This window comes from Paraprevotella xylaniphila YIT 11841, from assembly GCF_000205165.1.
Classification (GTDB): domain Bacteria; phylum Bacteroidota; class Bacteroidia; order Bacteroidales; family Bacteroidaceae; genus Paraprevotella; species Paraprevotella xylaniphila.
This window is the reverse complement of record NZ_GL883828.1, coordinates 1-54,417: the sequence shown is the minus strand read 5'-3', so window position 1 is coordinate 54,417 and position 54,417 is coordinate 1. Positions and strand designations below refer to the sequence as shown.

Here is a 54,417-nt window from a genome sequence, read left to right as displayed (position 1 = left end):
TAACCCGTCCAACTTTTTGGGGGCACTTCACAGTGGTGCAACCGGGGGATTGTTTCGGTCTTTCCGTATGCCTCTTGTTTATCGGACGCTGGCGGTGCACGGGCTGTCCAATTCGGTTTTCCACAGACGCAAGTAATCGAACCATGCTTTGCTGTCCTCGAAACCGTCTTTTTCACGCCGGGCACATACGGTGATGTAGTAACTGTTTATTCTACGGCTTCTCCTTGCCCGTCTTCGGTGAGGTAGAAGAGCGGAGAAGGGTTGGTTTGTTTCACTTTATAATAATGTAAGCCGCTGTCGTTCGTGCGTGGATGCCAATGACCGAGCAGGCGTATCATTTCCGCACCGGCCCAGATGACGGGACCGTAACCGTGGGCGGCCTGATAGTTGGCCGGACGGTAGTAGTAGAACGCAGGATCGAATCCCATTCCTGTACCCACGCAAGTACCGTCCACTTGCCCGCCCTCCTTGATTTGCGTACTGACGGCATGCCATCCGAGCTGCGCCACCGGGCCGTAAGTGATGCCTTCTATCCATCCTTTGTTGATGGCGTGGGCGATGCAATATACATAAATGGCCGTGGCCGAAGTTTCTAAGTAGGAATCGCTGCGGTCCACAAGCTGGTGCCAGAAACCTTCCGAACTTTGGTAGGCCGCCAATCCCTTGATGTGGCGGCGCAGTTGTTCGAGCAGGAACGGGCGGTCGGGATGGTCTTCGGGCAGGGCGTCGAGCAGTTCGCAGTTGGTCAGTATGGCCCATCCGTTGGCACGTGCCCAATGGAAAGTGGGCTGTTGTGCCAGTCCTTCTACGTAACCGTGGCGGTAAAGCCCCTTTTCCGGTACAAACATGCGGTCGATGAACTGACGGCTGACCTTGGCCGCCTCGTTGAAATATTTTGTGGATTCCTCTTTTTTATAAATGCCACGATAGGCCAAAGAAGGGACTCCCATGAACATGTCGTCCAACCAGATGGTGTTGTGTTGCGGGCGGTGGCGTGCGAATGTGCCGTCGGGCAGGCGGTATTGTCCGTGTTCGATGAAAGCGAAATAATTTTCTATCAGGTCGGACAGCGGCAAGGACGGGTCGGCGATACACGCCTTCATCATGGCGCAACACATGGCTCCGGCATCGTCCAATGCTTTCGGGTGCAGGATTTGTTCCATCTGTGCGTCGGTATCTTTGTACTGTTCGTAAAGCTTGCGGAATCCCGGAGCGACTTCGGCCAAGAATCTGAGACGGCGGACGACGTAATCTTTGTACCGGGCATCTCCTGTCACTTCGGAAGCATCCAGCAGTGCCTGGTAAGTCACGCCCCATTCATAACTTCCGATGCGGAATGTGCCTCGGTCGAGCGTGGAGCCGTGGGGGATGTGTCGGTAGTCGGTCACTTCTTTTCCGTCGGTATCCAATACGCGTACAGGGGTATGCTGCTCAATGTAGGCGAACACCCGGTCGATGTCTTTCTTGACTTGTTCGACGGTCAGGTTGCCATAGGGTACTTTGTATTCCGGTTGGAGCAAGTGCAACGGAGTGGTCATGTCGTTGATTTCAGTTTCCTGTGCAGTGACGGAGTGACCGAGGGATAGGATGCCTACGGCAAGGAAGCAGGCTTTGCAGATGGTTTTCATGCGTCTCGTTTATAAAATCAGGTTAATAATCTGTGTCGGATTGTCGCAAAAATACAGGTAATCCAAATGCAAAATTAGGAATAAATCCGTAACGTAAGAGGATAATCCTGCGGTTTTTTAAAATTTATTTTCCGATAAAATTGGAAATTACGGAAGTTATGTTGAATTTTGCATGTAGATAATTGTAGCATCATGAAAAACCTGATTTCAATTTTGTGTATGGGATTGTCCATGCTTTCCATGGGACTTTATGGTAAAAACAAGGTTTCGGGCGATTTGCGTTGGGTCGGTACGCGGCCTTCGTCTGACCGTCCGGTCAGTTTGGGCATTCCGTTCCTGAAGGGGGAACTGGAGGCCGATGGCCGTGTGGTGTTGAAATACGGGGACGGGACGGACATCCCGTCGGACTGTTGGCCGTTGGCTTACTGGCCGGACGGTTCGGTCAAATGGGCCGGAGTGGCCGCCGTGATACCGGAAGAAGCGGAAGACATCCGTTTTGAAACCATCTTGAAGAAACCCAAAAAAGAGAACCGTTCCGGGGCAAAGGTGCGGGTGGACGAGACACCCTCTTTCTTCCGGGTGTCCACCGGAAAGGTTGAGGCTTATATTCCCAAACTGGGTGGTTGCCTGCTTGACAGCCTCCGCTACGGAGGGAAGACGGTAGGCGGACAAGCCGCCTTGCTGTGCTCCACGCAGGACCGTCCGTCGGCAGAAGGAGAGGCGGTATTGCATTTCACCGGCTATCGCGGGCAAGTGGAACGCGTCACGGTGGAACGTGCCGGGGATGTCCGGGTATTGGTGCGGGCGGAAGGCCGCTATGCGAACGATGTCACGGGGCGGAAATGGCTTCCGTTCACCGTACGCTTTTATTTTTATGCCGGGAGCGAACAAGTCAAGATGGTACATACTTTTGTGTTCGATGGTGACATGGATCACGATTTCATCCGTAGTCTGGGCATCCGTTTCGAGGTTCCCATGCGCGAGGCCGTTTACAATCGTCACATAGCTTTCGCCACGGCCGATGGTGGGGTATGGGCGGAACCGGTGCAGCCTTTGGTGGGCCGTCGCGTGTTGTCGTTGGATGGGAAAAAGGATTGGCAGGCGAGGCAGATGCGTGGCGGACGCATACCGGCCTATGAGAAGTTCGATGCCAAGAACCGTCATCTTCTCGACCGTTGGGCGGTGTGGGACGGTTTCCGGTTGAGCCAGACGACGGCCGACGCTTTTTCTATCCGTAAACGTACGCATGCCGACCGTCCGTGGATTGGGACTTTCTCGGGAACCCGTGCGCCGGGTTATGTGTTTGCCGGAGACGTAAGCGGCGGATTGGGCGTGGCTCTGAAAGATTTTTGGCAATCCTATCCCACGGCTTTGCAGGTGGACAGTGCCGCTGCCCGGAATGCCAGCCTGACCGTATGGATGTGGAGTCCCGACGCAGGGCCGATGGACTTGCGGCATTACGACGATGTGGCGCACGATTTGGAGGCCAGTTATGAGGACGTGCAGGAAGGGATGAGCACGCCCTACGGTGTGGCGCGTACCCATACGCTGACTCTCGTTCCGTCTGTGGCTTATGGGGGAAAGGAGACGGTAGCCCGGACGGCATCCATGTTGGCCGAAGACGCCCCCTTGTTGTGCACACCGGAATACCTCCACGCCAAGCATGCCTTTGGGGTGTGGAGCCTGCCCGACCGGAGCAACCCGAAGCGGGCACGGGTGGAGGACCGTCTGGAAGACTATTTGGACTATTATGTGAAGGCTGTCGATCAACATCGTTGGTACGGTTTCTGGAACTACGGTGACTTTATGCACACCTACGATTCCGTGCGCCATACGTGGAGGTATGACGTGGGAGGATATGCGTGGGATAACACGGAACTGGCCTCTAACATGTGGTTGTGGTACAGTTTCCTGCGGACAGGCCGTGCCGACCTTTGGCGGATGGCCGTGGCCATGAGTCGTCATACGACAGAATGCGACGTGTACCATCTTGGCCCGATGGCCGGGTTAGGTTCGCGCCACAACGTGAGCCACTGGGGGTGTGGAGCGAAGGAGGCACGCATCAGCCAAGCGGCGTGGAACCGTTTCTATTATTATCTGACCACGGATGAGCGCAGCGGTGACCTGATGACCGAAGTGCGCGATGCCGAACAAAAGCTTTACGACATCGATCCGATGAGGTTGGCTCTTCCGCGTGAGAAGTATCCCTGTACGGCTCCGGCACGTTTGCGTGTCGGGCCCGATTGGTTGGCCTACGCCGGAAACTGGATGACGGAATGGGAACGGACGGGCAACACGGCTTACCGCGACAAAATCATCGCAGGCATGAAGAGCATCTCGGCCTTGCCCCACGGCATCTTCACAGGGCCGGGCGTGTTGGGTTTCGACCCTGCCACGGGCGTGTTGAGCTACGAGGGAGACCCCGGTTTGCAGCGCACCGAACATTTGACCACCATCATGGGCGGTTTCCAAGTGATGAACGAGCTGATGGAAATGATAGACTTGCCGGAATGGAACCGCACGTGGCTCACCTTTGCCCGGGAATACAAGGAGAAGGCGCGCACGATTACGCACAATCCTTTTCCCGTGACGCGCCTTACGGCCTATGCCGCCGCCCAGACGGGAAGCCGGGAACTGGCAGCCGAAGCTTGGGATGAGCTGTGGCACGTGTGGCACAATGACAAACCTTTCACGGTGCGCCGTGTGGAGGTGCCCGAGGTCCCAGCACCGGTGGACGAGAATCCCGTGGTATGTACCAACGATGCGGCCACATGGAGCTTGGCAGCCATTTACATGCAGGAAGTCATTCCCGAATAGTTGATATCCGCGTGACGTGTATGTATAAGTAACATTTTGTTAGTTTTTGGAGTTCCCGAGGAAGATAAAATACGGTGTAATACGATTCAAAAAAGTATCCGGACTGCATAAATATTTAGTTATGCAGGTCTTATGCAACGTAAACCTGCATATATGCAAATCGTTTGCAGGCGAATGATTTTTCATTTGGCTGCAAACGGAAAATGTTTCTCCGCAGAACTTTTTGAAGTAGTCCTCGTGACGGTATTGGAGAGGGCGAAAAATGCCTGTGCAATCGGGTTTTATTCCGTTTCTTGGAGATATCTGGTGAATTCTCATGTACGAAAACATCCGGCAAAAAGTCAGCGGTTTCCGGTTGGGGCTTACGCCACGTTTGATCCGGGCGTACAAAGTCCTTCTTTCCGTTCCGTTTTGTTTCCCAACGCCTTTGTGTCCTTCCCTTTTGTCAGTATCCCGTTTCGCGAGAATCGTTTATTTTCGGTTCGTGCCGGAGGAACCTGCCAATGGGCGATTCTCGTGAGGGAGGTTTTGACAGATTGTCAGTCCGATGTTTGGGCTGTGCATTTGGTCCAAAAAATGTAAACTATGCGTTTTTGACTTGAAAATCTTCTGTTGCTTTCCTGTATGAGGATGAAGGCAGGAGTGCCTGTTTCCAGGGCTTTGGATGGTTTGCGTCCCGGCGTGTATGTCGTGGGCGGCAAGAAGGTATTGAAATGAGGATGCTCCGATAGTCTTTTCCCGAAAGGATAAGGGTCGCACGGTAACTTCTTGTGAGGTTGCCGTGCGATTGTTTTTTCTTGGTAAGGAATGACGGATGACAAAGGAAAAGCGTGGTGTCGCAGCATCCGTAATGGGTAAAATATCGTATCTTTGCCGTATGGATGAGATGAAACTAAGCATAAGCCCGGTCGACTTGTCGGTACCGCAGGTTCTTCCTTATTCCGAGGAGGGGGTAAGAGCCGGATTTCCCTCCCCGGCGCAGGATTACATGTCGGGCGGTATTGATTTGAATAAAGAGTTGGTGCGGCATCGTGAGACGACGTTCTATGCCCGGGTGTCTGGTCATTCCATGGCCGGTGCCGGCATCGAGGACGGGGATTTGGTAGTGGTGGACAAGTCGCTCGAGGCTCGGACGGGAGACTATGTGGTGGCTTGTATCGACGGGGAGTTCACCCTCAAACAGTTCCGGCTCGATGCGGCAAACTGTTGTGCTTGGCTTGTCCCCGCCAACGAAGAGTTCCAACCGATAAAGATTACGGGAGAAAATGATTTCAGGGTTTGGGGCGTGGTGACTTACGTCATTAAAAAACTGCATAAAGGATGAAAGATGGGGTGTTCGGGTTGGTGGACTGCAACAATTTCTTTGTATCGTGCGAACGGGTGTTCCGTCCGGACTTGCGGGACAAGCCAGTAGTGGTGCTTTCCAACAACGACGGATGTGTCATTGCGCGGAGCAACGAGAGCAAGGCTTTGGGCATCCGGATGGGGGAGCCGTTTTTCAAGGTGCGCGACGTGGTGGCGCGGCATGGGGTGGCGGTGTTTTCCAGTAACTTTTCGCTTTATGGCGACATGAGCCGGCGGGTGATGTCTTTGCTTTCGGCTTATACGCCCCGGTTGGATATTTATAGTGTGGATGAGGCCGTACTTGATTTGACGGGAATGGGGGATGCGGAGTTTCTGCGCGGGTATGGCCGGGATATTGTGCGCAAGATTGGAAAGGGCGTGGGGATACCAGTCTCGTTGGGTGTAGCCGGGACCAAGACATTGGCCAAGATGGCTAGCAAATATGCCAAACGTTATCCGGCATACGAGGGGGTATGTTTAATAGATACGGAAGAGAAGCGCGAGAAGGCCTTGAGGCGGTTTGCGGTCGGCGACGTGTGGGGCATAGGCCGTCGCATGCAAAAGGTTCTGGAATACCATGGCGTCCGTACGGCGTGGGATTTCGTGTGCCGTTCCGAAGGATGGGTACGCCATGAATTTTCAGTGGCCGGAGTCCGTACGTGGCGCGAATTGCAGGGCGAGAGCTGTATTGCTTTGGATGACTTGCCTTATAAAAAAAGTATTTGCATGAGCCGCAGTTTTCCCGGGCATGGATTGTCTGAATGGCATGTCTTGGAAGAGGCCGTGGCTTATTTTGCTTCGGAGTGTGCCCGTAAGTTGCGCGAACAAGGTACTTGTTGCGGACAAGTCACGGTGTTTGCCTATACTAGCCGTTTCCGGACAGATGTTCCCGGCAATATGATTCAACAACAGGTACGTATGCCCGTACCGACACAGGATACGGCCGAAATCGTGCATGCGGCTTTGGAAGCGTTGCGGTTGCATGCGCATGACGGGGGCTTCGACTATAAGAAATCCGGAGTTATCGTTTGGGATTTGTCACCGCGTGAAGCGGTTCAAACGGATTTGTTTGATAAGATGGATCGTGGAAAGCGTGGGGCATTGATACGTGCCGTGGATGAGATAAACCGTAAGAACGGGCATAACGTGGTGAAAGTGGCTGCATTGGGGGCTGAACAGGAATATGCTTCGGAGAGGCAATACGCTTCGCGACGTTATACGACGAATCTGGATGAGGTCTTGGTAGTGAAAGTGTGAGAGCTTCAGTTTACCTCTTTATGTTATTTTATGCTAAAATGAACCCTTGATCCGTTTTTTTTCTCCTGATTGTCATTCTGATATTGGAAACATTTGCTTCCTTTGTAATAGAAAGAAAAACAATTTTTAGGAACCTTTTAATTTTTGAGAATCATGAGAAACGTTTACTTTACTTTATTACTGATGCTTTGCATGAGTGCCCATGTGAAAGCTGGAGATTGGATGAAACGTCTGCCGGACAATCTTTTTGTATCCCAAGTTTCTATTCCCGGAACGCATGATGCAGCTACGGGGAACGGGGTTACTTTGGCAACCTTTTCCCAGTGCCAAGACATAGATGTGGCCACACAGTGGTCCATCGGTATCCGCGCTTTCGATTTCCGCCCGAAGGTGAAAGATGACTATCTGAATATCAACCATGGTATTTCTGAGACGAAACTTCGTTTTGATGCCGCTTTGTATTTGCTGCGGGATTCGTTGAAAGCTCATCCTTCCGAATTTGCGATAATCCATTGTTTGTATGCTTCCAATTACGATAACGATAAAGCCACGTATGAAACCATGTTGCGCGAATTGTTGTCGCGTGAGGATTTGAAGGATTATTTTGTGCCGTTCCGGCGGAATTTGACGGTAGGGGACATGCGGGGGAAAATCTTGCTGTTGAGCCGTGACCAATATGCCGTCAAACCGATAACAGGCGGTTTTTTCCAAAGTTGGTGCGGTTGGTTGGATTGGAATGCACAGTCTTCGTGTAGTATTATAGGGGAGAGCGCGGCATTGGATTATAAATCTCCTTTGTGGGTGCAGGATTATGCCAATACGAAAGATAGTGAAGGAGGTGTGGCCAAGAAGGTAAGCGCGGTAACCGAAATGTTGGAACATAGTACGAAACATGTGACAAAAGACGAGTCGGACGTGGTGTGGGTATTTAACTTTGCATCGGCTTATCCCGGGTCGCTATCTACAGCTAATGGTTATCGCGAGAATGCGACCTACACGAATGCGGCTATTATAGAGTATTTGCAGACGCATGAAGCGGGACCTACGGGGGTTATCCTGATGGATTATTGTGTGGACCGGAGCCCTAACGAGGTGGATGGAAAGTACCTGACGCGTGGGCGCGAGTTGGTGGATACCTTGATTGCCAACAATTATAAGTGGTTGGAACGGAGAAATAGGACTGTGTACGATAGGGCATTAGATAGGATAGATAAACTTTATACGAAGTTACAAGAGGTTCGGGAAGCTATTGCGACCGAATGTGCAGATGTTGCCGCAGACTTTGAGGATGAACTGGCTGCGGCAAAAGAGGTTATCGACCAACAAAAATATGAGATTGACAGTTTGTACGCCGGATGGCTGTTCACGGAAAGTTATACGGTGGATTATACCGGAACCTATAAAATTATAAGGCAAATCGAGAAGGATGCCGAAGAAGCCCAAGCTAAGTTTGATGAGGAGTCGGATATTCATGCAGTGCAGGTTGAACATATAGGAAACGATTGTCAGATATTCTCGCTCACCGGAGAACGTTTGGATGCTCTTCGTCGTGGTACGGTTAACATTGTGAAGTTCCCTGAGGGCAAGGTACGGAAGGTTGTTTGTCAATAAGGCCGCTTCTGGTATTGGGTACAGACAAGTTGGATTGGGATTGCGAAAGCCAAGCCGGAAGGAGGCTTTTGATGTCCATAAAAAAAGAAATCCTGAGCACCCCATCAATAAGTGTTCAGGATTCTTTTTCTGTGCGCCTGATAGGACTCGAACCTACATGCCGCAAAGCACCAGATCCTAAGTCTGGCGTGTCTACCAATTTCACCACAGGCGCGGTAAGACGGCTGCAAAGATAGAAAGATTTATCGGCTTGGCCAAATTATCGTTTCAGAAATTCTCGTGCGGCTTCTATCATTGTGTCTTTGTTGCGTGCCAGGTCTTCTTGTGTGAGCGATACGCAAGTGTCCGGTTCGATACCGAATTCGATTTGGTTCATTCCGGCATCGTACATCGGGCAGGCGGAGAAGCGGACAGACCATCCGTTGGGGAGTTCGGACGAAAAGGGGAGGCCGGAACCGCCACCTGTGCGGTCGCCCATAATGGTGACCAAGGGGCATTCTTTCATATCGCGTACGAACGTATTGGTGGCACTATAACACGAACGGTTGGTCAGCACGACGGCTTTCTTTTGCCAACGTATGCCTTTCGACGGTTCGATGTATTCGGTTTCGGGGGACGAAAAATCATTGTGTCCCGTTCCGGTTTTATGGGCGATGTAGCCTACCAGTCGTTTTTCGTTGGTGAACCGTTCGGCCAATCGTTCGGCGTAGGTCAGCGTGCCGCCGGAATTGTTGCGTACGTCCACAATCAGTCCGTTGCACAAGCGCAGATAATACATGGCTTCATCCAGATTGCCTTCACCGATGCCGGAACTGAAGCTTCCATAATATATATAACCGATGTTGTCGTCGAGAATCTTGTAATACATGCCGGCGGCGATGCGGTAATCCGTCCCCAAATAAATTTGGTGGACACTGTCGTTGAAATTACTCGGGTAATTCTCATGCCAGCTCCAGTAACGGCCTACGTCGGCAGCAGAATAAAGGTTGACGTGGCCGTCGCGAAGTTCGGACAGCATGTCGCATAAGACTTCGAATAGTTGGGCTGAAGTCATTCCGTCATGTACGTGCGGACGGTATTTGGCATATACCTCGTTCCACGGCAGGCATCCTTCCTGCACCTTGTAGTCGTGGAAGCAGTATTGGGTGTCGATAATGCGCCAAAGTGTCTCGAAATTATTGACTGGCGTGTTGTCCGGCTCTTCTTCACGAATGCAACTCGGGCAGAAAAGCAGGGCGAGAATGGCGCAGAATATAAAAAAGATGTAATGTTTCATACCGATGGTGGGTTACAGGATAAACGGGCGGTGTTGCGGCTCTTTACGTTTGACGAAGCTGAAATGTTTCACGTAGCCTATCATGAAACTATGGTTCCAGATATGGCTGCGCAGTCCGTTTACACGGCTTTGGCGGATGTCGCACAAATAGCCGGCCCGGAACGTAAATCCTGCAATGGGAAAGTCCAATGTCAGGAAATGGCGCATGGACGGCGCATTGCCCGGATAAGTAAAACATACGTTGTGGTCATAGTTGCCTAATGACATCTCATAGTAAGACTGTCCGTAGCGTGGGGAGAACATGGCTCCGATGAGCGGCAGGCTGGTTTGGTAGCGGGCGGTGAAGGGTACTTTGCGGATATGGAACGGGTAGACGGCCATCAGGGATGCGTCTATGTCGATGTCAGCCTTGGCCTGTACCGGATTGTTGGAATTACGGTTGTTGTAAATCGCTCCCAGTCCGGCATGGACTTCTCCTCCGGCCATCAGCCGCAACCGTCTGCCCACGACCCAGTTGTAATGCCAACCGATGGAATAATTTATCTTGCCCCCCAGTTCGTCGGAGTTTCCGGCCCGGTTGGAGGTATAACAAAAAAATCCGTCGAGGATGCTTTGTGTCGTGATGCGTCCGTCTAACCAGTGGGTTTTACGTAAGGTCTCATGCAGAATGCTCAGGTGAGGCCCGGTATAAGTGGAGGGAGACAGGTAAGTCTCGTATAGGCTTGTGCGTCCCGCACCGAAGAGTGTGGCGTGTGTCGTATAGCGGTTTTCCGGAAGGGGGGCGGCATCTTGGGCTTGGCATGGCCTGATACCAAGAAATGTCCCTATGGCTAATAAGAAAATGAGTGCCCGCTCTCTGACGGAGCGGGACATTCGGGACGAAACGGTTGTATAGGCCGGTAAGAAGTGAGACATATTATTCGTCTTCAAAAAGTTTCATTTGCCCGGTAAGCTCATCTATGATGTCGCTTTGGCTTTTACCGGCATCCGGATCCAGATTCTCCTTTTCTGTGTCTTTTTCTTCCGTTTCTTCCGCCACGGCTTCTTCGGTTTCCGGTTCCGGCCGGCGTATGGGTTCCAGTTCGGTAATGGTTGCCGTATCGAACGTGGTGAGCCGTTTGCCTTTCGCTTTGAAACTCTTTATGCCGATGAAACTTTCCGCATCAATTTCCTGCGGGTCGCGGAAGCTGTCGTGCCCGCCGAACGTGATTTGCAACCTTGGATAGGTTTCGTCCGTGAGCAAGACGAAGCGGCTGTCCTTGTTTTCTCCCATGAAACTTTGGGGCTTGGTACTCGGTTCGAACGCAAAACGCTTGACGTAAGGATAACCTTGTTGGTCGGCATCGTAGAGAACGGCACACCATATCTTGTCCGGTGAGAATTTTTCGATACGGAGTATGCCCGGTTCATAATGGTTGTTTACGTCGAAATTGGTCGTGTAGAACTCTCCGCTTTTCAGGATGACCAAAATCAGGTCTTCGCTGTGGAACTCACCCAGGTATTCTCCCCGCTCGTCGTAATTCAGGCGGTTGACATCGTGGTCGAACCATACTTTGCGTCCGCCCAAGGTAGAACCGCCGTGGGATTTCAGGCCGATACGCTGTATCTCGTTTTTGCTTAAAATGTTACCCATGCTTTGGCGGCCTTTGATAGTCACAGTACTGAAATCCTTTTCCACAAATATCTTTTTGAGTTTCAGGGCGGGTTTCAGGGTAATTTTAATGACCTCCGCTTCTCCGTTCGGATTGGCCGTGAAGTAGACGACGCGTGAAAAGGGTTTGCCTTGTGTCAGGTCGTATTCACGGTCGCGGGTGATGGAAGTTACATTGAAACGCTTGATGTAATAGAAACCGTCCTTGCCGTCCCGGTAGGCGACATTGTAAATCGTCCGTTTGTCGTTGCGTTTGAAAACTGCGGCATGGATGATTTCGGCTTTTTTCTTTTCAGCCTTGCTTCTTTCCGTTTCGCCCACGAACGTCTTGTCGCTGATACGGATGACTTTATAAGTTCCGTCGCGGTAGAAAATAATGGCATCGTCGATGTCGGAACAGTTGGCAATGAATTCGTCCTTTTTGAGCGATGTGCCGATAAAGCCCTCTTCGCGGTTGATATACAGTTTTTCGTTGGCCTCCACCACCTTGGTAGCTACGATCGTATCGAAATTGCGCAGTTCGGTATGACGCGGATGTTCGTTGCCGTATTTGGCTTTCAACATACGGAACCAGTTGCAGGTGACTTCCACCATGTTGTCTAAGTCGCGGTCGATGCGTGCGATCTCATCTTTCATCCGGGCGATGGCGTCGTTGGCCTTGTCTTTATTGAATTTCAGGATCCGGGCCATTTTGATGTCCATCAGTTTGAGGATGTCGTCTTGGGTCACTTCCCTTATCATCTGCGGATAGAAGGGCGTGAGCCGTTCGTCGATGTGTGTGCAGGCCGCGTCCATATCTTTGGCCTGTTCGAAGTTGCGGTCTTTGTAAATCCGCTCTTCGATGAATATCTTTTCGAGCGAGGCAAAATGCAGGCTCTCTTGAAGCTCTCCCTTTCGGATGAGCAATTCCTTGCGGAGCAGTCCGAGCGTGTTGTCCACTGAACGTTTCAGTACTTCGCTGACGGTCAGGAAGCAAGGCTTCTTGTCGTCGATGACGCAACAGTTGGGCGAGATACTGACTTCGCAGTCGGTAAAGGCATAGAGAGCATCCAATGCCTTGTCCGAGCTTACTCCCGGCGTCAGGTGCACTAAGATTTCTACTTCGGCAGCCGTGTTGTCCTCTACCTTGCGTACTTTGATTTTGCCTTTTTCGATGGCTTTCAGAATGGAGTCAATCAGGGTTGTGGTGGTCTTTCCGTATGGAATCTCACGGATGGCCAGCGTCTTGTTGTCTATCTTAGTGATTTTGGCACGTACTTTCACTACGCCCCCTCGTCCGCCGTCGTTATACTTGCTTACATCGATACTTCCTCCTGTCAGGAAATCCGGGTAAAGTTGAAACGGTTCGCCATGCAGGTAGTTTACGGCGGCATCGCATATCTCGTTTAAGTTATGCGGCAGGATTTTGGATGACAAGCCCACGGCAATGCCTTCCACGCCTTGGGCCAACAGCAGCGGGAACTTGACCGGAAGCGTCACCGGTTCCTTGTTCCGTCCGTCGTATGAAAGTTTCCATTCCGTGGTTTTGGGGTTGAACACCACGTCGAGGGCGAATTTGGAAAGCCGGGCCTCGATATAACGCGGAGCAGCCGCCGAGTCACCGGTAAGGATGTTTCCCCAGTTCCCTTGGCAGTCTATGAGCAAATCCTTCTGTCCCAACTGCACCAAGGCATCCCCGATGGAAGCGTCTCCGTGCGGATGGAATTGCATGGTATGTCCCACGATGTTGGCCACCTTGTTGTAGCGCCCGTCGTCCATACGCTTCATGGAGTGCAGGATGCGGCGTTGTACCGGTTTGAAACCGTCGTTGATATGGGGCACGGCCCGTTCGAGAATCACGTAAGAGGCATAATCCAGAAACCAATTCTGGTACATCCCGCTCAAGTGGTGTGTAATGCTGTCATGGGGATTTGTTTCCGGTTGGTAATTGGAGTGTGCATTGTTGTCCTCTTCAGGCGTTTCCGTAGTCAGGTCTGTCAACTCGTCTTTGTCTTCGCTCATATTTGTTTATGATATATCTATTTTAACGCAAAAATAACATTTTAATGAAAAAAAAGGCGTACTTTTGCGAAAGATTTATCAATATTTTACGAATAGAGTATGGCTCAGGAAGATGTATTCAAGAAAATAGTGTCACATTGTAAGGAATACGGTTTCGTGTTTCCCTCAAGCGACATCTATGACGGATTGGGTGCCGTGTATGATTACGGTCAGAACGGTGTGGAGTTGAAAAATAACATCAAGCAATATTGGTGGCAGAGCATGGTGTTGCTGCACGAGAACATCGTGGGTATCGATGCCGCCATCTTCATGCACCCTACGACGTGGAAGGCCAGCGGGCACGTGGACGCATTCAACGACCCTTTGATAGACAACCGCGACAGCAAGAAGCGTTATCGTGCGGATGTATTGATTGAAGACCAGATTGCCAAGTACGAAGAAAAGATAAACAAGGAAATAGCCAAGGCGGCCAAGAAGTTCGGGGATAGCTTTGATGAGCAGAAGTTCCGCGAAACCAATCCCCGCGTGTTGGAACATCAGCAGAAACGCGATGCGTTGCACCAACGTTACAGCGATGCGATGAATGCGGGCGACCTGAATGAACTGAAACAGATTATCTTGGATGAGGGTATCGTGTGTCCCATCAGCGGCACGCACAACTGGACCGATGTCCGTCAGTTCAATCTGATGTTCAAGACCGAGGTCGGTTCTACGGCCGAAGGTTCTTCCACTATTTACCTGCGTCCGGAAACCGCCCAAGGCATCTTCGTGAACTACTTGAATGTGCAGAAGACGGGGCGCATGAAGCTGCCTTTCGGTATCGCACAAATCGGCAAGGCGTTCCGTAACGAGATTGTGGCTCGCCAGTTCATATTCCGTATGCGCGAGTTCGAGCAAATGGAGATGCAGTACTTCGTGAAGCCCGGTACGGAGCTTCAATGGTTCGAAACGTGGAAAAAGACCCGTATGGCTTGGCATCAGGCATTAGGTTTCGGGGCGGAAAACTACCGTTTCCACGACCATGAGAAACTGGCGCACTATGCCAATGCGGCCAGTGACATCGAGTTCCACATGCCATTCGGTTTCAAGGAAGTGGAAGGTATCCACAGCCGTACGAACTTTGATTTGAGCCAGCATGCCAAGTATTCGGGCAAGAAGATAGAATATTTCGACCCCGAAACGAACGAAAGCTATACGCCGTATGTCATTGAGACCTCTATCGGTGTGGACCGTATGTTCCTTTCCATCATGTGCCACAGCTACGAGGAAGAGAAACTGGAAAACGGGGAAACTCGCGTAGTGCTCAAATTGCCGGAGGCATTGGCTCCGGTAAAACTGGCCGTCATGCCGTTGGTAAAAAAAGACGGTCTGCCTGAGAAAGCGCACGAAATCATCAGCAACCTGCGTTTCCATTTCAACTGCAAATACGATGAGAAGGATTCTATCGGCAAGCGTTACCGCCGACAGGATGCCATTGGTACGCCGTATTGCGTGACGGTGGATTACGATACGCTGAAGGACAATACCGTGACCCTGCGTCATCGCGACACGATGGAACAGAAGCGGGTGAACATTGCCGACTTGCAAGGTATCATTGAAGACCGTGTGAGCATCACTTCGTTGCTGAAAAAGATTATGTAATCCTGCCTAAAAGACGGACATCAATGAAAAAAGGTTTATTGTATCTGGCGGTCGTTCTTTTTTCTTTATGCACTTTGGGGGCTTGTAAAGAAGAAGATGACACGTATGATGCTTATGCGAACTGGCCGGCTCGGAATGCTGAATATTTTTCCCAAATAGCTGCCGAGGCAAGGGACTCCATTGCGCAAGCCAAAAAACTATATGGTAATCAGTGGGAAGCCTATTGTAATTGGCGTATGTTCAAGTCGACGACGAAGTCCCAAAATATACTTGGGGCGTTGACCGATTCGATTTGCGTGTATATTGAGCAGCGGGGTTCGGGAACGGACAGACCGACATGGTCCGACACGGTCCGTGTCAATTACCGGGGCTATCTGATGCCTACCCAGAATATGGTGAACGGAGAATGGGTGGAAGAACGTAAGGTGTTCTCCCAGTCTTTCATGGGCGAACTGGATAATCAGATTGCCGTGCCGGCCAAGATGGGAGTTTCGAGTGCCGTGCCCGGATTTGCCACAGCTTTGCAATACATGCACAAAGGTGATGTCTGGTGGGTATATATACCCTCTGAACTGGCTTACGGAAGTCAGTCGGCAGGTTCGGTGCTGCCTTATTCCACGTTGACGTTTTATGCCAATCTGGTAGAATATTACGAACCGGGAGAGGACGTTCCGGACTGGAAATAAGAAGTAACAGGAATATAAATTTTATATGGATATGTGAAAACGAATGGCACGGCAGGTTTGTGACTGTCGTGCCATTTGTTTGGGGTAATGTTGTTCGATTTATTCTACGGGCGTACCGAATGCGGTGAGCTCATAGACACCATCGGCCCAAGCGGCCGGATTATTGTTATGCACATTGATGATTCTCAGTACCGTTAACCTGAGGTATCTGTAAACCGATGAGTCCGTGATGGGGAGTATCTGGAACCCTACTTGCCAGTTATCCGTTCCGTCTACCAAGGTTTGGAAGTGTTCGCCGTCTACGCTCCCTTCGATTGTGTATTTATATGCCGTTTCCGAACCATTGACCAATTTGGTAGACAAGTTCAGCTCCGATATCTTGGCCTTTTTCTGCATATCTATGGTCAGGACGTACGGGTACGTGCTGCTCTGGAAGTAAACGGAGGAATTCATGTCGGCTCCGTCTGTGATGCAGGATGCCGTATGAGGGTTGGCACCAACCGTGGTGGTAGAGGCCGGTGCGTTCAGCGTGAGATTCCTGCCGTTTTGTACGGGGACGATGCCGTATGAATCATAAAATTCGATATAACGGTAATAATCCATGGAAGCATAGCCTTTGTTGAATTTGGCTACGGAAATCCTCGGGAAGTTCCCGTCTGGGTCTTTGTGGTGGTATTGGGCACCCCAATGGTAACTCCACACGCCGAATGTTTCGTGGTTTGTACCCCTTCTTTGGATGTTGTTGAACTGTGCCCCGAAAGTAGAGTTGTTACCGATTTCCCGTAATGAAGTCCATACCCCGTCCAGTTTCTCAGCTGAGGCATACATGGCCTGGCTAGGATACCATCCGGATGCTTTGGAGCTGAAGAAATAGTATTCGCCGTCTTTTTTGATGATGGAAGGGGTCTCGCGGTGTTGTCCTTTACATATTGTATTGACTAATGCGACAGGACGAGTCCACGTCTCATCCAATTTGTAGATATTGATATCGCTGTTCATGTTGGTGGCAGAGAGAAGGTAGCCCGTGCCGTCATCGTCTATAAACAAAGCCTGGTCGCGGGAGTCATATCCTAATGGCCGTTCCATGGTACCTACTTCGATTCCGCCTTTCGGGGTAATCTGTGCAAGGAATATCTTGGCGGCAGTATATCCTCCTTGGTCTTCATAATGGGCGGAGAGTACGACCTTGCCAGTCTTTTCATTATAACGGAAACCGATACCTTCGAAGTTTACACCCGGATAGAATGCGATTTCACGTGGTGTGCTCCAACTTCCTTCCTTGCCAGTCTTGGAATAAGATTCAGACAGCAGCCAACCGTCTTTTTCCTGTCCACTTACAGCTTTTTTCTTCCTTTCCAACCTATAAGAGAAATAAAGGTTTCCTATTTTCATTCCGGCGATGCCGCCTTTTCTATTTTTCAGATATTGACCGTTGCGGTTGTCGTATACGTCGCAATCTTGCGAAGGTCTGAAGGGCATGGCCGACTGCGGTTCCGATGTGGCTATCTTTCGGCCCTCTTTGTAGCCTTCTACATGATAGGTGTAATTTTCCCCTAAAGACAACCCGTAATCATCGTAAGTGTCTCCCCGGGTCTCTCCTATTAAGGTGCCGTTTCGGTATATTTTGTACACGTCTGCGTCATTCCTTTGCATCCAGTTGATTTTTACGTTCTTCACTTCGTTTTCGCCGACGAGCTTGAACGGAGTTGCCGTGATAGCCCATGTACTGATGGCAAAGTCGGCCGAGGTCATCTTGCTGGCCCCTTCCGTATTGTAGGCGATGGCGTTCACCCTTGTGGTTTTATTGAGGGTGAACGGAATGGAATACTTTATGCTATTTTTGTCTGGTTCACTGCCGTCAAGCGTATAGTAGATTTCCACCGATGGATCTTTATGTTGTAATTCTACGGTTTGGCTTCCCCAAACGTCACCACCCGAAGGTGAAATGAAGGGCGGTTCGACATTGGCACTGACTTGTTCCACGGCAATCAGGCTGATGCTGCCGTTTTCCCATTCCTTTCCGCCGATCTTGTTGCTTTCATAAGTGAAAGTCGCAGGCTGTGCCAGTTTCAGCTCATGGGTGACCCAGACAGGTGGATGAACCCAGTCTTCCGCTATGGTGGTGGAAACCTGTTTGGTGTCGTATATCTTTTGGTTCACTCGGAGATAACTGGTAAAATTAAGCTTGACATTGGGGACATGGGCGACCCACACTTTATATCTTCCCGGTTGGAGGGTCAGTTTATAGGTCAGTCCCTCGTCCTTATCCTTTCCGTCACTCAGGTAAGAGGAAGCCCAGTCGGCTTCGTTCCCGGCTTTGACATATACCTTTTGGTTCTCGTGTTGTTCGCGTTCCACATAACCCCATAAATCGGTTGCGGAGGTATATTTCTGATCCGGTTTGTCGTTGAACAGGGCTTGTCCGCGCAAAGCTTTGGCAGCCTCGAATATTTGTGAAGATTGTGGGGCGATACGGCCTGCGTCGATTAGGTACACCAGATTTTCCGGCAAAGTCCACACGTAAGCCATAACCGTATCCTTTGTGCCTTTCCGGTTCACTTCGCCTTTTATTTCTGTTTGCTTGAAAGCCGTATTAAACAGGCTTGCATCTGTCTTTTCCCATTTGACAGCCAGTTTGTCCGTCCCGATTTGGATATTTGTGGGCAGCTGCGGCTGTCGGTTAATCACAGTCCCGATGACTATATGTTTGCCATCAGTCTTGCCGGTAGAGGCCATGCCCTGTAAGCTGTTGCCGAGCAAGAATACACCAAGGATATAACCCTTAGTTCGTAATTTGTTTTGTATCATAAGATTGATAATTGATGTTTATAAAATGATTGCAGTTTTTTTTAAAGATAGTAAGTGCGAGGCCATCACGGATACGCACTTACATAACATTAACCTAATTTCAAGTGTTTTTATTGAATAGTTTAAGATGTAGGGTATGCGTATTTGTCCGAATCGAAGTACACTCCGAAGTAGTGCGGTTCTCCTCCGGTGGCGAGATATAAAGGAGTCCCGTCGAAGGTGTTGTTGCCTGAGACGGAAATGAATTTCTGGTCTTGCAGGCTTTGTATGCGATAGAATCCGCCTGTTTGCCGGATAAATTTCCATTTTTGGTTATCGCTGTCTGCTTCTTCGTTGCTCAGGCGTAAGGAACCGAAAGTGTTTGTCAGGAACTTGCCGCTTTTCGTGTCTTTTAACTTGTACACATCAGGAGAGCCTGTTGTCTGGAAGATGAAGTTCAGGTTGATTTCATCATTGTCGTCAGCAATGGTGAAACCATTGGCCGGTTTGGACACTAACCTGTCGGCCTGCTGTTCCAACAAGGCATAGATGTTTCCGGAGACGATTTCCGCAGCCCGTTTGTAGCGGTACATTTTGTCGAAGACGCTTAAATCCCATTGGTCGTACCAACGGACGACAGGAAGTCCCGAACGCATGCTGACAGGCAACCAAACGTGAGTGGAGTGTTCCACGTCGTTGGGGTTCCAACGGTCAGCCATATAGATGAAAGCGTCTTTCCGGCCTTCCACTTTCAACACGTAGCAAGGTTGTGAGCGGTAGCTGACTTGTTTCAGTGGGTCGGTGGCAAAGTTGCCGTGGAGTTTCCATTCTCCCATGATGTCCTTGGCCATGGCTCTCCTTCCGGGGTTGGGATTCCATCCCGTGCAACCGGAGAACAGGCCGTAATATACGTCCTTCCATTTGAAGATGGCTGCAGCTTCACACTTTTCGCCTTTCAGTACTTGAAGGTTTGTCCCCTCCGGTTCCAAATAATCATCGCGCAGGAGGGCAATGTTTGTATTGGAGTTCATAGCCGTAGAGCATATATGGTAGGCTTTTCCATCGTTGTCCACGAACAACGTTTGGTCGCGCGATTCGTTTCCGTTCGGACGGAAGGTCTTATAGAAAGTATAAGGGCCGGTGACACTGTCACTCACGGCCACGCATACCCGTGCGGCTCCGTAGTCGCTGCTCGATTTTTCCCAATGGCTCCACATCACCCATTTTTTGGTCTTCGGGTTGTATATGACCTTCGGGCGTTCAAAAAGGCGGCCTTGCGAGATGTCGTTCAAGTCTTCACGGGGCGTTCCGTCGGCTTTCAGGGCCAGTCCGACGCGCTTCCAGTTATACAGGTCTGTGGAGGCGTAGCAACTGACGCCGTTCGATTCGAATTTCGTGCGGTCCTCGCCAAACCAATAGTATGTGCCATTGTGGAACACCACGCAGCCTCCGTGGGCATTGATGGGAGCGTCCTCGGCATCGTTCCATACTTCGCCCGGGTGGAATTGGGTAAGTTGTGCCGTACAGTGGACATGCCATGCCCATAAGCATACGATGGTCAAAAACAGTTTCTTCATGCTTCGTTTGCAGGTTAGTTGATATTCACCGTGATTTCAGGAGATGCCGGTGCGTAGGCTCCTGTGGTGTCGAATGTGAAGTATTCCACTTGAGCGTCCTGATTGGTGAAACCGATTTTGGGGGTATATTGGCGCGATACGCCGGTCAGTTTCACGTTGTCTACTTCCAACGGGCTGCGGTGCTCTCCCCATTTTCCACTTTCCGTTTGGAATACCACACGGATTTGCTTACAATCGGACGAGGTGGTATAATCCAAGGAATATGTTTCCCATGAATCGCTGGCAATGTCCACTTTGACTCTCTTTTCACGGTTCTGCATCTCCTCGATAAACATGCTGCCGGCCAAGGTCCCTTCTTTTTCCCGGATGCCTCCTTTGACCAGTGCCGTAAGTGTATAGGTTTCATTAGGAGCCACGTCTACGATTTGGTTGATGTTGCCGTTGCCCCAACCGTTGGCCCACATGTAGGGCTTGATTTGTGCCACATGATTGTCGACACCTATGGCTTGGTCTATTTCTTCAGGAACGATGAACTGTTGGCTGCACCAATAGTCGTGTATGTCAATGTACCATCCCTCTATGCCCTTAGCCACGTCTTCCGCATTTTTAACCCCGAACACTTCAAATTCACCTTCGAATCCGGGATTCTTTAGCAGGTTTTCCTTGATGTCCCCGTTACCGCTTGCGAATTCGGGCTGCAAACCGTAATCGTGCAGGCGCACCGTGTCCACGGCAATGCCGTCGCGGTAGAAGAATGCGCGGTTGTCCGGCATCACGGCGATGCGGTAAATGTGTGCTTTGCCGTCGTTGTTATAGAACTTTCCACGTCCGCCGGTCACGTTGGTGGAAGGGTTCTTGAACCCGTCGGCTTTGGACGTGGAGTGGCACAATCCGAAGGCCGTAGACGTGACATAGCTTTTGAAACCCTGTCCGTCGGCATTGATGGCAAAGGGATTGAACTCGTTCCCATCGGCAGGAATGGCCACTTTGAATTCTATGGTATATCCGTTTTTAGAGGGTGAAAACTCTTTTTCAAAAGAATCCTGCCCCCCTCCTTTGTAGACGGGTGTGGCAGACAAGTCTTTGACCGGAAGGTCTTTCCCTTCTCCTTTTACATCCACGTAGTAACGCGTGTCACCGCTCCGCAGGATAACCTTGCCGTCAGTTTGCCGTTTGGAGCTTACCAGTTTCACGGTAACAGAGCCTTTACCGTTGGGGGAAATTTCGTGGGGAGAAACTTCAAAACCGTGCGTAGCCGAAACTTGGATGGGCTCATCCGTCCGCAAGTTCTTGGAATCTACGGAAAACGATGCGGTCTCTCCATATCCGTGGATGGTGATGCCCGTCGGAGTTGCCGTCCGGTTCTTTTTCGATTTTGCATTGAGCGTAAGCGGATGACCGTTCATTATGGCCATCCCTATTACGGCTGCTATGACTTTTACATACTTCCTTTTCATTGTCTTCTCTATTTATTTAATGATACATGAACAGTCTGATAAATCGTTATCCTGAAAACGTCTTTTATACCTTGCAAAACCATACCTGTTCTTTCGCTCTTGTTTTATACCGCTGCAAAATTCATGAAAAATAAGAAAACCCAAGGCCGATTTTTGTTCAAAGTAGGCCAAAATTCAATCTAATTCCGGTTCGGGAGAATTATCGTTCAAGAATGGCAAAAATCATTCAGGCCGTCAGGACAGCGGAAAGACCTGTTTCCCCGTTTATGTGGGGATTTTTGTGGGACGGGAGCTGTGCTTTTTGGGTGTTCCCAGAAGACGGGAAAACATGCTCTTCACATTTGAAAATCGTTTGGCGCAGATTGAAAAATCGTTCGGCTGAGATTGAAAAATCGTTTGGCGCAGAAAATTTAAGGGGAAAAATGAACGCAGAAATATGGCATGTAGACATATATTTTATTATTTTTGCAACCGAAAAAGCGATTGGGCACCATGAAAAAAAGAAGTATAGTTTTTTCCCTTTTATTTTCATTGTCTGCGGCTTGGGCTTGCGCCGGCCTTTTGGATAAGATTTCAGTGAAACCGTTTCCGTTGTTGGGGCAGTTGCCCTCCAATAAGGTCTATTGCTTGCATCAGGACCGGGAAGGCGTGCTTTGGTTGGGCACTACCGACGGACTGTGCCGTTACGACGGTTACGGGCTTCATGTCTTTCGTTCTTCTCCCATGTACCCGGCATTGTTGCCCCACAACGATATTAAGGATATTGCCGAGACGAAGGACGGAAAACTCCTTATTGGTACGCAAAAAGGGATGTGTGCGTGGGACAAGAAGGCCAATCACTTCATTTCTTTCACAGACTCTTTGTTGACAGACTATGAAATCCGTTCCATCGTGACCGATGACGAGGGGTATATTTGGGTGGGTTCTTATAAGAAACTGGTCCGGGTCAGTCCGGATTTAAAGGAAGTGGAGTCGTTCGATTCCAGCCTTCCGGTCACGAGCGTGAACATGGTCTACAAGGACCATGCCGGTACGATATGGGTAGGCTTTTGGGAAAAAGGCCTGTACCGTTACAATAGGACGATTAACCGCTTTGAGCGTATGCCCCGTTTGGGCAAGACGGACAATCCTTTCCGGCTTTGTCAGGACGAGTCCGGGACGTATTGGCTTTCCACTTGGGGTGAAGGCTTGTTCCGGATGGACTTGGATGCCGGGGCAAATGTCTGTTATGTGGGAGATGTGTTGTCCGGGGCAGAGGATAAGGACATGCAAAACCTGAAATATGCCTTTTGCCTGTATCAGGACAAGCATTGGGGATGTCTGTGGATGCTGGGGTATTACGGGCTGACGGTGGCCCAGGCAGAGAACGGCCGGTTGACCGTCATTCCTTCGGAAAAGTTGGCAACCCAGACCAATAACCTGTTCAACCGTATTTATGGAGACCGTGACGGCAATATTTGGCTGTCTGCATCGGGGAACGGGGCTTACCAATTGGTATTCAGCGATGCGCAAATCACTAACTTGTCCTTACCCCCGTTGCAGGGTATTACCGGAGGGATAAGCCCTATCGTCCGGGGTGTTTTTAAGGATAATACAGGACTTTTCTGGATCAATTACGACCGGTTGGGGCTTGGGTGGTATAATCCGGCAGATAACTCTTTGTCTTTTTATCGTGACATGGTTCCACCGGAATTCCAGAACGATTTGGGAGATGTGTCGGCATTCTTTTCTCCTTCCTCACGAGAGGACGAGGTATGGGTCGGCGCGAAATTCTTTCATAAGATTTATGTATTTTTAACGCGGGGGGGGGGGTAAAATCCTTTACGCTTAAAAAGGTCATAGACTTAAAGGCGGCAGGCGTGGGTGTACCTTTGGCGATGAAGGAGGATACCCACGGCAATGTGTGGATTGTGACCGAATATGGTCTTGCTGTGTGCAACGGTGAAGGGGATATCCAGACGACATTGCGTGTAGACGTTCATGATATTTCGTCAATGGCGATAGACGGTTGGGGGAACCTTTGGTTGGGAACCCGTGGGCATGGGCTTTACCGTGTGGTTCCCGCATACCGGGACGGAAAGGTTGTGGAATGTGCCGTCCGGCATTTCGCGGCACGGGACGGTGGGTTGTTGTCCAATAATGTGGAGGCACTTTGTGCAGATGTGAAGCACCGGAAAGTATGGATTGGCACGATGGAGGGTAACGTGCAGGCTTGGGATGCGCAAACGAATGCCTTCAAGGACTATTCTTCTTTGTTTTATACCTATATCAATGAAACGGTCAACGACATCATGGCAGGCCAGGATGGGCATATATGGATTTCCACCGCCAAGAATGTGTTGGAGTTCAATCCGGACAACGAAGTGGTGAAATCGTATGCCGGGCTTTATAATATGGGAGTGCATTCTTTTGAACGGAATGCCTGTTCCTACCGTGACGGTATGTTTTATTACGGGCGTGACGGCGGCATAACCTGTTTCAAGGGAACTTCCAGGTTAGACGGGACGGCCTCTTCCGTGGATGTGGCGCTTACGGATGTGAAGGTGTCCGGAAAATCAATCTTGGACGGCGACTTCCCGGGAAATTGCCGGATGGATGCCTTGTCGCATCAACTCATATTAGGGGCAGATGCCCATGATATTGAAATTGATTTTTCAACGTTGAATTATTCTTCTCCCCGGCAAATATTGTATGCTTACCGGATTAAGGGCGTGAATAATGACTGGGTGTATACAGGAAACGACCTGCCCCGTGCCTACTATAATAAATTGCCCAAGGGGGAAAATGTCCTCGAACTACGGGCTACCGACAGCGAAGGTCGATGGAGTCCGAACACGGTATCCTATACTATTATACGTCAGCCTGCGTGGTATGAGACGTGGTGGGCCTACACCTTATATATATTGGCTGTGGCTGCGGCCTTGTTGGGATGTTACCGATGGGCCGTTTATCGTGTCAGGCTGCGCAATGAATTGAAAATCGTACAGATAGAAAAGGAGAAGAGTGAGGAACTGACACAAGCCAAGTTGCGTTACTTCACGAACATATCCCACGATTTCCTTACGCCTATCACCATCATATCCTGCCTGATAGATGATATGGCCATGACGTACAAGAACAAGATTCCCCAACTGGACAAGATGAGGAATAGTTTGCGGCAACTGAAACATCTCATCCAACAGGTGTTGGATTTCCGCAAGATTGAGAACGGCAAAATGAAGTTGCAGGTGTCCGAAGGGAATCTTTCTGCCTTTGTGGAAGAACTGTGCCGGATGAATTTCTCCGTGCTGATGGACAAGAAGCACTTGTATTTTGCCGTGCGGGTAGAGCAAGGTGTTGAATCGGCATATTTCGATCGGGACATATTGGAAAAAGTCTTGTATAATCTGTTGTTCAATGCCTATAAATATACTCACGAGGGCGGTGAGGTTTCAGTTTCTCTTTCCGTTATGGAGCATGATGGTGTATGTTCCGCGCTGATTCGGGTCAAGGACACGGGAGTGGGTATTCCCGTGGAGAAACAGCCTTTTGTATTCAACCGGTTCTATACCGCCGCTACCGATGCGGCCACCGAAGCCAACGGCATAGGCCTGTCTTTGGTGAAAGAACTGTTGGAAATCCACCACGCACAGATTTCCTTAAAAAGCAAGGTGGGAGAGGGAACGGAGTTTACAATCCTCTTACCCGTGGACAAGTCAGCCTATTTACCGGAAGAAATTGCTCCCCGCGAGGAAATAACTGCGGCAGAAGAACTTGAGCTGCCGCAGGAAGAGGGTGGAATTACGGGATATGCCGTACTGGAAGAAAAAGGCGGTCAAGGTGAGGTGAATGGAACCATGTTATTGGTGGATGACAATGCCGACCTTTTAGACGTGATGCACCGCGTCTTTATGTGTCGCCATAAGGTCTTGTTGGCACACGATGGGGTGGAAGCCCAGTCTGTCATCGAAGAACATGCCGTGGATGTGGTTATCAGTGATGTGATGATGCCGAATATGGATGGCCTTGAGCTTTGCCGTCGGCTGAAATCCGATATTAATACGAGCCATATACCGGTAATCTTGTTGACGGCAAAAAATGCCCCGGAAGACCGGGTGGAATGTTATAAGGCAGGGTGTGACGGTTACGTGGCCAAACCTTTTGAATTAAGGGTGCTTGAGGCACGGGTGGAAAACTTTCTGGAACATAAACGCAGTGCCCAAAGGGACTTCAGGCAGGAGGGGGAAGTGAAGACGGCCATGCTGAAGATGTCTGCCCTCGACCAGAAGTTTTTGGATAAGGTGATTTCGATTATAGAACATAATATGAAGAAAGGAATTGATGTGGATATAAATACCATTGCACGTGAAGTAGGACTGTCCAAATCTTCCTTTTACCGTAAAATAAAGCTTATTACGGATCTTTCTCCTGTGGAATTTGTGAAAAACATCCGCCTGAAACATGCTTACGAACTTTTGGAGGGCGGGGAAACCTCATTGGATGCCATCGCTTATTCCACCGGATTTTCCGGTGCGAAGTACTTGTCAACCTGTTTTAAGGAACAGTTCGGCATTACTCCCACGGAATTTCTGCGCAAGCGAGGTCTTGTGGATTGATGGCGAAGATGAAAATGGAAAAAGGATTCCACTCGGAATAAGGTTAAAATGGGTTTCATCCCTTTGTATAACCTCTTATCTTGCCTTTGATTCATAGAAAGATTCAACTGATTTTTAAATATCAGATTATGAAGGCATTATCGTTTGTTTTTGAATAAAAAACATCCATGAATGAATGATTATTGTCCTCCGGATTTGAAATTTGGTCTAAAATTGGATGAAGTTGGTTGAAAATAGTCCCGCTTTTTTTTAAGAAGCCTTTAAATTTGTGCCTTGTCAAATTAACTAAAATTATGTATGAAAAACAGGAGAAAGACAATACGTCTAATCATCTATCCGGTTTGTACGGCATGCTGCTTTTCCATGCTTTATGTAGGAAATGCGTATGGCATGAGAAACAAGTATCCCATGTCGTCAGCAGGCTCCGGGGAGCTTGTGTCGGTAGCCAAGAGAGGAAGTCTGAAAAAGGATTCTTTGCGGCAAGATAGTGCCGGTGGGCAGAAAGGATGGTTTTCCCGGTATGAGGCGCAAAAGCGGAACGCGGCGTTAGGTTCGCCTGATTCCGTGGCGATGATGGAGGTATACCGTTCGCCCTATATTTCCCTTCAGCAAAACCTGAAAGGAAAGGTGGCCGGACTGTATGTACAGGAGCCGAGTGGGGAACCCGGAACGCAGCAAGCCATGTTCTTGCGGGGAACATCCGTCCCTTTGTTTTCTAAAGTGGATGCCATGTCCACTCAGCCGGCCGTATATATAAATGGTGTACCGGTGATAGAGAACCGGGCCTATTCTTATAGTGTGAAGAATAACGACGTGAATCCATTGGGTACGGCGACCAACCTTTTGGCCGGATTGCATTTGGCCAATATCGAGTCGATAGAAGTCGTAAAAGATCCTTATGAGTTGGCAAAATTAGGGCCGTTGGCTGCCAACGGTGCCATTTGGATCGTGGCCCGTGACGGATATAAGGGAGGACCCAACGTGACAGTGGATGCCAGTCTGACGGCATCCATGGCTTCGAACGGGGATGTACGGATGACTAACGCGAACGACGAGCGGAATTTCCGTGCCGGATTTTACCCCGAAGGCACGGATTTGGACCGTTATCTTCCTGCTTATTTAAAAGACCGTACCGACCCCATGTTTTTCGGGGCGCCGGGTTGGGCTGAGGATTATTATAACACTCCCCAGTTGCAATATAACGTGAATGCTTCCGTCGGGGGAGGTAAAGGGATTGCCAATTATTTGTTTTCTGTGGGTACGGCAACCAATGAGGGGATGGCCGACAATACGGATTACTCGAAATACAATATCGATTTCTATCTGAACATGATGCCCGTAAAAGGACTGACGGTGAGCACAATCTTGCAAGCCGTTAAGGCATCGCGTTCGCGAAACAAAACCTTGCGTGACCGTTATGCAGAAATGGAGTATTTTCCGTCTTTGGCTACGCCCGTACCTCCGACGACGGAAGGGGCAGGCATCTATGACTCTTATTTGAGTGGTACGGATGACAAGAATGACAACATGGCGATAAACGGAAGCCTATCTCTGAATTATGTGTGGAAGGCTCTAAGGGCTGGCTTGTCCGTAAAATTCGACTATGAGACGGATGTCAGGAATGCGTTTTGGCCTTCTACGATGATGGAGTCCATGAGTTATGTGTCGAATTACTCCGGATACAACCGTCGTTTTATAGGAGACTTCTATTTGGGTTATGATTGGGATATGGAAAACGGCCATCGCCTTTCTTTCGACGTGAACGGCTCCATGGACCAGGACCGTTATCATTATAATTACTCCAAAGGTTATGACGGGGATGACGATAACAAGCATAGTACCAAGGGAGGAGGTTTTGAACTGTTTAATTTCTTGGATCAGGAGGAAGTGCATTTCATGAATTCATCTTTGAACATCGCTTACCGATGGAAGGATTATCTTTCTGCCGGTGTGGTATTACGTTATGACGGTGCGACGACCGTGCAATCCAATCATCGTTGGCTCTTTACTCCGGCAGCTCAGGTTCAATGGAGTATCAAGCATTCTTTATTAGAAAATGTTTCCTGGTTGTCCCGATTGGATTTATATGGTTCATGGGCACGTGTCGGGCGTTATCTTCCTTCCGACCGTTATGGGATGGGGCCGCAATATACATCAGAGAACATCGGTTGGAGCGGTTCTTGGATTCCCAGTTCTTATAACCAATATGCCACGGCTACCCGTCCTTATACGTTCGGATGGGTCGGTTTTGGCGTGAAATGGCCTTATGCGGACAAGGCAGAGGTCGGGATGCGTTCCAGTTGGTTGAAAGACCGTCTGACGTTGGATTTTGCTTTTTATTCCAATCGCGACAAGGACTTGTTGGTAAAGGTGCCGGTGGCTCATGAGTTTGGTTATACAGGGCAATATAAACAAGGTATGGAGATTACGAACCGAGGTGTGGAACTGTCTCTTACCGGAAAGTTGATTGAACAGCCTGGTGACGGGTGGCAATGGTCGGTCGGTGCCAATTTTGCTTTCAACCACAATGAATTGTCAGCCCTTCCCGGTGGGCTTCAGCAAACGGAGGTCGACGGACGGTTGTTGAGGGTAGGAGAAGCCGTAGACCGTTTTTATGTCCTGCAGAATGACGGGATTTACCAATCCGATGCAGAAGTCCCGGTGAAAGACGGGAAAAAGATGACGGTAAATGGAGTGGAAATGAAAGCCGGTGACCCGAAATGGGTAGACAGGAATGGTGATAATAAGATAACGGATGAGGACAAAGTCCTGAAAGGCCATTCTTTGCCGAAATACACCGGAGGGTTCTCGACTCAACTGAAGTTTAAACGTTTTGATTTGGGGGCTTCGTTCTTTTTTGCGGCGGGACAGTCGGCCATGAATTACAGGGCCTATCAACAGTATGATTTCACAACCCTTGACAAAGGAGATAATCTGGCAGGTGTGAAGGAAATCTTCTTCTGGCAAAGCGGTAATGTCCCGATGGATTATCCTCGTTACAATGCATTGAGTGAGGTGCATCCTTACCGGGCAGATCAGGATTTGTATTTGGAAAAGGTTTCTTACTTGAAGTTGCGGTCGATTACCTTGGGGTATTCTGTTCCTACGCCAGAACATGATGTATATGTGTATGTGTCAGGAAACAATCTGTTTACCGTCTCGAAATTCAGTGGCGACGATCCTGAGTTAGTGGATTTCGATGGATATTATAGAGGTTACGGTATGGGCATACCGCGTTCTGTGACGTTGGGTGTCCGTTGTAGTTTTTAACCATTCAAGGAAAACAAATGAAAAAAATAGTTTTATACATGAGAGAACTCTTATGGGGAATATGTGCGTTGGTGGTTGTTTCCGGAATGTCCGCATGTTCGGATTTCCTTGAGAACGAGTCGCATCACACGTTGCCCGATGAGCATAATTGGAATACGTTGGAGGATGCCCGTGCCGGATTAATGGGTATGTATGGTTTGATGCGTGCGGCATTAGCTGATAATAACACCCATTGGGCTTGCGGAGAGTTGCGCAGCGGTGATTTTACGGCATACGGAAGAGCTGATTTGGATGCCATCATTCATAATGATTTGAACCGTAATATTCCCATGATAGATGAAATTTCGGATTGGCGGAGGTTTTATGCCGTGGTCAATGCGGCTTCCGTATTTATAGAAAATGTAGGAAACGTGTTAGGACAGGACAAAGCCTATTCCGAACAGACTTTGAAGTGGGATGTGGCGCAAGCACATGCCTTGCGCGGACTGGCCTATTTTTATATGGTACGGATTTGGGGGGATGTCCCTTTGGTCACTTATTCTTACGACAATGGCTCTTTTCCGAAAATCGGCCGTTCTTCTTCTGCCAAGGTCTTGCAATATGCCAAGAATGAGCTGTTGGCAGCAGCTGCCGAACTTCCGTTCGAGTTCGGTTCGAGCAATAATAAGTATTATTGGCAAGACCCTACCTTTTGGAGAGGCAAATTGCTCAATAAACTTTCGGTCTATGCCATTCTGGCTCATTTGTCGGCTTGGGAAGGGAACTATGCCGATACAGAGGCTTATGCCACTTACGTATTGGAAAACTATGAGGCGATAGGCATGACTGGGTCGTTACAGAATATTTTGGAAGTGGATAATATTGTGGATACGAAAGGTCTTTTCAACGCTTCGTATACTACTTATGCACCTTACCGTTTAGTGGCTTTTAATTTTATGGATAATAAAGATGTGACACAGAGCGGGCATTTGGAACAATGGACCTTGTGCGAACCTTACATCCGGAAGGTACATCCTGACTTATATGTAACGAAGGACTCTCTTTTCCGTATATATGACGATTGGAAAGACTTACGTTTTGGCATAGATACGGTTGCCGGATCGAAATACCGTTCGGCTTATATTGATATGACTTATGCAAAGCCCGTTTTCAGGAAGATCAATGTGGTGCAGAATGGAGCCGGTAAGGATGGCGATTTTGCGGTATTCGGTTCTTCCATCCTTTTGTCCCGTATGGAGGATATGCTGTTGTTGCGCGCGGAGGCTTTGGCGGTTTTGAACCGGGTGGATGATGCTGTGGAACAACTGAACCTGTTACGGGTAAAGCGTGGGCTTTCTCAAGTGTCGTTCAAGAAAAATTTCGGGGAGGACGTGAACAAGCTGATAGACAATATCTTTGCAGAACGTCGTCGGGAACTGATAGGTGAAGGGTACCGTTGGTATGATTTGATTCGTCGGCAGCGTATTCTTCAGGATGACCCGGATTTTTTAGCAAGGATGGAGAATGGAGGCATTTACTGGCCGGTATCCGAAGAGGTTATCCGGCAGAATAATTTGATTCGGCAAAATGAATATTGGAATAATTAAATTTATGGTACCATGAGACTGTTTGTTTTTAATGTATTGGTATTTGGAGCTTTGATGCTCGGATGGGTTTCTTGTCAGGAGTATGAGTCTGGCACTTATCCCTTGGAAGAATCCACGGTGCGTTATGAGGGAACGTTGTATGATTATCTTGCGGATAAGGCGGCTCATCCTGATGTAACGTATGATTCTTTGCTTTTTCTGGCAGGGCGCCTTCCTGGATTGAAAGATTCATTGCAGAAACGTAAAGAGGTAACTTTATTTGCTGTAACGGACCAATCGTTCAGATTGGCATTCGACGGTCTGAACCGGTATCGTGAAGCTTATGGGAAAGGCAAGCATTTGGGGTTGGAAGATTTGTTGATAGAACCTTTTACCGTGGTGGATACGATTGTGCACCAAGTGTCCACTGAAGATAACGATACTATTTATATTACGCGGCATTATGATTATCGCCACCAATTGGATTCCATGTTGTACTGTTACCTGTTTGATGGACGGTATTCCATGGAGGATGTGTTGAACGTAGGTGCAACGGAAGTGCCCTGTATGTCGTATGGCCATTTGATGCGTATGGAAGTAGGCCGGGGAGCGGCTTCCGGTGCGGAAGAGGTCGGGACACGTTATATGCGTCTGATAGAAACGTTGGATTCCAAAGTTACATCGACTTGGGTGAAGGCCGAAGTGGAATCGTTTGATATCATGGCAAATAATGGCTGTGTTCATGTGTTGTCGGACGGCCATGAGTTTGGTTTTAATGGAATGGAACAATTATTTTATAATTATGGGAATGAAAAGACAAAGAAATAATATATGCGCTTGGTGGGCAGTGGCTATGGGAGGCTGCGTGTTGCAGTCTTGTGTGGATAACTTCTTGCCGGAGAGTCTGGACTCTTTTGACAAGGATGCTGCCTTTACGCAAACGATGTACCGTCCCGTATTAGGGCGTGACAATGTGGCATCCGACAATTTCAGTGCAGGGAATTCCACTCAGCCTCTTACATTTACGATTTCCAGGGTGGTACGCCACGATGGTAGCGAGGCTCGGGAATTGACGGATGAGTTCCCTGTGAGGGTGTGGAAATCCCCTTATTTGGGAACCGAAACTTCATTGGAGGAGATTGAGGCGAAAAGAGGATATGAGAATCGTAGCCTGTTGCAGGTGCGTAAGCATTCTGGAGAAGTCATATTATGGGCCAATGCACGTTCGTCGTTCGTCAAATGCGATCCGGATTCCGGTTACATATTTGACATCCGTGCGGTAAATTCCGGTGGTTGGAAAGAATATACGGGTTTCCGTTTAATACCCAAACGTGAACGGGATTATGAACCGACGAACATAGATGAACTGACGGGAGTCATCACGGAGGACTTTGTACATCCTCTTTCTGTACAAGGAATGTATAAGGAGGGTACAAGTGGTTTCTTCGGTGTGATGAATGAAGAAGACATCAAGGTCTATTTTCGCGAAAATCTGGAGAATACGTCTAAGGACAATACGTTGACTTTTCGTTTCATGACAAAGGATTACGAACCGATTTCTCCCCGGAAATTCTCTAAGACAGATTGGACGAATTTGCTTCATGGCTTCGATATGGAAATGACGGACGATTATGTACGTTACAAGGTGGCGTATCCGATTCCTTTGAATGAATTGCCAACTCGTTATACGAATAAAGAAGGTGACAAGGCCCATGTGGTTTTTGCTTATGACCGATTGATGAGAGGAACTTATCGTGTAAGGGCATCCATGGCCTTTGATTTTGCCATTTATAAAGAAGGACATTGGGATATCATCTTTGTGTTTTCTGGGGGTAATCCTGAGTTCAGGGATAATTATTAATCTTATAATGAAGTTGAAAAATGAAGAAACTAAATATCATGGCTTTGATTTGCCTGTTTTCCTTATTCGTGAACCGGGTTTACGGGCAGGTCGTGGAGGTTTCCGGACATGTATACGAGAGGTTGGCCGAGAGTAGTGAACCTATTCCCGGCGTGACGGTCATGGTCCGTGGTGAAAAGGGCGAGAAGGGAAATGGTGCATTAACCAAAATGGACGGAAGCTTCAGGTTGAAGGCAGACCGTAATGCTACTCTCATATTTTCTTATATGGGTTTCCGGACGGTGGAAATGAAAGTGGCGAAAGCCAAAAAGGACATGGACGTATTTATGGAAGAGAGCGTGAATGCGATGGACGAGACGGTGGTGGTGGCTTACCAGTCACAGAGTCGGGCTGACGTGGGAGCTTCCGTAACGGTCGTGAATACAAAAGATTTGCCACCGGCTCCGGTTTCCAATGTCATGGAGTTGCTGCAAGGGCGGGTAGCCGGTTTGAACGTACAGCAGAACAATGGCGCGCCAGGTTCAATCGGAACTTATACTATCCGGGGTATATCTGATATTTCAATTCAGGGTGTAGGTGAAGGAGATGACCAACAATATATTTTGGGTTCTTCCGCTCCCCTATTTGTTATTGATGGAATTCCGCAAGAAGATGTAGGTGATTTTGATGCTAATGGATTATTGTCAGGTTCTGGGGTCAGCCCGTTGTCAAGTCTGCCTTTCGAGGATATAGAGGACATAACAGTATTGAAGGACGCGGCAGCCACGGCACAGTATGGCTCACGTGGTGCATACGGTGTGATTTTGATTCGCACCAAACGTGGAAATTCAGCCAAACCCCAGATTGATTTTTCAATGGATATGAAAGTGAATATTCCTCCGCGTCTTCGGGATGTGTTGGTGGGACGGGCAGAACGAATGTCCCGTATCGACCAAATTCTACAAAACGACACGTCGCGTTGGAATGGTTATTATGATGTGAACGGGAATCAGGCTTTGACAGACAGTTTGAATCCTTATTACAATAACAATACGGACTGGCAGGGGAATTATTATCGTCGCACGGTAAACCAGACCTACAACTTGTCGGTAAAAGGTGGAAGTACGAAATTCAATTATAAGATAAACGGAAACTATTATTCGGAAGAAGGTATCATTACCAATACGGACTTCAACCGTTACGGAATCCGTACCAATATGGGATATGCGCCGACAGAGAAGTTCAATTTGTATGTCGGGGTCAATGCCACGTTGGGTATTACGGGATCTGGAAGTGGAAACGCGCTGCAGCAGACCGGTGTGGCCAGTGGAGCTTCTGCTTCTTCCTTGCTGCCTCCTCCGTCCATATATAGTGCTTCGAATGCAGCTTTGGGAGCCTTGATGGTGGAACAAAATACGACAAGTGTTTCGTACGATGCCAATATAAACATGAATTATCAGTTGCCGTGGAATATCCGGTGGAATGTTACGGCCGGGTATATTTATAACAATACGGAAAATGAGAAGTTCACCCCCGGTATGTTGAACAGCAATCAAGCACAACTTTACGGATTGAGCAAATATAGCGACAGGCTTTATGGGCGTACCAGTTTGTCTTATTCTGGTTCGACGGGGATTCTTAAATACGGCCTCACCGTGACGGGAGAAATCAGTTCCAATAGAAGTAACGGGAATGAAATCAGACAGACCGGACTGGTCAATGATTATTTATGGGGGCCGCTTGGTTATGCTTCTTCATGGGCAGAGGCTGTGACTTCGGAGGAAGATAATACCGTGTCTTTCAATATTGCTCCGACTATAGGATTTAAAAATCCCACAGGAGGAAAAGATAAGTATGTGATTACGCCGACCATACGTCCTGAAGCCAATTCAGCTTACGGCCGGGGCGTGAAATGGGTCGTCAATCCCGGTGTGAGCGTGCGTTGGAACTTCGATGAGGAGAAATTCTTTAAAAAACTGAATTGGAATTGGGTGGATTATTCTGCCATCCGGGCATCATGGGGTAGGGTAGTCAAATATAAGGCTACGAAATATGACGTGTGGGGAAACTACTTGTTAGGAAGCGATACTTATAATGGTAATACCGTGATTCCCATTGATTTCAAGAATATGCCGAATAATAATATAGACCCGATTACAACAACGCAATGGAATGTGGGTTTGGATTTCGGATTATGGAACAATCGTTTGTCTTTTCAGGGAGATTGGTATTATAAGCAAGTGGACAATCAGTTGAGTTCGATTGAACTGGCCGACCATAACGGTTTTGATATGGTGCCTACTACTGAGGTGAGTTTGGTCAATTATGGTATGGAGTTGGCTTTGGTGGTTCGTCCTTTCCGTCCTAAAAGCAACTGGAGCATGGACATCATGACGAACTTTACGATTAATCGGGACGTGATGACAAAGTTGCCGGACGAAGCCCGTATGATTATCAATTCTAACGCGGAGGTTGTGAATAAGTTGGGTTCGAATGCCATGTCTAATTTCTTATACGTATATAAAGGTGTGTATGCCACAGACGAAGATGTGCCGGTCGATCCTGCCACGGGACTTCGTTTGAGAGTCGGAGGTGAAGGTGTTTCGGCCGACAATCCGAATGCGTATTTCAAGGCTGGTGATCCTATTTGGGCTGATTTGAACGGGGATTATGTGATAGATGAGAAAGATAAAGCGATTGTCGGCAATTCCCAACCGCGTGTTATCGGAGGTCTTTCTGTGAATCTGCGTTACAAGAATCTGGCTCTGTTTACCAGTTGCTCGTTCACGCTTCGTCGTGACATTGTAAATCAGGTATTGGCTAATAATTTCGCATCTTTGAATGACCCGAATATAGAAGGTCGGGATGGGATGTATAAGAATGCGGCACTGACTCCTATCAGTGCGTATGATTTTTGGACTCCGACCAATACGCATGCGGATTATCCCAATCCATACGATTACCAGCACAGTAGCGTGATAAAGCCGTTCCGTGCCGACCAGACATTGTTTTTGGAAGATGGTTCGTATTTTAAGATTAATGCCATAACCTTATCTTACACGTTGCCTAAGAAGTGGACGGACTTTATCCGCATCCGCCATGCCAGCATCCGGATGAGTTTGAACAACCTTTACACTTTTACGAAATATTCAGGAATCAATCCGGAGAATGTAAGTTCTATCGGTTGGGACCAGTCGGGAGGTTATCCCAATGCCCGGACTTTCTCCATGGGTTTGACTATCGGTTTATGATAATGAATAAAAATGAATATGAGACGATTATTTAAAATGAAATATATAATAGCAGTGGCTTCCCTGTCTTCTTGTTTGTTGGGGAGCTGTGGACTGATGGATACGACGAGTGAGGAACACCTGTCAGGAGATGAAATGTGGGATGAAGCATCCGTGCAATCCGTAGAAGGGTTTGTGAACAGCATCTATACGGAGTTCCGTGCCGCTACGATGCAAAAATCCTGTTATATCCTTTACTCTGGGGACTTGCGTTGTGCTCCGTTAGAGACGGATGGGAATTTAGATTATGTTAAGGATTTGGTGTCTAATGATTTGAATGGGCTTAGGGAGCATTATCCGAATGATGATAATGAGCGGGCTGAGGCTATCATGCAATGGAAGAACTTTTATAAAGTCATCCAGTCTGCCAATATCCTTTTGAAAGAGATTGACCGTACGGGTGTCTCGGAAAACGAAAAGAAGGCGTATAAGGCTGAGGCTGTTTTCATGCGTGGTTTGGCCTATTTCTTCTTAGTGCGTAATTTCGGAGATGTGCCTTATTATACGGATGCCTATCATCAGGAGCCTTTGCCGCGGACCAATATGGTAACGGTGCTGAAGAACATTGCTGCGGATTTGAACCAAATTTTAGTGGACGATCCGGATGTAACCTGTTTGCCCTGGACACAATACTCCTCGGATAAAAAAGCCATACGGGCTTCAAGAGGGGCTGTTTTGGCCCTATTGATGCATGTGAACATGTGGTTGGCTGGTTTTGATGAGTCGCAGAAGAACGCTTATTACGAGGCTGTGGTGGATTATGGAGAGCAGTTGGTGGAAAAAAGCGGTAATGCTTACACGTTGTTGCCCTTAAGCCAGACGGCTACGTTGTTCCGCGGGGGAAGCAATGAAGGTATTTTCGAGATAGTGCAAAATCTGAGTTACATTAACGGGAATGAGGTTTTTAACCAAAATGCCATTTATTCCAACGAAGTCATGTATTCTGTATTTGATCTCCGTAGTCAACCATACGTTCAGTACACTTATGATTTCCTGACCCGGATTTATCCTCCTTCTGAACCGGACGAGCGTGTGACGTATTGGTTTAATGAGAATATTTACTCTACCATGGACACAGACCCTAAAGAAGTGAAGAAATTTGAACATGTGGACTTGTATGATGGAAAGAGCGTGACCTCCAATTCGGGTAATCAGATTGTATTCCGTTTGGCAGATGCCATCTTGTTGTATGCAGAAGCTTTGGCGGAATTAGGTACGGATGATGGAAAAGCCTGCGGTTTGCTCAACCGTATTCGTGCACGTGCCGGTGCTTCTACTTTGTCGCTGTCCGGAAGCGAATTAAAAGATGCCATTTATTGGGAACGTGTACGTGAATTAATGGGTGAGGGGCATTATTTCTATGATTTGGTGCGGACTGGAAAGGTTTATAACAATCAATATTGTTATCATCCCATGACCAAGAGTGAATTCCGTGAAGGGGCTTGGACGTGGCCTATCAGTAGGAAAGCACAAGAGAATAACACGTTGATTACGTTGAATAATTATTGGGAATAAAATGTTGTACTTTAAACTATTATTTATGAGATATTCACTTAGAAATTTTCTGATTTGGTTTGGGGCTGTCGTGCTCTCTTTTTCTGCCATAGGTTGCCAGAATGACGATTATTTGGAAGATGGGGGCAAACACAATCCGTATTATAACGGTACGGTATTGGATTATTTGGAACAGCATCCCGACAAGCATTATTTTTCGGACTTGGTCGAAATGATCCATTATGCCGGAATGGATTCCGTGTTCCAAAATGGTGAAATAACCTTTTTTGCCCCGACAGACTGGTCTATCAGTTTTTCGGTCGATTATCTGAGTAGAAAGTTGTATTTCACGATGAGAGAAGACAGCGTGAAAGATTTGCGGCAGATTAGACCGGAAGTATGGAAAGAGTTCCTGTCCATGTATGTCATTCCCGGGAAATACTGCTTGAAAGATATCCCCCAGTTGGATACAGCAGCCGTTTCAGCTTATCCGGGTGGAGCTTATTACTCGTTGGCAGGCAAGCCTATGAACATGGGAGTCGTGTACTATGATGCCTCTGGAGTGAAATATGCCGGTCCACGCCAGATACTTTATTCTTATGTGAACGATTTTGCCAGTATGGATATGATTAATGCTTATGTGGCTTCGTGTGACATTCAGCCCTTTAACGGCGTGGTTCATGTCATAAGGTTTACGAACCATAATTTTGGTTTCGACCGCGATGTCTTTGCGCAGAAAGCGATTGGGGCAGGTATTTTGCCTTTGGAGGAAGTCAAGCGCAGGGAAAAGGAATGTCTTATTCGGAAGAAAGAGGAGGATAGGTTATGAAATTGGTTATGAAATATGGCGTGGGCTTATATGGGGTTTTATCCTTGCTGACCGGTTTTTCCGGTTGTGAAGAACTGGATCATTCCATTTCGGAAGATCCTTATGGAGGTGGAAAAGTGCAGTTCGACCTCAGGTTGCTGAGTGAAGATCCGGTTCCGGCCAAGGGATATCCTGGAGATACGGTAGTGTTTAAGGCCGATGGGTTATTGAACTATTGTGTGCCGGAAAAGGGAGAATATGCTTTTAAATTCTATTTGGGGGAACAGGAAACCAAAATATTGGCAGCCACCGATACGACGTTGACGGTTAGGGTTCCCGATGAGTGCGTGTCGAGCAATACTTATCTGGTGATGGAAAACCAAGTGTTTTACGGCCCTTATTTTCCCATAGAAGGCAATATCTCGGTAGATAAGTCGTGGGATTTGTCTGCGAAAGTGGTGGATGGGATAGTGTATGGTTCGGTGAGCCAATATGGCAAGCCTCAAAACAACTATCTGGTAGGAGGATTCCAGCATTTGGCCCAATATGAACATTGGTGCATCGGGCATGTGAATTCCAAAGGTGTAGTGACCCGTTGGAGTTCTTCCGATTTTGGTACGGACTATGGCGTGAAACCTTCCTCCTTTGAAGGGGATACCCCTCCGTATATTAATTCCATATCTGCTTTTGAAGACGGGCGTATGTTGGTATCCGGTATGTTCTCTGCTTTTGAAGTGTATAATCCTAAAAATGGTGGATTGTATGATTTGAAAGATAGGGTATATGTTAACAATATCATGGTGTTGCGTTCCAATGCCCATCCCGACACCACGCAGCAATATGTATTCGAGGATGCTGGAAAAGAGAGCAATGGCAAGCCTATCCGTTATTCGTTTAGCAAACTGAATGGTGGAAGTCTGCAACCCATTGTACGTTCGTTTGTGACTTCCGGTCAGAAGATAGTGGCGGTGGGTAATCTTACGCAGTACGTATGTAATGAATATGCGTCTTCTTATGTCGATAGCAAACAGCGTATTTCACCGGTCGCATCGGCATTCCGCATGGATGACTGTGGAGTGTTGGACTCCACTTATCGTTTGGTGGATAAGGTTGGGCACTATTCCGGCGCGGGGGGTGGAATCATAGCAGATGCGTGCATGGATAAGGACGATGGAGTGGTTTTGGTTGGTTCTTTTACTTCATTCGACGGTGTTCCCGTGCCGGGAATGGTCCGTTTGGATGCGGGTGGAAATGTGGACCATGCTTTCTTGGAGAATTTGGGTGCGGGACCGGATGGTAATGTTACCATGGTGCGTTATAACAAGGCTTTGGATAAAATGATGGTGGTTGGAGGTTTCAAACATGTCAACGGTCAGCCTCGTCAGCAAATGGCCATGTTGAACCCTGACGGGACATTGGATGAAACGTTTGTACCTCGTGAGATAGGGGGCGGTACGGTTAATTTTGCCCAGTTGATAGATAAGGAAAAGGTGATTGTGTCCGGAACGTTCTCTACTTATGGAGGTGTGCCGAGATTGGGATTCCTCATTCTGGAAATGGACGGTATGGCGCAACAGAAATTCAATGTGCCCGGGGCTTTTAACGGCCAACTTTATCATGTGGCCGAAACGGAAACGACTTTAGGCTCTTATGGACTGTTGTTGATGGGAAGTTTTGACCGTTTCAATGGCCAGAAAGCCAATAACGTCTTGATGTTGGAAGTGAACTTGGATCATTAATGTAAAAAAGAAGAAAAATGAGAAACATTTTGATAAGAACCATTTGGAAATTGGCTGTCTTTTGTGGCATGGGTGCTACGTTATGTGCCTGTAACGATGACTTGGTGGATGGTTTGCGGACGGATTATCCGAATGAGGATTTCGCTTACCATAAGAAACATGTGCTTTGGATTGTGGTGGACGGGGCGAGCGGTACGGCCGTAAGGGAGGCAAATAATGACAGAAAGGTGATGACGCTGAAAGGCATGATGGAAAAGGCGTTGTATACGTTTGACGGTTTGGCTGATACCCGTTCCGATACGTTGGTCGGAAGTCGTCTGGGATGGGATAATCTGCTGACAGGAATGTTGGAGCGCTCTTCCGATACGCCTTCGGTTTTGGAACGCCTTAAAGGACTTGACGGTGAAAGCCGTATTGCGGTATTGGCATCTGAACGTGAGTTTTCCGACTTATGCAAGGATGAGGCCGATATGATTTGTTGGGGTACGGATGAGCAAATCACGGAAGATGCTGAGGCAATATTGTCGGCTACGGGCGAGGTACCCTCATTGACCATTATAGAATACAATGGAGTGCAGCAGGCAGGATTGGAAGCCGGTTTCATTGTTCCTGAAGGCGAGCGTGCCGGGTGGCCTACGGATGAAGTCATAGTCGCTCTTTCCGAAACGGATCAACGTATAGGACGGGTCATGGCGGCTTTGCAAGCACGTCCGGATTATGCTGCCGAGGATTGGTTGGTGGTAGTAACGTCCAATTATGGAGGTGCCACGGACAATACGGGCGAAAGTGTGTATGAGATGAAAGACCGCAACACATTTACCTTGATGTATAATGAACGTTTCGGTGAAGAGCGCATTTTGGCTCCTTCTTCGGATGAGGGATTGGTATATAAGTATTTCACTCCGGCCTATTCCGGAACGGGGGCTACCGATTATGCCAAAGTCAATGACCCGTCTTTGTTCGATTTCAAATTGCCGGCAGAGGGGGAAGACACCACATCTTATACCGTCCAATTCATGGTCTGCTATCCCAATGGAGGAGAGAACTGGTTGGATTTTGTGTCTAAGGCCATCCAAACAGAACCCCGGGGAGGGGAAGGTTGGGAAACCGGAGCGGAATATTTCAGGCTTTTGTCCAGGTTCGATGGAAAACGGATTTGGACGATTCAAGACCAGGCTTCGGTGTTGAACGATAAAAAATGGCATGTATTGACGGTAGTTTTTGATTATAAGAAACAACAGTTCCGTCAATATACGGACGGGCATTTGGATCTTCATGGGAATGCAGAGTTTGAACCTTTGACCGTGGATGTTTCTACAGGAGACAAAGTTCCCCTTACCATTGGGCAGATATTCCGTTCAAATACTTCCACGACAGTACAGATTTATGTGACCAATGTGCAAGTCTACGATGTGGCATTGCCGGCTGATTTCATAGCTGAGAATTATAAACTGTCGGGATTGGATGAACTGGGAAAAGATTATCCTTATTGGGATAATTTGATTGGTTACTGGCCTTGCGACCGGGAAGAGGATTATGAAGGGGAGGTGTTGCCTGACTATTCCCAATATGGTTCCATTTATGGTGGACCGAATGCAGGGAAATCGGATATGACACTTTCTTCCAATGTTTTGTGGCAACAGGGCATGTCGGAAGAGACCAATGTCAAACCGCCTTATAGCAAGACCTATTTCCAAACGTCCATTAATCTGGTCGATATACCGTTCCAAACTTTCCAATGGTTGGGATTTACCGTGCCTGATGCATGGGGATGGACGGGGATAGGGCGTACGCTTCCCTATAAGGATTTAACAACGAATGATTAAAGCATAAGGAATATGAGATATTTAGTGAACTATATATTAGTGGCTTTCTTGGGGATGTCTTTTTTGTTCTCAGGGTGTGAAGCCAGTGACTTCGAGTTTGATAGCGGGTGGGATGATAATGCGGCGGATTCCTCCCGTGTGACAGTGGATACGGTACAGGGCATCGATGTGAGCATGTACGAGAAAGCCCGTTTGTTTCCGGGATTGGTGGACACGGCTTCAGAACGTCGTATCGCAGATACTGTGGTTTATTTGGATTTATCCCGTAAATATATCCAGTTGGGGATTATGCAAGAAGGCCCACAATCCATTTATAGCAGTGGGTTGTATGCGGGTGCAGGGGAATTGGTGACGGTTTATGTGCCGGATAATGTTTGGGGACTGACCGTCCAAGTGGGTATGCACACGGAAGACTTGACGAATGACAATATCGGCTTGCGTGAACCTATTGCCTATTATCGGAAAGCGTTGTATCCCGGAAAGAATACCGTACGCTTCTCGTTGGGAGGTTATCTTTGGGTGTTGCGCGATCAGGATGTAGAAGGGGATGCTGATGTCCCGTTGACATTCTGCAATGTGTATGCGGCTCCGGATTTTGTCTTGGGGAAAACCGACGTGCGTGAGTGGGAACGGAAAGTGAAAGCTACGACAGTCCCTTGGTTGGAATTGAGGGGAAAAAACGTGGCGTTCTCCGTAGAGCGAAGCCAGTTGGACTTGTATTTCTCCCAACGTCCTGATTTTGCGATGGAAATGGAGGCATGTTTGGCTACGTGGGATGAAATGTTGGAGACGATTTATCGTACCCAAGGCTTTGACAAAGAATCCGATGCGGCAAATCCGCAACCCATGTTTCCCAACCGTTTTGTCTTTGATGTCCAATTGCGGGAAAACAAATCGAGGCGTTCCGATAACGAACAGGGGATGATGTTGGTACGTACGGCCAGTCTTTATGATGACCTGTTGAATATTGACTCTGTGGCTGATTTGCATTTTATCAATGTGTATTCCATGGTGGCGGAAAAGTATAGTTATTTTTATAATGGAGTGACGGGATGGGAGGATGAATATTTTTATGTGCCTCTGTATCGGATGAATGAGAGGAACAAGGAGATTGGTTTGGAACAAGAATTGTCAGACATGGGGATAGATTTTAAGTCTACAGTTCCGGTTGCTTTGTCCTATGCAGAGGCGGATACTTCCAAGTGGATGTCATCGGATTTGTATACGGCTAAAGAAGAGGCGAACCGAAAAAAGTCCCTATATCTTTTACCGCGTGTCCAAATTGCCGAATATGAAAACCATTATCAGGATAAACCGAAATGGGACATCTATGATAAATTAAGCCATGATAGAAGAGCCGGAAACGACTATGAGGGTTTCTTCAGGGAACTTTGCGACCGTTATCAGGTGGATTTTACTCCTTTCTATGAACATTGGGGCATGTCTGTTTCCGGATCGGAGCGTGAATATGCTTCACGCTATCCTCTATTGGACAAGCAAATCTGGAAAATAAACCCGTTGGCGGAGGATCCGTTTGAGGATGTGGGGCAATATGAAACCTCGTCTTTCCGTTACCGTGCCAACCGCAGCGCATGGAAGATTGCGGCTTGGGACAGCGAAGGGCGTGAAAACGAGGACAAGGAGTATAAATCTGAGTCGGATTGGAAGACTGCGGACAATCTTCTGGATGGTGATCCCTACTCTTACTGGAGTTCTTACCTTTCTCCCAATAACGGAGGGCATCAGGATTCTCCGAGCGAACTTCCATATTATGTGGTCATCGACATGGGAAAGGAGCAGACGATGGATGGTTTTTATTATGCGAATGGGGACGCACGCTGTATTTCCGGATTTACGTTGCAGACGACTGATGCTTCAGGCTTCGGTTTGGAACAGCATGACGAACAGGAATGGAGCAACCTGTATGTTTTGGAACAGACCGTGGACGGTTTGTTGAAAAACGAGCAGTTCATAGATTTCCCGCAGCCTGTCACGGCACGTTACCTGCGTTTGGTATTCGACAAGCCCAATTTGTTCGTACCGAATGAAGGCGATGAAGAGAATTTTGAAAACTTCCATAAGGACAGGCAACAAATGTTTTCGGAGTTTGGGACATTTTTTTATAAACGATAAAACAAATTGAAATATGGATATAATGAACCGATTCAAATACGTATTGGTGTTGCTATGTGGGCTGTACGCTTCGTGCACGAAGTATGATACACCTGAGTCGATTGCCGGAGGGATAGAAGACACGGCGGCATCCAAAAAAAGTGTGAAACGTTACGTGCTTTGGCTCAACATAGACGGGGCTGTGGGTTCTGTGGTGAAGCAGGAGGTGGAGAAAGGAACCCTCCTGGTCATGCAGAAGATGCTTGGGCATAGCAAGTATGTTTGGACGGGGGTCGCCGATGACCACGCCTTGCTGCCGGAAGGGCGTGAGTCGTATGATGAGGAAGATCCTTTGACTTGGGCCACTATGCTCACAGGGATGAATTCCCGTATGCATCGTATCAAGGATTATTCTTATACTCCTGATTTCATGATAGGGGATGCGGCGGTTACTTATGCCAAGACCATCGTGCAGTATGTTTCGGATAAGGATCCGAACTTATTGATGTCGTGCGTTTCTCCTTGGCCCAACTTAAACCGTTATGTCGGTGGGATGCAATCCGTGATAACCAGTTCTTCGGATGAAGAAACGTTGGAGGTGTTGCAGGGGCAACTTGAAAAGGGAGATAACCAGTTGATATTGGCTGCCTTTAAAGGAGTGTTGGAGGCTGGAAAATCAGGAGGATTCGTGGCTGAAAATGCATCATACCTGAATGCCTTGAAGTTGGTAGATACGGGTTTGGGACGATTGTTGGCCACGATTGAGGCTCGCGAAGATGCTTATTATGAAGACTGGTTGGTGTGCGTGACATCGAACCACGGGGGGACGCCTGACGGTCGCTACGGCGGCAACACAGATCCGGAACGGGATATTTTCGGCATATTCTATTATCCTCATTATACTTCGTACGAGATGAAAGGGGAGGTTGTGTGGGCTGCATATTTCTCGAAAGAGAATTGGGCGGCAGTAGAGGACTCTACGGCCTTATATGGAATAGGGCCTAACCGGGAACTTGCCGTAGAAATCAATATGAGGAATATTCCTACTGATAAGCAATCCTATCATGGAAACAATTGGGACCGTTTTGTGGGGAAAGGCAAGTGGGGGCTGTTCCGTCAAAGGGAGAAAGTGAAAATATATATCAGTGGAGGCAATGCTTTGGAGAAAGAAATCAATGCTTTTAATGATGCGAGGTGGCATTCTTTTTATACCGGCTTGGGGCCGTTGTCTTCGGGGGGACGGATGTATATTATGTCTTATGACGGGCAAAGGATGTTATATGATGAAACACAAAATATGGGAGTAGAAGATGATTCTACGGCTTTGGAAGTCGGGCATACAGGCATAAATTTCTATGCTGGTTCTGTACGTTTATGGGATACTTTCTTGAAGGATGAGGATATCAATGAGTATATGGACTATTGGGTGTTACCGGAAGGGGCGGCTCAGCGTGGACACTTGATAGGGGAGTGGCACTTTTCACCGGATGAGTTGAAATCGGATTCAATTATACCCAATAAAGTGAAAGGTATGCCAGACATGGTATTTAGGGAAAAACCTGTTTTTGTGAAAATGGCCAATACTTTACCGGGAAAGAGGTCTTCAGGAGATTTGGCGATGGAAAACATCTTGATTGCACCTCAGGTTATTTATTGGCTGTGCGGTGCTGATGCTGTGGGGGACGAGTTGGACGGGCATTGCTTCTTGTCATCTTATATGATGGAAGAACAATGGCGTGACCAATAAATCATAAGGCGGAAAGGGTGAACACCACACCCTTTCCGTTTTTTTAAATTAGTTAAGGAAGATGGACATGATGGAAAAAAATATTTTATTGCTTTTGGGCATATTCTTATTTTGTGGGTGCGGCAGTTCAAGAAAGGTCTTGAAAGAATATCGGGCGCAAAAGCGACACTATTATCTGGTGCAGGGATACCGCCCTGTGGCCTTGTCGGATAAGAAGACAGGGGCCGAGAATCCATTCCCCTTGTCTGCATACGAGAAGGAGAAACTTTTAGACAGTGTGGCGTACGTCTGCCGGACGTATTTGGAGAAATATCCCGACCATAATCTCGACACTTGGTCCAAGCCGGATTGTGAGGCTTATCTCCGTGCCAAGTCCACTCAAATCATTCTCCAGTTCCAACCGGATTATTACCGGGCTTATGCTGTGCCTGAGATTCGGCGATATGCACATGACTTTATGGGGCCTTATTTCCTCTTGACTTATTATTATGACCGCACGAAAGAGTCGAACGGAAGTCCGTTGGACTTGAAATTCAAAGCGGAGTTGGTTCATGTGGCGATTAATGCAGGGGATGCTCAGGGGCGTTATCTCTCTTTGCCCATACTTAATGTGGATGATGGAAGTGCCGGGAGCGTGGATAATATCCGTATCGGTTTATATGTGGATAGGAAGTGGATTCCTTACCCCTATATGATTTGGAACAAGGATTTCGATTGGGACAGCATAGTCTTGTTTGAATGAGTATCCTCCATTATGGTTCGTCTATACACCAAGGGATTTTCAGAAAAATGGGTTCATCTTTCAGGATGGATTTCAAGTGTTTGTATTCCAACGTGTTTGGCGACTGAAGGATATAATTCCATCTTTCAGCTTTTTGTCAGGTTGTGGCATGTATCCGTCCTGCCGTAAGTGGTGAAATCGTTTGGCGCAGAACGGAAAATCAGTCTCAGGAGAATGAAAAATCGTTTGGCGCAGAAAAAAAGATGTCCTGAAGAAGGGCTTTTCCAACCTCCCTGTAGGGGTGGGGCTTTTCAGCCTGAAACATCGCCTATTCATCTTTCAGGGCTTAAACGGTTAATTACAAATGTTTTATTGGGATTCCTGAAAGATGAAACATGTTTTGGAAAACTTTTTGGAGGTGTGGGGCCGACGGAGAAGCTGACGGGGGCGGCATGGAGCAGGGAGTCTTGCAGCGGTTTTTACCGGGTATGCCTGTCTGAACGAAAATGGGCAAAAGTGAATCAATTTCGGCATCAAGTGTGATTTCCACATTTATGCCATATAATTGAATGAAAAATGGAACGGTTTTAGGGCGGTGTTCGGTATCTTTGCCGATGTGGAATCATATAATCATATAAATATTATCAATCATGGGAAATTTATTGCAGAAGAAGAGAAAGTGTTCGGTGGTGTGGGCTTTGTTGCTCTCTTGTTTTTTAGGGGCATCCCATGCCGGGGCAAAAGGGCGTTATGAGGTGTTCAAGGACAAAGTGCCGACAGGGGCGCAGGTTTCCGAACCCAAAGCTGTCCGGGAAGGAGGATGCCGGGAAGGGAGTACGCATTATATTTATGTGCAGCCCTCCGAAACTCCTACACGGATTAGCGGACTGTCCATTCCTATCCGCGAGAATCCCGGTCCGGGACAATACCGTTATATCACGTTTTCTTGGATTAAATGGGGCGGGGAGGAAATCGGACTGAAATTGGGCGCGAAAAACGCGAAAGGACGTGCGCCGGGGAAGAAATACAATTATACTTATATGGCCGGTCCGGGAAAAGACTTGTCGGGCCTGAAGGTGGACGACAAAGTGACCGGTGGTTGGACGGTTGTGACCCGGGACTTATGGAAGGACTTTGGCGATTTTACACTGACCGATATATCCTTCCTTTGTCCGACCCGTCGGGATGCCGGTTTCGACAACATCATTTTAGGGGCTACCCAGGACGATTTTGCGGATGTGGCTCCCAAGATTCTGCCGGGCAAGGTGGCGGCTGTAGAGGAGATAGACGACGCAGTAATGGATTCTGTGGCTTTGGAGGATGTGCCCGTTGAAACGGATGAAGAGGCGGAGCAGAAGGTGCAAATTGACTGGGTGGCCCAGATCAAGGCCGGAGGTTTCATCATGTATCCTCTTTACTTATTGGGCATTTTGGCATTGGTCATTACGATTCAGCGTTTCTTTACTTCCACTCGCGGGCGTTTGGCACCGAAAGGCCTGGCCGAGAAGGTTTGTGCATGCATCGAGAAGCAAGATTACGACGCAGCTGTAGCCCTTTGCCGGAAGAAGCCTTCCACTTTAGGTAATGCCCTTGGCTTTATAGTAGAGCATCGTGATGCAGACTGGGAGGCGGTGTGCCAGACGGCCGGTGACATGGCGGCCCGTGACATCCGTGGCCATTTGTCACGCATTTATCCTCTTTCCGTCATTTCTTCCCTGTCTCCCCTTTTAGGGTTGTTCGGCACGATTGTGGGCATGATCGAGGCGTTCGGTCTTGTGGCTTTCTTCGGTGACGAGGGGGGAGCCTCCATCTTGTCCGACTCCATTTCCAAGGCGTTGATTACGACAGCTGCCGGTTTGATAGTGGCCATGCCCTCCATTGCCGTATATTTCATCCTCAAAAGCCGGATATCCAATTTGGGGGCACAAATCGAGACGGGCGTGGAACAAGTGGTGAATACGATTTATTTGAATAAGAAAACCGTGTGAGCATGAGACTGCCTTTGGATGAAGACGAAAAGGTGGACATCCAGATGTCGCCTTTGATAGACTGCGTGTTCCTGTTGCTGATTTTTTTCTTGGTCACGACCATGATGAAGAAATGGGAGATGCAGATACCGCTGTCGTTGCCTGCGATGACTTCCAGTTTGTCTACGACCCGTTCGGGTGAAAATACCGTGATTATAGCCGTGGACGAGGACAAGCAGGTCTATGAGGTGGCGAACCATGACGCCTATACCGGGGAGAACGATTATCTGCCCATCGGGGATTTGAATGCCTATCTGAATACTTTGCGTGAGAAGGTGGGGACGGATGTGGCCATAGAGGTGGCGGCTTACCGGTCGGTTCCGGTCAATACGGTAATAGAGATTTTCGATCAATGTCAGTTGGAAGGATTCACGCATACGCGGGTCCGTTTAGGAGGAAAGCCTTATGAAACTACCTTTGGGAAATAACGAAGAGGAGCCAGAAGTCTCCATGTCTCCATTGATAGACTGTGTGTTCCTGCTGCTTATCTTTTTCTTGGTGTCTACTATGACCAAGGTCAAGAACAGGGATATTCCGGTGGACTTGCCGGCATCGCAGGCTGCAGTGAAGCTGAAGCCCGATGACAAACAGGCGATTGTGGGGTTGGACAGTGAAGGTAACTTTTACTGGGACGGCCAACCTTGCACGGCCAATTTCCTGCATGAGCAGTTGCGGGATGTCTGTATTGCCACTCCGGACCGCCGGATACGCATTGACATGGACAAGAATACGCCTTTCGGACGTTTTGTGGAGGTGATGGATGCCTGCCAGTTTTATAATTTAACGAATATAGGTATACGAACATACGATGAACACTACAACGAAAACTGATTGGAAGGTCACCGTCGTGGCTTGGGGAATAGCGCTTGTGGCCTGTGCGGCATTGGCATGGGGCATCCTGTCTGCCCCTCCATCTTCCACGCAAGGTACGATGAAATTGCCGGAGGGACATGCGGTGGAGAAACATCACGGTGCACTGAAACCTCGTGCGGCGAGACCGGCCAAATTGAACGAGAAAATGAAGATGGAGCAGGCACATCGGGCTTTACCTTCCCAGTATGCGAAGGAACTGGTGGAGCAGTCGGAAATATCCGTGAAGAAGAATTTGAAAACACAGTTGTCGCATTTTCAAAAAATGGCGGAAAAGATGAGGAACCAAAAGAACCGGTTGCTGTCTCAAGTGGAGTCTCGTAAGCTTCCGCCGTCGGCTCCAAGGGATGCCAACGACGTTTCCATGGCCCGTGCCATCTTGCAGGCCGGCGAACCTCCGTTGGGCAACCGGCCGTCGGTGCAGGAACTCTATGAAATGTTACGGCAGTATGAACGGGAAATCCAACAAAACCACTTGGCAGTGAATGCGGCCAAGCAGACGTTGCAGAAGGGATTGTCTTTTCCGGAAGTATACAGTTCCATGCAACAAAGTGCAACCCGCATGCCGGATTTTGAGAAACTGATACGGATGCAGACCGGAGGAATGGAGTGGAAACGTTCTGCGGGCAGTAATGCCAGTGCGGGGTTGTCCGTGAGGAGCACGGCAGACCTGAACAATTACCGGGGGCTGTTGGGACAGGCTTCGCGGCAGGTTGGCTTGGCAGGTTCGCGTCTGGAGAACCTTTTCGGCGTTCCGCGAAACATCGGTAAGCCCGGCGGTGGACTTGGGAACGGACAAGGCCAGCCCGGTGGATTCGGAAGTCCCGGCGGAGGATGGGGAGACGGAGGCTTAGGCGGAGTGAACTATGCCAATGATGAAGTAAAGACACCTTATAGCGAGTATCGTGGTCCGCGTTTGAATGAGATGATGGTCAAAGCCCAAGCTTTGCCCGGCAGACGTTTTTCAAAAGACGCGGAACGTAAGGGATGGCTGTATGTGAACACGTGGTATATGATAGGGCCATGGGAAAATTACGGTCGTGATGATTTTGCCATTGTCCACCAACCTGAAATCGCAGTGGATTTTGATGCCGTCTATACGGACGGGCAGGTCGGTGTCGGAACGGAAGAAACCGATTCACACCCGGTCAAGATGATAGGCGAGAAAGTCCAGTTGGACGGGACTTTGCGTTGGAAATTCATGCAGAGCGAGTCCATGCACAATACCGTGCCTGTCACGACGGGGCATTCCACTTATTATGCCTATACCGAATTGTATTTCGATGAGGCTACGACCATGCTTGTGGCCATCGGGACGGACGATAGCGGCCGGGTGTGGATTAACGGGAAAGACGTCTGGCAGGACAAGGGTACGAGTTGGTACCATATAGACGAGCATATCGAACCTTTCACGTTCCGCCAAGGGTGGAACCGCATCCTGCTCCGCTTGGAGAACGGGGGTGGAGGAGCTGCCGGCTTCAGTTTCCTGATTATTCCTCAGGACTATGCCGTGGCTACGGACTGAGTGGCAATATTTTGTGTGATTTAAAGAAGAATGAGATGAAGAAAAAAAGGTTTATGGCAGTGGCAAGTGCTGTCATCGTGGGGCTTCTTTATGCCCATGCCGGGGATAGGGATTTTTATGTCTTGCGTCCTTCTGACTACAAGTGTTATATAGATCGTTTTAACCAGGAAGACAATGAATTGTATGTTCAGCATGTTCCTAACGATTCGTCTTGGGCTTTTCTCCAAGAAAACATTCCCTTTTTTGATTGTCCGGACAAGGAGGTGATGACGACATACTATTTTCGTTGGTGGACTTTTAGGAAACATATCAAGAAGATACCCCATGGATTCATTTTTACAGAGTTCCTTCCGAAAGTGTATTGGTCCGGAAAATATAACTCGATTGCCTGTGCGGCGGCGCATCATATTTATGAAGGCCGTTGGTTGAGGGACACCGGGTACGTGAATGCTTATGCCCGTTTCTGGTTTTCGGAAGGGAATCCGAGAATGTATAGCTTTTGGGTTTCCAATGCACTGTGGGAGTATTATAAATTGCGCCGTCAAAATGTAGTCTTGGATTTGTTTCCGGAACTGGTGAAGAATTACGCGGCTTGGGAAAGGGGGTGGAACAATGGCGGACATTTTATAGGCCGGAATCCGGATGGCTTGTTTAGTACTTATGATGACCGGGATGGGATGGAGATGCAAATAGGCGGAAGCGGAAAACGCCCTTCTATCAATGCTTACATGTATGGGGAGGCTAAAGCATTGGCTGAGATGGCCGGATGTTTAGGCGACGGGAATATGGCTAAGGCATATAACGAGAAAGCCGGGCATCTCAGAAAGTTGGTCGAGGACAGTTTGTGGGATGAAGAGGGCTGTTTTTTCAAGACTCGTTCGGAAAGGAAGGGGACGTTTGTGGATGTGCGCGAACTTCAAGGATATACGCCTTGGTACATGAATCTTCCTGAAAAAGGGAAGGGGTTTGAAGAGGCGTGGAAGTTCATGAAGTCAGACAGTGGTTTCAATGCCCCTTACGGGTTGACTACGGCAGAACAGTCGCATCCCCGTTTCAGGTTGTCTTACGAAGGGCACGAGTGCCAATGGAACGGACCGGTTTGGCCTTTTGCCACTTCTGTCACGTTGACGGCATTGGCAAATGTGTTGAACAATTATAGCCAGGATGTCGTTTCCGAGAAGGATTATTTTGACCAGTTCCTGAAATATAGCCGTTCTCAAAGGAGGGTTTGCGAGGACGGCCGTATCATACCGTGGATAGACGAAAACCAGAATCCTTATACGGGTGATTGGATTTCCCGTACGAGACTGGCCTCTTGGAAGGATGGCGGATGGTCTGCGGAAAAAGGAGGTGTGGAAAGAGGAAAAGACTATAACCATTCGACGTATTGCGATTTGTTGATTTCCGGACTGGTCGGTATCCGTCCGCAAACCGGTGATAATGTGGTCGTCCATCCTCTTGTGCCGGCACAAGCTTGGGAGTGGTTTTGTCTTGACGGCGTGAGTTACCAAGGGCGTGTCTTGACTGTGTTTTACGACCGTACGGGCAAACGGTATGGACGGGGCAAGGGCTTTTTTGTCCTTGTGGACGGAGAAGTAAGGGCACAAGCGGCCCGATTACAGGAACTAAGGGTTTCATGGTAGAAGTTTATTATGTTCTTTAATTTGATTTGAATAATATGGCCATGATTTTGAGAATTTTGTTTATAGCTGCATATCTCGTGTCGTTTTTTCCGTTGTATGCAGGGGTTGGTGGCGTAAAGCATCAGAAAGTGGAAGTGGAAGCGCCGTTTCCTATGGATTCTGTGTACTTATGCGTATTTCCCCAAAAAGATTTCCCGATAACCCGGTATGGGGCAAAAGAAGGGGGAAAGGTATTGAATACAAAAGCTATAGCACGGGCTGTGGATGCTTGTCATCGGGCTGGTGGAGGACGTGTGGTCGTTCCTGCAGGAGAATGGTTGACCGGGCCTGTCCATTTGAAAAGCAATGTGAACCTGCATTTGGAGAAGGGGGCGGTGCTGAGTTTTACGGACACTCCTTTAGATTACCTTCCGGCTGTCATGACTTCATGGGAGGGTATGGAGTGTTATAATTATTCTCCGTTGGTTTATGCCTATGATTGTGAAAATATAGCCATTACGGGCAGCGGGACCTTGGCTCCGCGAATGGAGACATGGAAAAAGTGGTTTGCCCGGCCTCAAGCCCACATGGATGCATTGAAAAAACTGTATGAGATGGCATCCACTGATATTGCGGTGGAAAAACGGCAAATGGCTGAAGGGGAGAATAACCTCCGTCCCCATCTGATACATTTGAATCGTTGTCGGAATGTGCTTCTTGAAGACTTCAGCATCAGGGAGAGCCCTTTTTGGACCATTCATCTTTATATGTGCAAAGGAGGTATTGTGCGTCGGCTTGATGTAAAGGCTAATGGGCATAACAATGACGGAATAGATTTGGAAATGAGCCGTGATTTCCTGATTGAGAACTGTACGTTTGACCAAGGGGATGATGCGGTAGTCATCAAGTCGGGACGGAACCGGGACGCGTGGAGGTTGGATACGCCCAGTGAAAATATCGTTATCAGGAATTGTAAGATTCTGGCCGGACATACATTGTTGGGAATAGGCAGTGAACTGTCGGGAGGGATACGTAACATCTTTATGCATCATTGTGATGTGCTTGGCTCTGTACGGTGTTTATTCTTCATTAAAACCAATTGCCGAAGAGGAGGTTTTGTTGAAAACATTCATTTGGAAGATATAACCTGTAATAAGACAGGCTACCTTGTGGGGTTGGATATGGATGTCATGTACCAATGGAGGGATTTGGTGCCTACTTATGAAGAGCGCCTCACTTCCATAAAAGGCATTCACGTAAGGGGCATAAAATGTGGCTCTGCTGATTATGTCTATGAATTTTCTGGTGATAAACGGTTGAAGCCTAAAGATATATTTGTTAGGGATGTCTATGTTGATAAAGCGAAGGGGGCATCCAACCGAAGCCGTAATGTCATCAATCTGATGTTGGACAACATACACTATTCGCAAATCCGGCCGGATGTGGTGTCTGAATAGCTGCGTTGAAATAGCCGGAGTCTTTTAATATCAACAGATAATTTTACTTGGAATGCAATATAGGATATTTTTATCGTTCATAGTTCTTTTCTGCTCTCCTGTTTTCGTCTTAGGCAAGGATTTTTGTTTAAATTCAGAAAAACAGGCGGTGATAGTCAACGGCATCCCGTGGTTCG

35 protein-coding genes and 1 tRNA gene are annotated in these 54,417 nt (G+C 48.2%); 28 read left to right on the top strand and 8 right to left on the bottom strand.

The window, feature by feature from the left end:
- Positions 1–206: 206 nt before the first annotated feature.
- Complete coding sequence (locus HMPREF9442_RS04745; RefSeq protein ID WP_008625895.1) at positions 207–1,628, bottom strand: glycoside hydrolase family 88/105 protein; 1,422 nt, start codon at positions 1,626–1,628, stop codon at positions 207–209.
- Positions 1,629–1,820: 192 nt separating this feature from the next.
- On the opposite strand from HMPREF9442_RS04745, the gene HMPREF9442_RS04740 reads away from it, so the two are divergent.
- From HMPREF9442_RS04740 to HMPREF9442_RS04720, 4 genes are all read left to right on the top strand, one after another.
- Positions 1,821–4,445 (top strand): exo-rhamnogalacturonan lyase family protein, encoded by a 2,625-nt coding sequence (locus HMPREF9442_RS04740; RefSeq protein ID WP_008625894.1) that lies wholly within the window; start codon positions 1,821–1,823, stop codon positions 4,443–4,445.
- 877 nt (positions 4,446–5,322) lie between these two features.
- Positions 5,323–5,769, top strand: a complete 447-nt coding sequence (locus tag HMPREF9442_RS04730) for a LexA family protein (protein WP_040602640.1) — start codon at positions 5,323–5,325, stop codon at positions 5,767–5,769.
- Complete coding sequence (locus HMPREF9442_RS04725) at positions 5,766–7,046, top strand: Y-family DNA polymerase (RefSeq protein ID WP_008625890.1); 1,281 nt, start codon at positions 5,766–5,768, stop codon at positions 7,044–7,046. The genes HMPREF9442_RS04730 and HMPREF9442_RS04725 overlap by 4 nt, the downstream gene beginning before the upstream one ends.
- A gap of 153 nt (positions 7,047–7,199) precedes the next feature.
- Positions 7,200–8,657: a PI-PLC domain-containing protein gene (locus HMPREF9442_RS04720; protein WP_008625889.1), complete on the top strand. Its 1,458-nt coding sequence runs from the start codon at positions 7,200–7,202 to the stop codon at positions 8,655–8,657.
- 132 nt (positions 8,658–8,789) lie between these two features.
- Here the strand turns inward: HMPREF9442_RS04720 and HMPREF9442_RS04715 are convergent.
- The 4 genes from HMPREF9442_RS04715 to HMPREF9442_RS04700 all read right to left on the bottom strand — a co-directional run bounded on the left by HMPREF9442_RS04715 (position 8,790) and on the right by HMPREF9442_RS04700 (position 13,585).
- Positions 8,790–8,871 (bottom strand) — tRNA-Leu (locus HMPREF9442_RS04715).
- A 45-nt stretch (positions 8,872–8,916) separates the two neighbouring features.
- Positions 8,917–9,933, bottom strand: a complete 1,017-nt coding sequence (locus HMPREF9442_RS04710; RefSeq protein WP_008625886.1) for a S41 family peptidase — start codon at positions 9,931–9,933, stop codon at positions 8,917–8,919.
- Positions 9,934–9,945: 12 nt separating this feature from the next.
- Complete coding sequence (locus tag HMPREF9442_RS04705) at positions 9,946–10,848, bottom strand: DUF3316 domain-containing protein (protein ID WP_008625885.1); 903 nt, start codon at positions 10,846–10,848, stop codon at positions 9,946–9,948.
- 1 nt (position 10,849) lies between these two features.
- Positions 10,850–13,585, bottom strand: coding sequence for a DNA gyrase/topoisomerase IV subunit A (locus HMPREF9442_RS04700; RefSeq protein ID WP_008625882.1), 2,736 nt, complete (start codon positions 13,583–13,585; stop codon positions 10,850–10,852).
- Between the two features lie 99 nt (positions 13,586–13,684).
- Here HMPREF9442_RS04700 and HMPREF9442_RS04695 point away from each other — a divergent pair, with 99 nt between their 5' ends.
- Positions 13,685–15,226: a glycine--tRNA ligase gene (locus HMPREF9442_RS04695; RefSeq protein ID WP_008625880.1), complete on the top strand. Its 1,542-nt coding sequence runs from the start codon at positions 13,685–13,687 to the stop codon at positions 15,224–15,226.
- A 23-nt stretch (positions 15,227–15,249) separates the two neighbouring features.
- Entirely contained in the window at positions 15,250–15,912 is a 663-nt protein-coding gene (gene bamJ / locus HMPREF9442_RS04690) for a BamJ family beta-barrel-assembly machinery protein (protein WP_008625879.1), read from the top strand.
- Positions 15,913–16,011: 99 nt separating this feature from the next.
- On the opposite strand, the gene HMPREF9442_RS16970 is transcribed toward bamJ, so the two are convergent.
- The 3 genes from HMPREF9442_RS16970 to HMPREF9442_RS04675 all read right to left on the bottom strand — a co-directional run bounded on the left by HMPREF9442_RS16970 (position 16,012) and on the right by HMPREF9442_RS04675 (position 21,733).
- Positions 16,012–18,720 carry an FN3 associated domain-containing protein gene (locus tag HMPREF9442_RS16970; protein WP_008625878.1) on the bottom strand — a complete coding sequence of 903 codons (2,709 nt, stop codon included), beginning with the start codon at positions 18,718–18,720 and terminating at the stop codon, positions 16,012–16,014.
- Positions 18,721–18,842: 122 nt separating this feature from the next.
- Positions 18,843–20,276 (bottom strand): family 43 glycosylhydrolase, encoded by a 1,434-nt coding sequence (locus tag HMPREF9442_RS04680; protein ID WP_008625877.1) that lies wholly within the window; start codon positions 20,274–20,276, stop codon positions 18,843–18,845.
- Positions 20,277–20,290: 14 nt separating this feature from the next.
- Complete coding sequence (locus HMPREF9442_RS04675; protein WP_008625876.1) at positions 20,291–21,733, bottom strand: carbohydrate binding domain-containing protein; 1,443 nt, start codon at positions 21,731–21,733, stop codon at positions 20,291–20,293.
- Positions 21,734–21,945: 212 nt separating this feature from the next.
- On the opposite strand from HMPREF9442_RS04675, the gene HMPREF9442_RS16390 reads away from it, so the two are divergent.
- The 22 genes from HMPREF9442_RS16390 (at position 21,946) to HMPREF9442_RS04575 (ending at position 54,241) form a co-directional block, all read left to right on the top strand.
- On the top strand, positions 21,946–22,302 hold the full coding sequence (locus HMPREF9442_RS16390; protein ID WP_008625875.1) for a hypothetical protein: 357 nt from the start codon (positions 21,946–21,948) through the stop codon (positions 22,300–22,302).
- Positions 22,303–22,309: 7 nt separating this feature from the next.
- The gene (locus HMPREF9442_RS16670; RefSeq protein WP_253271024.1) at positions 22,310–23,548 is read left to right on the top strand and encodes a ligand-binding sensor domain-containing protein; all 1,239 of its coding nucleotides are present in this window, start codon (positions 22,310–22,312) and stop codon (positions 23,546–23,548) included.
- A gap of 44 nt (positions 23,549–23,592) precedes the next feature.
- A complete protein-coding gene (locus tag HMPREF9442_RS04670; RefSeq protein WP_253271023.1) occupies positions 23,593–26,328 on the top strand; it encodes a hybrid sensor histidine kinase/response regulator transcription factor in 2,736 nt (911 codons plus the stop codon).
- 297 nt (positions 26,329–26,625) lie between these two features.
- A complete protein-coding gene (locus HMPREF9442_RS04665) occupies positions 26,626–29,598 on the top strand; it encodes a SusC/RagA family TonB-linked outer membrane protein (protein WP_253271022.1) in 2,973 nt (990 codons plus the stop codon).
- Between the two features lie 38 nt (positions 29,599–29,636).
- Positions 29,637–31,184: a RagB/SusD family nutrient uptake outer membrane protein gene (locus HMPREF9442_RS04660; protein WP_253271021.1), complete on the top strand. Its 1,548-nt coding sequence runs from the start codon at positions 29,637–29,639 to the stop codon at positions 31,182–31,184.
- A gap of 12 nt (positions 31,185–31,196) precedes the next feature.
- Positions 31,197–31,991, top strand: a complete 795-nt coding sequence (locus HMPREF9442_RS04655; RefSeq protein ID WP_008625862.1) for a hypothetical protein — start codon at positions 31,197–31,199, stop codon at positions 31,989–31,991.
- Entirely contained in the window at positions 31,972–33,024 is a 1,053-nt protein-coding gene (locus HMPREF9442_RS04650) for a DUF5007 domain-containing protein (RefSeq protein ID WP_253271020.1), read from the top strand. Before HMPREF9442_RS04655 ends, HMPREF9442_RS04650 begins: the two co-directional genes overlap by 20 nt.
- 20 nt (positions 33,025–33,044) lie before the next feature.
- A complete protein-coding gene (locus HMPREF9442_RS04645) occupies positions 33,045–36,254 on the top strand; it encodes a SusC/RagA family TonB-linked outer membrane protein (RefSeq protein WP_008625859.1) in 3,210 nt (1,069 codons plus the stop codon).
- A gap of 36 nt (positions 36,255–36,290) precedes the next feature.
- Positions 36,291–37,808 carry a RagB/SusD family nutrient uptake outer membrane protein gene (locus tag HMPREF9442_RS04640; protein WP_253271019.1) on the top strand — a complete coding sequence of 506 codons (1,518 nt, stop codon included), beginning with the start codon at positions 36,291–36,293 and terminating at the stop codon, positions 37,806–37,808.
- 25 nt (positions 37,809–37,833) lie between these two features.
- A complete protein-coding gene (locus HMPREF9442_RS04635; RefSeq protein WP_040602632.1) occupies positions 37,834–38,616 on the top strand; it encodes a fasciclin domain-containing protein in 783 nt (260 codons plus the stop codon).
- Positions 38,613–40,334 carry a DUF5124 domain-containing protein gene (locus HMPREF9442_RS04630; RefSeq protein WP_008625854.1) on the top strand — a complete coding sequence of 574 codons (1,722 nt, stop codon included), beginning with the start codon at positions 38,613–38,615 and terminating at the stop codon, positions 40,332–40,334. Before HMPREF9442_RS04635 ends, HMPREF9442_RS04630 begins: the two co-directional genes overlap by 4 nt.
- A gap of 17 nt (positions 40,335–40,351) precedes the next feature.
- Positions 40,352–42,160, top strand: a complete 1,809-nt coding sequence (locus HMPREF9442_RS04625) for a hypothetical protein (RefSeq protein ID WP_008625853.1) — start codon at positions 40,352–40,354, stop codon at positions 42,158–42,160.
- Positions 42,161–42,172: 12 nt separating this feature from the next.
- Positions 42,173–44,293 carry a discoidin domain-containing protein gene (locus HMPREF9442_RS04620; protein WP_008625851.1) on the top strand — a complete coding sequence of 707 codons (2,121 nt, stop codon included), beginning with the start codon at positions 42,173–42,175 and terminating at the stop codon, positions 44,291–44,293.
- Positions 44,294–44,306: 13 nt separating this feature from the next.
- Positions 44,307–46,019, top strand: a complete 1,713-nt coding sequence (locus HMPREF9442_RS04615; RefSeq protein WP_008625850.1) for an alkaline phosphatase family protein — start codon at positions 44,307–44,309, stop codon at positions 46,017–46,019.
- Between the two features lie 67 nt (positions 46,020–46,086).
- On the top strand, positions 46,087–46,761 hold the full coding sequence (locus HMPREF9442_RS04610) for a hypothetical protein (RefSeq protein ID WP_147639882.1): 675 nt from the start codon (positions 46,087–46,089) through the stop codon (positions 46,759–46,761).
- A gap of 213 nt (positions 46,762–46,974) precedes the next feature.
- The gene (locus tag HMPREF9442_RS16665; RefSeq protein ID WP_008625848.1) at positions 46,975–47,283 is read left to right on the top strand and encodes a hypothetical protein; all 309 of its coding nucleotides are present in this window, start codon (positions 46,975–46,977) and stop codon (positions 47,281–47,283) included.
- 107 nt (positions 47,284–47,390) lie between these two features.
- Entirely contained in the window at positions 47,391–48,728 is a 1,338-nt protein-coding gene (locus HMPREF9442_RS04600; protein ID WP_008625846.1) for a MotA/TolQ/ExbB proton channel family protein, read from the top strand.
- A 2-nt stretch (positions 48,729–48,730) separates the two neighbouring features.
- Positions 48,731–49,195: an ExbD/TolR family protein gene (locus HMPREF9442_RS04595; RefSeq protein WP_008625845.1), complete on the top strand. Its 465-nt coding sequence runs from the start codon at positions 48,731–48,733 to the stop codon at positions 49,193–49,195.
- On the top strand, positions 49,173–49,598 hold the full coding sequence (locus HMPREF9442_RS04590) for an ExbD/TolR family protein (protein WP_008625844.1): 426 nt from the start codon (positions 49,173–49,175) through the stop codon (positions 49,596–49,598). The genes HMPREF9442_RS04595 and HMPREF9442_RS04590 overlap by 23 nt, the downstream gene beginning before the upstream one ends.
- Positions 49,576–51,162 carry a hypothetical protein gene (locus HMPREF9442_RS04585; RefSeq protein WP_008625843.1) on the top strand — a complete coding sequence of 529 codons (1,587 nt, stop codon included), beginning with the start codon at positions 49,576–49,578 and terminating at the stop codon, positions 51,160–51,162. The genes HMPREF9442_RS04590 and HMPREF9442_RS04585 overlap by 23 nt, the downstream gene beginning before the upstream one ends.
- Before the next feature lie 53 nt (positions 51,163–51,215).
- Positions 51,216–52,805, top strand: a complete 1,590-nt coding sequence (locus HMPREF9442_RS04580; protein ID WP_232038446.1) for an MGH1-like glycoside hydrolase domain-containing protein — start codon at positions 51,216–51,218, stop codon at positions 52,803–52,805.
- A 35-nt stretch (positions 52,806–52,840) separates the two neighbouring features.
- Positions 52,841–54,241, top strand: a complete 1,401-nt coding sequence (locus tag HMPREF9442_RS04575) for a glycoside hydrolase family 28 protein (RefSeq protein ID WP_008625836.1) — start codon at positions 52,841–52,843, stop codon at positions 54,239–54,241.
- Positions 54,242–54,417 lie beyond the last annotated feature (176 nt).

What these genes read in the sequence shown, in the direction of transcription:
- HMPREF9442_RS04600 (WP_008625846.1), top strand. Translation starts at nt 47,391, where the DNA reads ATGGGAAATTTATTGCAGAAGAAGAGAAAGTGTTCGGTGGTGTGGGCT.
- HMPREF9442_RS04640 (WP_253271019.1), top strand. Translation starts at nt 36,291, where the DNA reads ATGAAATATATAATAGCAGTGGCTTCCCTGTCTTCTTGTTTGTTGGGG.
- HMPREF9442_RS04705 (WP_008625885.1), bottom strand. Translation starts at nt 10,848, where the DNA reads ATGTCTCACTTCTTACCGGCCTATACAACCGTTTCGTCCCGAATGTCC.
- HMPREF9442_RS04660 (WP_253271021.1), top strand. Translation starts at nt 29,637, where the DNA reads ATGAGAGAACTCTTATGGGGAATATGTGCGTTGGTGGTTGTTTCCGGA.
- HMPREF9442_RS04575 (WP_008625836.1), top strand. Translation starts at nt 52,841, where the DNA reads ATGGCCATGATTTTGAGAATTTTGTTTATAGCTGCATATCTCGTGTCG.
- HMPREF9442_RS04650 (WP_253271020.1), top strand. Translation starts at nt 31,972, where the DNA reads ATGAAAAGACAAAGAAATAATATATGCGCTTGGTGGGCAGTGGCTATG.
- HMPREF9442_RS04590 (WP_008625844.1), top strand. Translation starts at nt 49,173, where the DNA reads ATGAAACTACCTTTGGGAAATAACGAAGAGGAGCCAGAAGTCTCCATG.
- HMPREF9442_RS04680 (WP_008625877.1), bottom strand. Translation starts at nt 20,276, where the DNA reads ATGAAGAAACTGTTTTTGACCATCGTATGCTTATGGGCATGGCATGTC.
- HMPREF9442_RS04700 (WP_008625882.1), bottom strand. Translation starts at nt 13,585, where the DNA reads ATGAGCGAAGACAAAGACGAGTTGACAGACCTGACTACGGAAACGCCT.
- HMPREF9442_RS04725 (WP_008625890.1), top strand. Translation starts at nt 5,766, where the DNA reads ATGAAAGATGGGGTGTTCGGGTTGGTGGACTGCAACAATTTCTTTGTA.
- HMPREF9442_RS04635 (WP_040602632.1), top strand. Translation starts at nt 37,834, where the DNA reads ATGAGATATTCACTTAGAAATTTTCTGATTTGGTTTGGGGCTGTCGTG.
- HMPREF9442_RS04720 (WP_008625889.1), top strand. Translation starts at nt 7,200, where the DNA reads ATGAGAAACGTTTACTTTACTTTATTACTGATGCTTTGCATGAGTGCC.
- HMPREF9442_RS04620 (WP_008625851.1), top strand. Translation starts at nt 42,173, where the DNA reads ATGAGATATTTAGTGAACTATATATTAGTGGCTTTCTTGGGGATGTCT.
- HMPREF9442_RS04580 (WP_232038446.1), top strand. Translation starts at nt 51,216, where the DNA reads ATGGCAGTGGCAAGTGCTGTCATCGTGGGGCTTCTTTATGCCCATGCC.
- HMPREF9442_RS04645 (WP_008625859.1), top strand. Translation starts at nt 33,045, where the DNA reads ATGAAGAAACTAAATATCATGGCTTTGATTTGCCTGTTTTCCTTATTC.
- HMPREF9442_RS04675 (WP_008625876.1), bottom strand. Translation starts at nt 21,733, where the DNA reads ATGAAAAGGAAGTATGTAAAAGTCATAGCAGCCGTAATAGGGATGGCC.
- bamJ (WP_008625879.1), top strand. Translation starts at nt 15,250, where the DNA reads ATGAAAAAAGGTTTATTGTATCTGGCGGTCGTTCTTTTTTCTTTATGC.
- HMPREF9442_RS04695 (WP_008625880.1), top strand. Translation starts at nt 13,685, where the DNA reads ATGGCTCAGGAAGATGTATTCAAGAAAATAGTGTCACATTGTAAGGAA.
- HMPREF9442_RS04730 (WP_040602640.1), top strand. Translation starts at nt 5,323, where the DNA reads ATGGATGAGATGAAACTAAGCATAAGCCCGGTCGACTTGTCGGTACCG.
- HMPREF9442_RS04610 (WP_147639882.1), top strand. Translation starts at nt 46,087, where the DNA reads ATGATGGAAAAAAATATTTTATTGCTTTTGGGCATATTCTTATTTTGT.
- HMPREF9442_RS04630 (WP_008625854.1), top strand. Translation starts at nt 38,613, where the DNA reads ATGAAATTGGTTATGAAATATGGCGTGGGCTTATATGGGGTTTTATCC.
- HMPREF9442_RS04710 (WP_008625886.1), bottom strand. Translation starts at nt 9,933, where the DNA reads ATGAAACATTACATCTTTTTTATATTCTGCGCCATTCTCGCCCTGCTT.
- HMPREF9442_RS04615 (WP_008625850.1), top strand. Translation starts at nt 44,307, where the DNA reads ATGGATATAATGAACCGATTCAAATACGTATTGGTGTTGCTATGTGGG.
- HMPREF9442_RS16970 (WP_008625878.1), bottom strand. Translation starts at nt 18,720, where the DNA reads ATGATACAAAACAAATTACGAACTAAGGGTTATATCCTTGGTGTATTC.
- HMPREF9442_RS16390 (WP_008625875.1), top strand. Translation starts at nt 21,946, where the DNA reads ATGGCAAAAATCATTCAGGCCGTCAGGACAGCGGAAAGACCTGTTTCC.
- HMPREF9442_RS04595 (WP_008625845.1), top strand. Translation starts at nt 48,731, where the DNA reads ATGAGACTGCCTTTGGATGAAGACGAAAAGGTGGACATCCAGATGTCG.
- HMPREF9442_RS04655 (WP_008625862.1), top strand. Translation starts at nt 31,197, where the DNA reads ATGAGACTGTTTGTTTTTAATGTATTGGTATTTGGAGCTTTGATGCTC.
- HMPREF9442_RS04665 (WP_253271022.1), top strand. Translation starts at nt 26,626, where the DNA reads ATGAAAAACAGGAGAAAGACAATACGTCTAATCATCTATCCGGTTTGT.
- HMPREF9442_RS04740 (WP_008625894.1), top strand. Translation starts at nt 1,821, where the DNA reads ATGAAAAACCTGATTTCAATTTTGTGTATGGGATTGTCCATGCTTTCC.
- HMPREF9442_RS04585 (WP_008625843.1), top strand. Translation starts at nt 49,576, where the DNA reads ATGAACACTACAACGAAAACTGATTGGAAGGTCACCGTCGTGGCTTGG.
- HMPREF9442_RS04745 (WP_008625895.1), bottom strand. Translation starts at nt 1,628, where the DNA reads ATGAAAACCATCTGCAAAGCCTGCTTCCTTGCCGTAGGCATCCTATCC.
- HMPREF9442_RS16665 (WP_008625848.1), top strand. Translation starts at nt 46,975, where the DNA reads ATGAAAAATCGTTTGGCGCAGAAAAAAAGATGTCCTGAAGAAGGGCTT.
- HMPREF9442_RS04625 (WP_008625853.1), top strand. Translation starts at nt 40,352, where the DNA reads ATGAGAAACATTTTGATAAGAACCATTTGGAAATTGGCTGTCTTTTGT.